55 protein-coding genes, 1 tRNA gene and 1 pseudogene (1 of these 57 running past the window's edge) are annotated in these 56273 nt (G+C 69.1%); 24 read left to right on the forward strand and 33 right to left on the reverse strand.

The features are described 5' to 3' along the window. A pseudogene (locus tag LC438_RS00005) lies at positions 1-3192 on the reverse strand (SpaA isopeptide-forming pilin-related protein); the annotation flags it as partial. A gap of 290 nt (positions 3193-3482) precedes the next feature. On the opposite strand from LC438_RS00005, the gene LC438_RS00010 reads away from it, so the two are divergent. Then, a complete protein-coding gene (locus LC438_RS00010) occupies positions 3483-4301 on the forward strand; it encodes a shikimate 5-dehydrogenase (protein WP_181155849.1) in 819 nt (272 codons plus the stop codon). A gap of 105 nt (positions 4302-4406) precedes the next feature. On the opposite strand, the gene LC438_RS00015 is transcribed toward LC438_RS00010, so the two are convergent. Then, positions 4407-5597, reverse strand: coding sequence for an MFS transporter (locus tag LC438_RS00015; protein WP_105673458.1), 1191 nt, complete (start codon positions 5595-5597; stop codon positions 4407-4409). 105 nt (positions 5598-5702) lie between these two features. Between LC438_RS00015 and LC438_RS00020 the strand changes: the two genes are divergently transcribed. The 4 genes from LC438_RS00020 (at position 5703) to LC438_RS00035 (ending at position 9517) form a co-directional block, all read left to right on the forward strand. Then, positions 5703-6152: a MarR family winged helix-turn-helix transcriptional regulator gene (locus tag LC438_RS00020; RefSeq protein ID WP_223585430.1), complete on the forward strand. Its 450-nt coding sequence runs from the start codon at positions 5703-5705 to the stop codon at positions 6150-6152. Between the two features lie 45 nt (positions 6153-6197). Beyond that, positions 6198-8042 (forward strand): substrate-binding and VWA domain-containing protein, encoded by a 1845-nt coding sequence (locus LC438_RS00025; RefSeq protein WP_223585431.1) that lies wholly within the window; start codon positions 6198-6200, stop codon positions 8040-8042. A 7-nt stretch (positions 8043-8049) separates the two neighbouring features. Further along, entirely contained in the window at positions 8050-9054 is a 1005-nt protein-coding gene (locus tag LC438_RS00030; RefSeq protein WP_105673455.1) for a hypothetical protein, read from the forward strand. A 73-nt stretch (positions 9055-9127) separates the two neighbouring features. Continuing rightward, the gene (locus LC438_RS00035) at positions 9128-9517 is read left to right on the forward strand and encodes a hypothetical protein (protein WP_223585432.1); all 390 of its coding nucleotides are present in this window, start codon (positions 9128-9130) and stop codon (positions 9515-9517) included. 1 nt (position 9518) lies between these two features. Here the strand turns inward: LC438_RS00035 and LC438_RS00040 are convergent, their stop codons facing one another. From LC438_RS00040 to LC438_RS00050, 3 genes are all read right to left on the reverse strand, one after another. Beyond that, the gene (locus tag LC438_RS00040; protein WP_223585433.1) at positions 9519-9953 is read right to left on the reverse strand and encodes a DUF3995 domain-containing protein; all 435 of its coding nucleotides are present in this window, start codon (positions 9951-9953) and stop codon (positions 9519-9521) included. 24 nt (positions 9954-9977) lie between these two features. Next, positions 9978-10634 (reverse strand): YoaK family protein, encoded by a 657-nt coding sequence (locus LC438_RS00045; protein WP_223585434.1) that lies wholly within the window; start codon positions 10632-10634, stop codon positions 9978-9980. A 95-nt stretch (positions 10635-10729) separates the two neighbouring features. Further along, a complete protein-coding gene (locus tag LC438_RS00050) occupies positions 10730-11569 on the reverse strand; it encodes a GDSL-type esterase/lipase family protein (protein WP_223585435.1) in 840 nt (279 codons plus the stop codon). Between the two features lie 73 nt (positions 11570-11642). Here LC438_RS00050 and LC438_RS00055 point away from each other — a divergent pair, with 73 nt between their 5' ends. After that, positions 11643-11990, forward strand: coding sequence for an iron chaperone (locus tag LC438_RS00055; RefSeq protein ID WP_105673451.1), 348 nt, complete (start codon positions 11643-11645; stop codon positions 11988-11990). Here the strand turns inward: LC438_RS00055 and LC438_RS00060 are convergent. The 4 genes from LC438_RS00060 to LC438_RS00075 form a co-directional block, all read right to left on the reverse strand. After that, on the reverse strand, positions 11972-12784 hold the full coding sequence (locus LC438_RS00060) for a Fic family protein (RefSeq protein ID WP_223585436.1): 813 nt from the start codon (positions 12782-12784) through the stop codon (positions 11972-11974). The two genes, LC438_RS00055 and LC438_RS00060, sit on opposite strands and share 19 nt — an antisense overlap. Positions 12785-13363: 579 nt before the next feature. Continuing rightward, positions 13364-14719, reverse strand: a complete 1356-nt coding sequence (locus LC438_RS00065) for a HAMP domain-containing sensor histidine kinase (protein ID WP_223585437.1) — start codon at positions 14717-14719, stop codon at positions 13364-13366. Further along, entirely contained in the window at positions 14716-15396 is a 681-nt protein-coding gene (locus LC438_RS00070; protein WP_223585438.1) for a response regulator transcription factor, read from the reverse strand. The genes LC438_RS00065 and LC438_RS00070 overlap by 4 nt, the downstream gene beginning before the upstream one ends. 24 nt (positions 15397-15420) lie before the next feature. After that, positions 15421-16239, reverse strand: a complete 819-nt coding sequence (locus LC438_RS00075; RefSeq protein ID WP_105673448.1) for a hypothetical protein — start codon at positions 16237-16239, stop codon at positions 15421-15423. Positions 16240-16403: 164 nt separating this feature from the next. Here LC438_RS00075 and LC438_RS00080 point away from each other — a divergent pair, with 164 nt between their 5' ends. Then, positions 16404-17078 carry a phosphatase PAP2 family protein gene (locus LC438_RS00080; RefSeq protein WP_223585439.1) on the forward strand — a complete coding sequence of 225 codons (675 nt, stop codon included), beginning with the start codon at positions 16404-16406 and terminating at the stop codon, positions 17076-17078. Positions 17079-17134: 56 nt separating this feature from the next. On the opposite strand, the gene LC438_RS00085 is transcribed toward LC438_RS00080, so the two are convergent. The 9 genes from LC438_RS00085 to LC438_RS00125 form a co-directional block, all read right to left on the reverse strand. Continuing rightward, complete coding sequence (locus tag LC438_RS00085; RefSeq protein WP_223585440.1) at positions 17135-17437, reverse strand: hypothetical protein; 303 nt, start codon at positions 17435-17437, stop codon at positions 17135-17137. Positions 17438-17450: 13 nt separating this feature from the next. Next, complete coding sequence (locus tag LC438_RS00090; RefSeq protein ID WP_223585441.1) at positions 17451-18419, reverse strand: HAMP domain-containing sensor histidine kinase; 969 nt, start codon at positions 18417-18419, stop codon at positions 17451-17453. Then, positions 18419-19084, reverse strand: coding sequence for a response regulator transcription factor (locus LC438_RS00095; RefSeq protein WP_258132507.1), 666 nt, complete (start codon positions 19082-19084; stop codon positions 18419-18421). Before LC438_RS00095 ends, LC438_RS00090 begins: the two co-directional genes overlap by 1 nt. A gap of 132 nt (positions 19085-19216) precedes the next feature. Then, positions 19217-19504 (reverse strand): transcriptional regulator, encoded by a 288-nt coding sequence (locus tag LC438_RS00100; RefSeq protein ID WP_105673443.1) that lies wholly within the window; start codon positions 19502-19504, stop codon positions 19217-19219. Further along, positions 19504-20058 carry a hypothetical protein gene (locus LC438_RS00105; protein ID WP_105673442.1) on the reverse strand — a complete coding sequence of 185 codons (555 nt, stop codon included), beginning with the start codon at positions 20056-20058 and terminating at the stop codon, positions 19504-19506. The genes LC438_RS00100 and LC438_RS00105 overlap by 1 nt, the downstream gene beginning before the upstream one ends. A gap of 73 nt (positions 20059-20131) precedes the next feature. Next, the gene (locus LC438_RS00110; protein WP_223585442.1) at positions 20132-21040 is read right to left on the reverse strand and encodes a carbohydrate ABC transporter permease; all 909 of its coding nucleotides are present in this window, start codon (positions 21038-21040) and stop codon (positions 20132-20134) included. Continuing rightward, complete coding sequence (locus tag LC438_RS00115) at positions 21037-21975, reverse strand: carbohydrate ABC transporter permease (RefSeq protein WP_223585443.1); 939 nt, start codon at positions 21973-21975, stop codon at positions 21037-21039. The genes LC438_RS00110 and LC438_RS00115 overlap by 4 nt, the downstream gene beginning before the upstream one ends. Continuing rightward, positions 21972-23261, reverse strand: a complete 1290-nt coding sequence (locus tag LC438_RS00120; protein WP_105673439.1) for an ABC transporter substrate-binding protein — start codon at positions 23259-23261, stop codon at positions 21972-21974. Before LC438_RS00120 ends, LC438_RS00115 begins: the two co-directional genes overlap by 4 nt. 43 nt (positions 23262-23304) lie before the next feature. Continuing rightward, positions 23305-25473, reverse strand: coding sequence for an alpha-galactosidase (locus LC438_RS00125; RefSeq protein ID WP_105673438.1), 2169 nt, complete (start codon positions 25471-25473; stop codon positions 23305-23307). 97 nt (positions 25474-25570) lie between these two features. On the opposite strand from LC438_RS00125, the gene LC438_RS00130 reads away from it, so the two are divergent. Then, on the forward strand, positions 25571-26674 hold the full coding sequence (locus LC438_RS00130; protein WP_223585444.1) for an ROK family transcriptional regulator: 1104 nt from the start codon (positions 25571-25573) through the stop codon (positions 26672-26674). A gap of 64 nt (positions 26675-26738) precedes the next feature. Here LC438_RS00130 and LC438_RS18700 read toward each other — a convergent pair whose 3' ends face one another. Beyond that, entirely contained in the window at positions 26739-27341 is a 603-nt protein-coding gene (locus LC438_RS18700) for a TetR/AcrR family transcriptional regulator (protein ID WP_223585445.1), read from the reverse strand. A gap of 98 nt (positions 27342-27439) precedes the next feature. On the opposite strand from LC438_RS18700, the gene LC438_RS00140 reads away from it, so the two are divergent. Then, the gene (locus LC438_RS00140) at positions 27440-28240 is read left to right on the forward strand and encodes an SDR family oxidoreductase (RefSeq protein ID WP_223585446.1); all 801 of its coding nucleotides are present in this window, start codon (positions 27440-27442) and stop codon (positions 28238-28240) included. Positions 28241-28357: 117 nt separating this feature from the next. Here LC438_RS00140 and LC438_RS00145 read toward each other — a convergent pair whose 3' ends face one another. The 4 genes from LC438_RS00145 to LC438_RS00160 form a co-directional block, all read right to left on the reverse strand. Continuing rightward, on the reverse strand, positions 28358-29584 hold the full coding sequence (locus LC438_RS00145) for a Dyp-type peroxidase (protein ID WP_223585447.1): 1227 nt from the start codon (positions 29582-29584) through the stop codon (positions 28358-28360). Continuing rightward, entirely contained in the window at positions 29584-30120 is a 537-nt protein-coding gene (locus LC438_RS00150; protein ID WP_105673433.1) for a copper chaperone PCu(A)C, read from the reverse strand. Before LC438_RS00150 ends, LC438_RS00145 begins: the two co-directional genes overlap by 1 nt. A gap of 11 nt (positions 30121-30131) precedes the next feature. Continuing rightward, positions 30132-30743: a copper resistance CopC family protein gene (locus LC438_RS00155; protein WP_105673432.1), complete on the reverse strand. Its 612-nt coding sequence runs from the start codon at positions 30741-30743 to the stop codon at positions 30132-30134. A gap of 122 nt (positions 30744-30865) precedes the next feature. Next, a complete protein-coding gene (locus LC438_RS00160; protein WP_223585448.1) occupies positions 30866-31471 on the reverse strand; it encodes a hypothetical protein in 606 nt (201 codons plus the stop codon). Between the two features lie 218 nt (positions 31472-31689). On the opposite strand from LC438_RS00160, the gene LC438_RS18705 reads away from it, so the two are divergent. Together LC438_RS18705 and LC438_RS00170 are read left to right on the forward strand one after the other, a co-directional pair. Then, positions 31690-32898 carry a M23 family metallopeptidase gene (locus LC438_RS18705; RefSeq protein ID WP_223585449.1) on the forward strand — a complete coding sequence of 403 codons (1209 nt, stop codon included), beginning with the start codon at positions 31690-31692 and terminating at the stop codon, positions 32896-32898. A gap of 75 nt (positions 32899-32973) precedes the next feature. Further along, entirely contained in the window at positions 32974-33531 is a 558-nt protein-coding gene (locus tag LC438_RS00170) for a dihydrofolate reductase family protein (protein ID WP_105673430.1), read from the forward strand. Positions 33532-33542: 11 nt separating this feature from the next. Here the strand turns inward: LC438_RS00170 and LC438_RS00175 are convergent, their stop codons facing one another. Beyond that, entirely contained in the window at positions 33543-34244 is a 702-nt protein-coding gene (locus LC438_RS00175; RefSeq protein WP_223585450.1) for a 4'-phosphopantetheinyl transferase, read from the reverse strand. Positions 34245-34341: 97 nt separating this feature from the next. After that, positions 34342-34424, reverse strand: a tRNA-Leu gene (locus tag LC438_RS00180). 433 nt (positions 34425-34857) lie between these two features. On the opposite strand from LC438_RS00180, the gene LC438_RS00185 reads away from it, so the two are divergent. The 7 genes from LC438_RS00185 to pknB are packed head-to-tail and all read left to right on the forward strand — an operon-like array spanning position 34858 to position 43755. Next, positions 34858-35586, forward strand: a complete 729-nt coding sequence (locus LC438_RS00185) for a DUF3662 and FHA domain-containing protein (RefSeq protein ID WP_223585451.1) — start codon at positions 34858-34860, stop codon at positions 35584-35586. 31 nt (positions 35587-35617) lie between these two features. Beyond that, the gene (locus LC438_RS00190) at positions 35618-36133 is read left to right on the forward strand and encodes an FHA domain-containing protein (protein ID WP_105673428.1); all 516 of its coding nucleotides are present in this window, start codon (positions 35618-35620) and stop codon (positions 36131-36133) included. Positions 36134-36140: 7 nt separating this feature from the next. Then, positions 36141-37433 carry a PP2C family serine/threonine-protein phosphatase gene (locus LC438_RS00195; RefSeq protein ID WP_105673427.1) on the forward strand — a complete coding sequence of 431 codons (1293 nt, stop codon included), beginning with the start codon at positions 36141-36143 and terminating at the stop codon, positions 37431-37433. Then, entirely contained in the window at positions 37430-38815 is a 1386-nt protein-coding gene (locus tag LC438_RS00200) for an FtsW/RodA/SpoVE family cell cycle protein (protein WP_105673426.1), read from the forward strand. Before LC438_RS00195 ends, LC438_RS00200 begins: the two co-directional genes overlap by 4 nt. After that, the gene (locus LC438_RS00205) at positions 38812-40269 is read left to right on the forward strand and encodes a penicillin-binding protein 2 (RefSeq protein ID WP_105673425.1); all 1458 of its coding nucleotides are present in this window, start codon (positions 38812-38814) and stop codon (positions 40267-40269) included. Before LC438_RS00200 ends, LC438_RS00205 begins: the two co-directional genes overlap by 4 nt. After that, on the forward strand, positions 40266-42005 hold the full coding sequence (locus tag LC438_RS00210) for a protein kinase (protein ID WP_105673424.1): 1740 nt from the start codon (positions 40266-40268) through the stop codon (positions 42003-42005). Before LC438_RS00205 ends, LC438_RS00210 begins: the two co-directional genes overlap by 4 nt. A gap of 58 nt (positions 42006-42063) precedes the next feature. Next, positions 42064-43755 carry a Stk1 family PASTA domain-containing Ser/Thr kinase gene (gene pknB / locus LC438_RS00215; RefSeq protein WP_223585452.1) on the forward strand — a complete coding sequence of 564 codons (1692 nt, stop codon included), beginning with the start codon at positions 42064-42066 and terminating at the stop codon, positions 43753-43755. 51 nt (positions 43756-43806) lie between these two features. Here pknB and LC438_RS00220 read toward each other — a convergent pair whose 3' ends face one another. From LC438_RS00220 to LC438_RS00230, 3 genes are read right to left on the reverse strand one after another with little or no spacing between them, the layout of a single operon-like run. Next, a complete protein-coding gene (locus LC438_RS00220) occupies positions 43807-44442 on the reverse strand; it encodes an aminodeoxychorismate/anthranilate synthase component II (protein ID WP_223585453.1) in 636 nt (211 codons plus the stop codon). Further along, positions 44439-44594, reverse strand: a complete 156-nt coding sequence (locus LC438_RS00225; RefSeq protein ID WP_146114275.1) for a DUF4175 domain-containing protein — start codon at positions 44592-44594, stop codon at positions 44439-44441. Before LC438_RS00225 ends, LC438_RS00220 begins: the two co-directional genes overlap by 4 nt. 15 nt (positions 44595-44609) lie before the next feature. After that, positions 44610-45404, reverse strand: a complete 795-nt coding sequence (locus tag LC438_RS00230; RefSeq protein ID WP_223585454.1) for a class E sortase — start codon at positions 45402-45404, stop codon at positions 44610-44612. Between the two features lie 92 nt (positions 45405-45496). On the opposite strand from LC438_RS00230, the gene LC438_RS00235 reads away from it, so the two are divergent. Beyond that, positions 45497-45736 (forward strand): cell division protein CrgA, encoded by a 240-nt coding sequence (locus LC438_RS00235; protein WP_105673420.1) that lies wholly within the window; start codon positions 45497-45499, stop codon positions 45734-45736. Between the two features lie 499 nt (positions 45737-46235). Here the strand turns inward: LC438_RS00235 and LC438_RS00240 are convergent, their stop codons facing one another. Then, positions 46236-47129, reverse strand: a complete 894-nt coding sequence (locus LC438_RS00240; RefSeq protein WP_223585455.1) for a rhomboid family intramembrane serine protease — start codon at positions 47127-47129, stop codon at positions 46236-46238. Between the two features lie 20 nt (positions 47130-47149). Then, on the reverse strand, positions 47150-47707 hold the full coding sequence (locus LC438_RS00245) for a peptidylprolyl isomerase (RefSeq protein WP_105673418.1): 558 nt from the start codon (positions 47705-47707) through the stop codon (positions 47150-47152). 106 nt (positions 47708-47813) lie between these two features. On the opposite strand from LC438_RS00245, the gene LC438_RS00250 reads away from it, so the two are divergent. Together LC438_RS00250 and LC438_RS00255 are read left to right on the forward strand one after the other, a co-directional pair. After that, positions 47814-48317, forward strand: a complete 504-nt coding sequence (locus LC438_RS00250; RefSeq protein ID WP_105673526.1) for a DNA helicase — start codon at positions 47814-47816, stop codon at positions 48315-48317. Positions 48318-48378: 61 nt separating this feature from the next. Then, the gene (locus LC438_RS00255; protein ID WP_181155854.1) at positions 48379-48840 is read left to right on the forward strand and encodes an aminoacyl-tRNA deacylase; all 462 of its coding nucleotides are present in this window, start codon (positions 48379-48381) and stop codon (positions 48838-48840) included. Positions 48841-48983: 143 nt separating this feature from the next. Here LC438_RS00255 and LC438_RS00260 read toward each other — a convergent pair whose 3' ends face one another. Beyond that, entirely contained in the window at positions 48984-49406 is a 423-nt protein-coding gene (locus LC438_RS00260) for an NUDIX hydrolase (RefSeq protein ID WP_223585456.1), read from the reverse strand. Positions 49407-49593: 187 nt separating this feature from the next. Between LC438_RS00260 and LC438_RS00265 the strand changes: the two genes are divergently transcribed. Continuing rightward, on the forward strand, positions 49594-50040 hold the full coding sequence (locus LC438_RS00265) for a DUF1801 domain-containing protein (protein ID WP_105673416.1): 447 nt from the start codon (positions 49594-49596) through the stop codon (positions 50038-50040). Positions 50041-50231: 191 nt separating this feature from the next. After that, positions 50232-51305: a 3-deoxy-7-phosphoheptulonate synthase gene (locus tag LC438_RS00270; RefSeq protein ID WP_223585457.1), complete on the forward strand. Its 1074-nt coding sequence runs from the start codon at positions 50232-50234 to the stop codon at positions 51303-51305. A gap of 105 nt (positions 51306-51410) precedes the next feature. Here LC438_RS00270 and LC438_RS00275 read toward each other — a convergent pair whose 3' ends face one another. Both LC438_RS00275 and LC438_RS00280 read right to left on the reverse strand, forming a co-directional pair. Continuing rightward, positions 51411-51686, reverse strand: a complete 276-nt coding sequence (locus LC438_RS00275) for a hypothetical protein (RefSeq protein ID WP_105673414.1) — start codon at positions 51684-51686, stop codon at positions 51411-51413. A gap of 89 nt (positions 51687-51775) precedes the next feature. Further along, the gene (locus LC438_RS00280; protein ID WP_223585458.1) at positions 51776-53845 is read right to left on the reverse strand and encodes an LPXTG cell wall anchor domain-containing protein; all 2070 of its coding nucleotides are present in this window, start codon (positions 53843-53845) and stop codon (positions 51776-51778) included. Between the two features lie 167 nt (positions 53846-54012). Between LC438_RS00280 and LC438_RS00285 the strand changes: the two genes are divergently transcribed. Then, positions 54013-56273, forward strand: partial view of a LuxR family transcriptional regulator gene (locus tag LC438_RS00285; RefSeq protein WP_223585459.1) — the 5' portion only. It continues 277 nt past the right edge of the window; the window shows 2261 of its 2538 coding nt (coding positions 1-2261); it begins with the start codon at positions 54013-54015; its stop codon lies off the right edge, out of view.

The following is a 56273-nucleotide window of genomic DNA, read 5'->3' on the forward strand; positions in this document are numbered from 1 at the left end:
GCCGGCGGTGGTGCCGGCGAGGAGGAGGGTGAGGCCGATCAGGTAGATCCAGGAATCGCCGGGCCCTCCCGCATCGGGAAGGTCGAGAGCGGGGACGTCTTCGACACGGATCGTGCGGATGCCGTCGACATCCACCAGTTGCACGTTCGAGGAGACACCGGCGTCGAGGGTGATCGTGCCGTCGGCGGCGACCGTGAACGGCACCCGCCCTGCCAGCAGCGCGAACCCGTCCAGCGCCCGCGTCTCCTCCAACCAGTACGTCCCCGCCGTCAGCGTGACATCACGGAACAGGCCCGTCACCGGAGAACCACCCGACACCGCCGCCGGCACCGGATCCACCACCGCCGTGCCCCCGGTCGCCGCGGAGAAGATCGCCCACGACGACCCGTCCATCGGCACCACAGCACCCGTCGACGCCTCACCGACCTTCTGGACCTGCACCGGCGTCGGCGTCACCTGCGACGTCGTGCACGCCGTCGTGCACGGCTGAGGCGGCGTCGGCTGACCCGGCGCACCCGCCGTTCCCGACACCACGTTCCGCAACGTCGACGACCACGCATCCGCCGCCACCGTCACCCGATACGTCAACGTGGCAGTCGCGCCGACGGGAAGCGTGAAGGGTCCCGCCGTCAAGACCGTCCCGGCAGGATCAGCGACCGCGACCGGGGCGCCCCCGCCGATGACGAGCTGCCCTGACCCCGGAACGAACGTCGCGTCGTCCAGCACATCGGAGAGGTCGTCCGACAGCGTCACGCCCGTGATGTCGACCGTCGCCGCGCTGACCGCGGTCACGGTGTAGGAGATCTCGCTCCCGGGGTCGACGACGGCCCCCTGGCCGAGCGGGACTCCAGCGACCGACGCGGACTTCGACAACGACCAGGTCAGAACGGGCTGGATCAGCACGGTCGCCGTCGCCTGGTTCGAGACGACCCCGCGACCGTCCTGGGTCGTCCCCGCCGCGGTCGCCGTGTCGTCGATGCGACCATGGCCGACGTCCGCGTTCGTCGCGACATACGTACCGGTGCACACCGTGCTCTGCCCCGGGTTCAGCGCCGTGACCGGGCAGGTCGGACCAGACGTCAACGCCCCCGCAGGCGCCTGCTGCACATCGGTCACCACGATGTTCTGGATGCGCACGTCAGAGATGTTCTTCACGGTGAAGCTGTAGGTCACGGTCTGCCCCGCACCAGTGATCACCGCCGGACTCGGCGCCTTCGTAATCGTCAGACCGACGCACTGACCCGCATCCTGAACAGCGCTCGCCCCGTAGAACTGCGGTCCTCCCGACAGCACCGTCGTGTAGGAGAGCATCGCGGTGCTCGCCGCCGTGGGCAGAGTCGCCAACGGGATCCGGTTGATCTGTCCGCTTGGCGCGGCCATGAAGAAGTTGCCTCCGGACTGCGCGCCACCCCACATCGCCGGAACGGTGCCGATCTGCGTCATCGAGCCGTCGGGATGAATGCGGTAGACCCGCGAGTTCGACAGGTTTCCATCAAGAGGGCGCACACCGAAGGCGAGGATGTCGCCGTCCGGCAGCACCGTGAAGTCGCCCGCAGAACTAATCTCGTTCGGGAACTGCGTCCACAGCGTCGTGACCCCTGTATTCACATCCAGCCGATAGATCGCCCTCGACGAGTACGACCCCACCAACAGCGTGTTCGCGTCCAGCGCCGCCAACGCGTTCAGGCTGTACAGAGTCGCACTCGGACCCGGAACCGTCGCCTGCGTCAGAATCGGCCCCGTGATCGCGACCGACGCGAGCTCGGCGCCCGTCGCAGGATCGATCCGCCGCAGCACCGGCGTCTGACCCGTGCCACCGTCGTAGTCCACCCCGTACAGCGCGCTTCCGTTGCTGCTCCACGCGATATCGCCGTACTGGCGGATCAAAGGCGTCGACGAGACGAGCTGGAACGTCGTGGGGTTGTATTGCTGCAGAGCATTCGCCGTGTTCGTCCACACCGGCACCGCCACACATGGATCGAAGGAGAAGAACCTCACCGCAGCGCAGGCCGGAAGGTCGATGCCCTGATGGGCGGTGATGTTCGCGGCGCAGTTGTTGTACGTCCCCGCGGTGTTCGAGGTGACATCCAGGGTGATGGTGCACGACGCCTGCCCTGCGTTGAGCCTCCCGTTCGACACGACGACGGATGACGCCCCTGCGGCCGCGGCGACCGTCGCGGTGCACGTGCCCCCCACGTTCGCGGGAGAACGCACGACCAGGCCGGCGGGGAGGGAATCCGTGAACGACCAGCCGACCTTCTCCGCGAGCTCACTGGTGTTGGTGACCGTGAGCGTCAACGTCGAGACGCCGCCCGTCGGCACCGAGGTCGGACTGAACGACTTGTCGAGCTGCGGAGTCACGTCCAGGACGCGGATGTTGTCGAATGCGCCGTCATTGCCGATCCCGTTGCCCTGGACATTGCGCATGGTGATGCCGAGGGTGGCGCTTGTATAGAGCATCGAGCCGTTCGCGGGGAAGCGACCGTAGCTGACAGAGCCGCCGAAGGCGGTCGTGGTCAGCCGTCGCGGATCCGTGCAGGGGTTGATGGCCGAACTGGAGACCGGTGTCTCCGTGCCTGCCGCATTCGTCAGGTAGAACCGGAGCGACGGCTGGTTGCCGGCGCCGCAGTTCGTCGCCGCCGCATCCACGGAGAACGTGATGAACCGTCCGTTCGACGGCACCGAGAGCTGAGAGCTGATGAACTGGCGGGCATTGGCCGGGCCGTTCGACGACGTGTTGCTCGAGACGGCACGGTTCGTCCCCGAGTTCTGCGGGCTGTTCAGCAGCCCGAGGGCCGCGGCCTTGCGCTGCACCTCGGTCCACTCGGCAGGGCGGCCTGCGCAGACGCTCCCACCGGGGAACGCGTTGGCCTGGCTCAGGATGAAGCCGTTGCACGCGGTGGCGTCGAGCCAGAACGGATCAGCCGAATACGTCGCTCCGGATGCGGAGACGTAGCTCTCGAGTTCTGTGACGCCCGTCCCCTGTTGGAAGTCCTCCTGGAAGAGGACGGACGGCGCTCCGGGCACACCGGGAGAACCGGGGGCGGCCGATGCGGTCTGAGTTCCGGTGGTCGCGTCGACCACGCCGAAGAACGCGACGAGCATCGCCACCACGGACACCGCGGCACTGACACGGGTGGTCCGCGAACGACGGATGCCGGCGCTGCGGACGGGGCCTCTCAACGGGTTCACGAGCGTCCTCCCCAGAACGGTGCGGCAGAGCCTTCGACCCTCGGGTGGGTCGGAGTCGGGTTCTCTGCGATCGCAGGGGAAAGCTAGCGACGGCCGTCGTCTCGCCACCAGAGTGCCGGGGTTGCGCTAGCGTTGCGCCTCTCGGAGCCCCGAGATTTCCAGGGTCTGATCGACGTTCCGCCGTTTTCGGCCAGGCGCGGTTCCCCCAGTTCGAGGGGTTGCGTTCGTTGCGCCGGTCATGCGCTGGTGTTCCGTCGGCGGCTCCGCAGCGGCCCGAGTAGCCTGGTGCGGTGACCATGCTGAACAAGGACATGACGTTGTGCATCTCGCTCTCGGCGCGTCCGAGCAACAACGGGACCCGGTTCCACAACTTCCTGTACGAGGAGCTCGGCCTCAACTGGATCTACAAGGCGTTCGCGCCCACCGACCTCGCTCAGGCGATCGCCGGAGTCCGCGGCCTCGGCATCCGCGGCTGTGCGATCTCGATGCCCTACAAGGAAGACGTGATCGCGCTCGTCGACCGCATGGACGCATCGGCGACGGCCATCGACTCGGTGAACACGATCGTGAACGACGACGGCGTGCTCACCGCGTACAACACCGACTACTCCGCGATCGCCCAGCTCATCGAGCGCAATGCCCTCGACCCGGCCTCGTCCGTTCTGCTGCGGGGTTCGGGCGGGATGGCCAAGGCCACGGCGGCCGCCTTCCGCGACGCGGGCTTCTCCCGCGTGACGATCATCGCCCGCAACGAGCAGAACGGGCGGGCCCTGGCCGACCTCTACGGCTTCGCGTGGACGGCGGATGCCGCCACCGCCACGGCCGACGTCATCGTGAACATCACGCCCATCGGCATGGTCGGAGGAGCCGAGGAGCACTCGCTGTCGTTCACCGAAGAGCAGATCGCCGCGGCATCCGTGGTCTTCGACGTGGTGGCGCTGCCCGCTGACACTCCGCTCGTGAAGGCGGGGCGCGCCGCGGGCAAGACCGTGATCAACGGCGCGGAGGTCGCGACGCTGCAGGCGCTCGAGCAGTTCGTGCTCTACACCGGCATCCGCCCGACACCCGCGCAGGTGCAGGGGGCCGAGGAGTTCATGCGGGCGCAGTAGCACCCCACGGAGCACCTGTTCAGGTCGCGAACCTGGTCACGATTCGAGCCGATTCGCGACCAGGTCTGCGACCTGAACGAGCGCGGCGGCTCGACGAGGGAGACGTCAGGCTGCGACGCTACGCAGGGTCGCGGTGGTGGCCGACGGGGTGGAAGAGCGCGCGGTGAGGGCGGCGATCGCCATCACGACGAGTCCGGAGGCCGTGATCGCGGCGCCGATCCAGATGGGCGAGGTGTAGCCGAGACCCGCCGCGATGCCGAGACCGCCCGCCCAGGCTCCCAGTGCGTTGCCGACGTTGAACGCCCCGATGTTGGCTCCGGAGGCCAGCGTGGGCGCCCCGCCGGCGTACTGCATGATGCGGCTCTGGAGTCCGGGAACCGTGCCGAAGCCGAAGGCCCCGAGGAGCACGAGGACGGCGATCGTGGCCGGCTGCGACCAGGCGAGCAGCGCGAAGGCGACCAGCACGACGAGGAGAGCGGCGGTGAAGCCGAGGAGCGTGCGGTCGATGGAGCGGTCGGCGAGCCGGCCTCCCACGACGTTGCCCACGACGAGGCCGACGCCGAAGAGCACGAGCAGCCACGGCACGGCGGATGCCGCGAAGCCGGTGACCCCTGTGAGCGTGTAGGCGATGTAGGTGAAGGCGCCGAACATGCCCCCGTAGGCGAGCACGGTGACGGTGAGCGAGAGCCAGACCTGTCCGGAGCGGAAGGCGCGGAGCTCGTGCCGGAGGCTCACGGTCGCTCCACCGGCACGCGGAACGGTGACGAGAGCGGCGATGCCGGCGAACGCGAGGATGCCGATGGCGGAGATCGCCCAGAACGTCGCCCGCCACCCGAACTGCTGGCCGATGAAGGTGCCGAACGGCACGCCGAAGACGTTGGCCGCGGTGAGTCCGGTGAACATGATCGCGATGGCGCGCGCCTTCTTGTCCGGGGCGACGAGGTCGGCGGCGACGACCGAGCCGATGCCGAAGAACGCGCCGTGGCACAGGGCGGCGATGATGCGGCCGATCATGGCGGTCGTGTAGTCGGGTGCGAGGGCCGTGAGCGCGTTGCCGGCGATGAAGAGGACGACCAGTCCGAGCAGCACCGGCTTGCGGGGCAGCCGTGTGGTCGCGGCCGTCAGGCCGAGGGCTCCGACGACCACGCTGAGCGCGTAGCCGGAGATGAGCCAGCCCGCGGTGGCCTCGGTCACGCCGAAGCTCGCTGCGACCTCGGGGAGGAGGCCCATGATCACGAACTCGGTGAGTCCGATTCCGAAGGCGCCGATGGCGAGTGCGATGAGTCCGAGTGGCATGGGGTGCTCTCTGCTAAAGTAGTTGCGTACGCGGGATATTGCGTTGCGAGCATTAATCATTGCACACGCAACTATTCCGCGCAAGCAACTACTTTGGGAGGACACATGGGCATCTCCGACGACGCCGTCGAGATCCGCGCCCGCGGATGGCGCACGCTCGCCGCCCTGCACGGCATCATCGAGGCCGAGCTGGAGCGCGCGCTCGGCGCCTCTGTCGACCTCTCCGTCGTCGAGTACACCGTCCTCGACGCGCTCAGCAGGCAAGACGGCTGGCACATGCGGATGCAGCAGCTGGCGCGCGCCACCGCACTGAGCCCGAGCGCCACGACCCGCCTCGTCACCCGCTTGGAAGACCGGGGCCTGCTGACCCGCATCCTCTGCGCAGACGACCGCCGCGGCATCTACACCGAGCTCACCGCGGCCGGTCAGTCGCTCTACGAGAAGGCGCACCCCATCCACGACGAGGCCTTGGAGCGCACGCTCGGCGAGGCCGCGGATCAGCCCGAGCTGGCCCCCGTCGTGCACGCGCTGCAGGGGAGCGTCGCGCTCGCCTGACGCCGACCAGTGATCGGGAGGCGATTATCTGGATACCCTAGGCCCATGAGCGCGCCTCGCACCGCACGAAGATTCCTCGGCCGACGGACCCCGGCGGTCATCGCCATGTCTGCGATCGTCGCACTGACCCTCTCCGCCTGCTCGTTCGGCGGAGACGACGGCGGCGGCACGAACGGCGAAGGCCAGGGCTTCCCCGACGACGGGTGCACCCACGTCACCATCGCGACCTCCTCCGAGAAGGTCAACATGCTCGACGCGCTCGCGACGGCGTTCAAGGACTCGCCCGAGCACAAGAAGCTCGGCACCTGCGCGACGGTCCGCCCGATCAACGTCTCATCCGGCAACGCCGCGCGGTATCTCACCTCGGGAGAGGACTGGCCGAGCGACGACCACGACCTGTGGCCCACGCTGTGGTCGCCGGCATCCACCGTGTGGACCGACCGCGTCGCCGCGGCCGCCTCCGCCAACCTCGTGGGCGACCCGAAGTCCTTCACGCGCACGCCCGTCGTGTTCGGCATGCCGGAGCCGATGGCCAAGGCGCTCGGCTGGCCGAACACGCCCATCAGCATCACCGACCTGTCGAAGCTCTGCCAGGATCCGGACGGCTGGGGCAGCGTCGGCAAGGACATCTGGGGCGCATTCAAGATCTCCAAGACCAACCCGAACACCTCGACGACGGGGCTCTCGACGATCCTGATGCAGTCGTACGAGGCGTCCGGCAAGTCCGCCGACCTGACATCCGCCGACGTGGATGCCGCTGCCGACTTCTCTCGCGTGTTCGAGGAGTGCGTGATCCACTACGGCGACACCACCGGCAACGTGCTGTCGACCCTGTATGACGAGACGCAGAACGGCTCCAACGGCTCCGCCTATGTCTCGGCCGTCGCCCTCGAGGAGACGTCGCTGCTCAACTACAACCAGGGCAACCCCGACTCGCACACGGTGCAGCCCGGAGAGACCCTGGTCCCGCCGAAGACCAAGCTCGTCGCGGTCTACCCGGCAGGGGGCTCGATGTGGTCCGACAACCCGGTGACCGTGCTCGGCGCGGACTGGGTGACTCCGGAGCAGCGCACCGCGGGCGAGGCGTTCGCGGCGTTCCTGCAGACCACCGAGGCTCAGAAGATCCTGCCGACGTACGGCTTCCGCCCGCTCGACGAGTCGGTGCCGCTGGGCAAGCTCTTCACGGCCAACTACGGCGTCGACCCCGACCAGCCCGCGGTGACGCTCCCCAAGCCCGACGTCGACGTGATCTCCACCGCCATCGATCAGTGGACGCAGGTGCGCAAGCCCTCGTCCGTCCTGGAGCTCATCGACATCTCCGGCTCGATGGACGATCCGATCGGCGACGGCCGCTCGCGGCTCGACGGCGCCATCCAGGGCGCGCAGACGACCCTCGACCACTTCCGCCCGACCGACGAGGTCGGCGTGTGGGCGTTCACGACCGGGATCTCATCGGATGCCGGCGATGGCATACAGGTGCTGCGCGACGTCACGGCGCTGGGCGCCGACGGCGAGAAGCTCGACTCGTCACTGGATGACCTGCACTACGCCCAGCGCAACGGGACCCCGCTGTACGACGCGATCCTCACGGCGTACGAGGCGATGAGCAAGCGCGCAGAACCCGGTCGCATCAACGCGATCGTCGTGCTCTCCGACGGCGAGGACACCGACTCCACGACGTCGCTCGACTCCCTGATCGCGAAGATCGGGAAGAGCACGAAGGAGGGCGGATCCGACGCTCCGGTGCGCATATTCCCGATCGCGTATGGAGAGGGCGCCGACACCTCCGCTCTGCAGCGGATCGCGGATGCCACGGGCGGACAGCTCTTCGACGCGTCGAACGCCGAGCGCATCGACCTCGTGTTCGCGTCCGTCATCAACAACTTCTGAGGTCGAGATGCACCAGCTCAGTGCGACCGGCAACCCCTGGCTCGATCCCGCGATCGACGCCATCGGATCGACGAACGTCTACGTCGACCACCAGGTGAAGGGCTGGCAGAGCCTGCAGGAGGAGCTCTCCGGTTCGGTGCCGTCCAACGTCGTGGTCGTGGTGCTCCCGGACGCGGCGCGCGAGAACATTCCGTATGACTCATACATCGTGGACAAGCTGTCGGACGCTGCGTCGCAGCCGACGGTGATCGTCGCGGTCGGCAAGGACCTCACGGCCAAGTCCTCGGTCGTGGACGATGCGCTGAAGATCGCCAACGAGAACGATGCCAAGGCGGCCACCGACCTCAAAGGCGGCTTGCTCGAGACCGTGCAGGAGATCTCCGCGGAGATCCCGGCCGGAGGCGGCTCCCCCGGCACGGGCGGCGCCGACGTCCTGATGCCGGTCGTCATCGGCGGCGTCGTGCTGATCGCCGCTGCAGGGACGGCCATCGGACTCCTCGCCCGTCGCCGCCGCCGCGCACCCGCGTCGCCTCCGGTGAACACGGATCCTGTGCCCGCCGGCATCCGGCTGCGGGTGAGCCGCCTGCGCGAACTCGCTCCCTCGTATGCGGCGGTCTCCGGCAATCCGGTCGCAGCGGAGACGGCTGCGAGCATCGACGCCCTCGCCTCGCACATCGAGCAGCTGTTCGCCCGCCTCGACGCCAAGGCCGGCGAGGACCAGAGCGCGATGGCGGAGGCCGAGTACTCCGACAAGCTCGCGCGACTGGTCGCTGCGCTCGACCGGGACTACCTGCTCGACCTGCTCACCCGTCCCGATCTGTGGGACGACCCGGAGGAGCGCATCGGGGAGGTCCGCGAGGCGCTGAACGCCGTCACCACGCAGATCGTCGACAACATCAAGCAGGTCAACGCCCGCAAGGGTCTGCTCTTCCAGGTGTCGCTGGACTCGCTGATCGGCCGCAGCGAGCTGCGCGACTGGGAGCGTCAGTTCAAGCAGAGCTCCGGCGACTGACCTGCAAGACTGTGTCGGCGAGATCGTTCGAGCGGGCTCGCCGATCCCGGACATGCAATGAGAGAGGACGGGCATGGACCTCAGTGCCGTCGCCGACGACCCCACCTTCTTCGCCATCGTGGGCGGTCACCTGCTGGTGCTCGTCCTCGCCGTGCTCTTCACGGTGCTGCGCAAGTACTCCGTCGGAGGCTTCTTCGCCTGGATCGCGACGGTCGTCTCGCTGCTCTTCGGGTTCTTCTGGTTCCTCGTGCTGGGCGGAGGCCGCGGCAACTCGCGGGCGAACGAGTCGGTGCAGTTCGCTCTCGACCCGCAGGGCGGCCTCTGGGTCACGCTGTACATCGTCGCCGCTCTGATCATCGCCTACGTGCTGACCTGGATCTGCAAGAAGGGCAAGGCGCGCTCCTACGCGTCGACGGGCCCGTTGCCCCGACGCGACACGACGGACACCCCCGCCGCGGGCTGAGTCAGCGCCGCGACCGGCGAGAGCCGATCAGCGTCGCGATGCCGAGGACGGCGCAGAGCGGACGGTAGTACCGCTTGTCGAGCTCTCGGAACCGTTTGTCGGCGGGAGGAAGACCGAGCGCCTTCAGAGCGACGCCGCCTCCGACGATGGCCCGCGCGAGCAGAGCCGTCGCGATCAGCCGACGCACGACGACCGCCATGCGCCCCTCGCCCAGCGCTCCGGCCGAGACGGCCCCGGCGGCGAGCGCGGCGCCCGCGACGACAGCCGTCGCGGCGGCATCCGGCATCGCGGCCGCGCTGCCGACGGTGGCGGAGGCGAGCCGTCTGCGGTTCTTCGCCGGCCAGCTCGATCCCGACGCCCAGATGAGATGCAGACCGCCGACCGCCGTCAGTCCTGTCCAGCTCACGAGTCGTGCGGCACCCCTGATAACGCTCACCCGTCGAGCGTATCGCCGGGGTGCTCAGGGGGCGGACGGGATGGATCGTTCCCTGACCGCTCCCACCGCGACGGCGAGGATGCCGAGTGCACCGGCCGCGACGAGGAGCGCCCACCCGTGGAGCAGTCGCTCCACGCCCGCGCCCACCACGGCGCCGGCGGCGAGGGAGCCCCACAGCAGGAGAGGCCGTCGCCATGCGGTCCGTGAACGCCCCGTGATCAGGTCGGCGAGTGCCACGCCGAGGCTGACGAGGGTGCCCGTGGCGTAGGTGATGGCGATGCGTGCACGGCCCTCCGACAGATACAGCGTGTTCAGCGCGCCCATGGCGGCGGCGAGCAGCGCGAACCTCCAGAAGGCGCCGGGCTGCAGGAGACCCACGATGCCGCAGATCGCCACGGCGACCGCCGCCCCCGCGACCACGCGCCACCGCCTCGTGCGGACCGGTCCTCGTGACAGAGCTCCCGCCGCGACCCCGATGACGAACGCCGCGACGAGCCCGAGAGGAAGCAGTGCACTCGCTGCACCCTGCGCCCACAGCTCGGCGCCGGCCTGGGTCGAGTTGCCGCTCATGAACGAGACGAACAGCCCGCCGGTCTCGATGAAGCCGATCGCGTCGATGTATCCCGCGATGAGTCCGAGCAGCAGCGTGAGCGCCAGGCCGCGCCGCGAGACATCCTTCACCGACCGTCCCTCCGCCCTGCTGACCTCCTCATAGTGCTCACGATCGCCGGTCGAGAGCAAGCCGGGCGACCGAGCGCGGCAGAAGGAGGCCTCGGTCAGAGCCGCGGCACCCCTCCCGCGCCGAGCGCCCGCAGGACGTGCACGGCGATCTCGAACTGACCATCGGCACTGGGGTGCACACCGTCGTCGAGGAGGGCGATCGGCTGCTCGGCATCCGCCGGGTCGATCACCAGGTCGGATGCGGCGACGTCCGCGATCGCGCGGGCGGTGTCGCTCCTGTCGTGCTCGGTCCAGTGGATCCCCGCCCCGCCGAAGTACGGGTAGCGGGCGATCGCATCCTCATCGACCGGGACGGGCGCCAGCCACACCCGCGGCGTTCCCGCAGCGGCATCGCGGATCAACGCGAGGTTGCGTCTGGTCTCCTCGGCGCTGACCAGGCGAGCAGCGTGGGAGCCTCCCGTGCGGCGGGCGTCGTTGGCGCCGATCATGCAGAACACGATCGACGGGTCCACCCGGCGGAGCAAGCCGAGGCCGCCGAGGAGCTGGGTCGTCGTCGAGCCCGACACCGCGAGGTTCACGAAGCGGAGACCGAGATCGGGGCGCTCGGCGCCGAACAGCGCCCCGATCAGCTCGAACCACGACTCGCGGTCGGCCGTCGTGCTCTCGCCGATCGCGACGACGGTCTGCCCCGCGGCGAACGGAGGGTCGGCGAGGATCTCCCGCACGTCATCCCGCTGCGCGAGGCGCTGGACAGCAGCGTCGCGCCGCTGTGCGAGCTCCCCGACCGCCGTGTCGTACTCGTCGAGGGTCGCGCCGAAGACGGCGGCTCTCGTGCCGGCATCCATCCCGCCCGCATACGGGAGGGACAGCTCGGGGCGCTCGAAGCGGACGAGCTTCGCGAGCACGGCGGCGCGGGAGGTGTGAGTCTGTGTCATGAATCATTCATAGCACAGAACTAACTACGGCGCTCATCCACCGGCCACTCGGCCGGGGTGCCATCATGTGTCGATGGGAACCATCGACGACTACCTCGCGACCCTCGCCGACGCCGACAGGTCGGCGATCGCCCGGGTCTACCGCATCGCGACGGATGCCGTGCCCGAGGCCGAGCAGGGCACCGGATACCGGATGCCCGCGCTGCTGCTCGACGGCAAGGCGCTGCTCTCGGTGATGCGCACGAAGACCCACCTGGGCGTGTATCCCTTCAGCGCGGATGCCGTGGCCGCCGTGCGACCGCGACTGGACGGCTTCGACGTCAGCACCGGCACGATCCGCTTCACGCTCGAGCATCCTCTCCCCGACGATGTCGTTCGCGACCTCGTGCTGTTCCGACGCGATCAGATCATCCGACGCTGAATCCGGCGGTCGAGATCGTCGAGCTCGGCGAGCAGATCCGCAGCGACCCACACCCTGTCACGCTTGCGTCCCGTGATCTCTCGGATGACACCTGCCTCGGCGAGGCGTTCGATCGCGGCGTATGCCTGTGCGGTCTTGGCACCGGAGAGCCGCTCGATCTCGGCCGCGTTCAGGACCGGGTTGTCGAAGAACGCCAGCAAGAGTGTCGCAGCAGCAGACCCTCTTCGCGGCCTCACCTCGGCACTCCACTCCTCCGGGAACGACTCGATCCTCTCGACAGATGCCGCCGTCTCTATGGCAGCCGCGAGCGCCGAGCGGACGAACAGAGCGATGAGAGGCGCCGGATCTCCGCTGCGATACTCCCCGAGTGCGGCGAAATAGTCACCCTGCCTGGCAAGGATTCCTGAGGCCATTGGGATCACTCCGTTGCGGATCGCCCCTCGCCGCCGCAACGATGCCGAGACCAGCGCTCTCCCGATGCGTCCGTTCCCGTCGGTGAACGGGTGGATCGATTCGAACTGTGCATGGGCGATCGACGCCTGCACAAGGACCGGGACATCGTCGCGATTCAGATAGGCGAGAAGGTCGTCGAGGAGCGCGGAGACTCTCTCCGGCGCGGGCGGGATGTGCAGTGCGTCTCTGGGTGAGTGATCGGAACCGCCGACCCAGTTCTGCATGTCGCGAACTCGTCCGGCGTACCTCGCCTCGAGAGGATCATCCTGCATCAGCGCGTGGTGAGCATCGAGGAGGTCACCACGCTCGAAGACACCGCGCTCGCCCACCGCCGTCACCATCTGATGCAGCGCTCTGCTCGCTGCGACCATGCTCACGGCGGACGAGTTGCCCCGGTTTCCGGCGATGGCTCGTGCGAAGTCCTCCGCGCTGGCCGTGATCCTCTCGATCTTGGACGACGCAACGGACTCTGTGCGGATCAGGAACCTGCTCAGGGCGGATGAACGTCCGGATGCTCCCGCGTCCGCTTGCGCGACGGCGAGGAGGGCCTCTTCCGAGGCCGTGATGATCTCGAGTGCCGGTTCGTAGTCGACGTCGGCGATGAACGGAGGAACGGTGGCGTCCACGGTCTGCAGCATCCGGTCCTCGCGAGTCCCCCCTCGCATCTGCTGCCGCCACGGCAGGGTCTCGACGCCATGGGGCGGCCACCCACCATCCTGAAAGATGATCACGTCAGAATTGTCCACTCACTACTCCGGTTTTGCAAGTGAAAACCGGAATAGTGATCCCGCTATTCCGGTTTATATGCAGTCTCGGCGCTCGACACCCGCCTGCTCTCGGCGATGCGGACGCACGCGACCTCGTGCTGTTCCGACGCGATCAGATCATCCGGCGCTGAATCCGACGGTCGAGTCGAGCCGTCAGTGCCGCGGCGCCGCGTCGTGGGCCAGCGCCAGTTGCACGTCGACCCGCAGACCCTCACCAGGCGTGTTGACGAGAGACACCCGGCCTGAGGCGTTCGCCGCGATCCCGGCCACGATCGAGAGGCCGAGACCCGCCCCACCTCGGGTGCGGGCGTCGCTCTGCCGGGCGAAGCGGTCGAGGGCAGACGGAGCGAACCCCGCATCCATGCCGCCGCCGTCGTCGGACACCGAGAGGACGACCCCGCCGCCGTCGTCCGAGAGGACCAGTTCGATGACCCCCTCCCGCCCGATCGCGTTCACGGCATTTCCGATGAGGTTGTCGCACAGGCGCCCGAAGTCCTCGACGCTCACCGCGACGAGCGCCGTGGGGCGCGCGGTCTCGTCCGCGTAGTCGACGCGGATGGCGCGGTCGGCCACCCGGAGGCGCCAGCGATCAGCGGCATCCGCCATCTCCTCCGCCAGGCGATCGACGCTCGCACTGCCCGCCGTCTGCTGCGCATCGATGCGGGAGAGCTCCAGAAGCGAGGTCGCGAGAGACGCGAGCCTCGCCACCGTCTGCTGCGCGGCGGCGACGTCGCGCCTCATGTCCTCCAGGCTCGTCGCCTCGCGCTGCGCGAGCTCCAGTCTCGTCTGGATGATCGCCAGCGGGGTGCGGAACTCGTGACTCGCGTCGGACACGATCTGCCGCTCCCGCTCGGCCGACGATCGCAGCTGCACGACCAGTTCGTTCAGCGTCTCGGCGAGCTCAGCGATCTCGTCTCTCGCGGGCCCGACGGGCAGCAGGTCGGCGCCGGGTTCGGCGATGAGCGCCGCCGCACTGCGTCTCAGACGGGAGACCGGGCTGAGTGCCGCGGAGCCGATCAGCCAGGATGCCGCTCCGAAGGCGATGTTGATGACGGCGATGCTGGCGATGAGCAGCGCGGCCACCTCGTTCAGCACCTGCGCATTGCTGTCCGTCGCGGTGATGACGTGCCACTCGCCGGCCCCGGCGGTCACGGTGGTCGCGCGCACGACGTAGCTGCCGACGGTCGTGTGGCCATCCGGCCCTGCCGCGAACTCCTCCGCTCGACCGGAGAGCCCGTCGGGCAGGGTGTCGACTCCGACCGCCCCGGACGGGTCGATGACGGCCACGAACTGACCGGGCCCCGGGAGATCCATCTCCTCCGTGTCGCCCGTGGTGATGGCGGTGACGTACTGGCCCTCGACGCCCTCCAGCAGACGCACCTGACCCTCGCCGACGATCCGTGCGACCTGGGAGTAGACGATGATCCCGGCGACGACGGAGATGAGGATCGCGATCAGCAGACTGCCGCCGGTGATCCGGACGCGGATCGTCAGCCGGGAGAGGTTCACGTCTCACCCGCGATCAACTGGAACCCGACGCCGCGCGCCGTCGCGATGCGCACGGGCGCACCGACCGCATCGAGCTTGCGGCGGATATAGCTGACGTACTGATCGACGATGTTGGGGTCGATGTAGTCGGTCGATCCCCAGATCGAGTCGAGGATCGCGGCCCGCGGCATCACCGCGCCGACGTTCGCGGCGAGCAGTCGGAGGAGGTCGAACTCGGTCCGGCTCAGGCTCAGCTCTCCCTGCTCCGTCGAGATCCGATGCCTCGTCATGTCGATGTGCAGGCCGCCGATCTCCATCCGGGTCGCCCCGATCGCGTCGCGACGGCGGAGCGCACGCAGCCGAGCGGCCAGCTCGACGAACTCGAACGGCTTGGTGAGGTAGTCGTCGGCGCCGGCATCCAGCCCCTTCACCCTGTCGTCGACCGCGTCGCGCGCGGTGAGGAGGATGATCGCCAGTCCCTCATGCTGGCGACGCAGCCAACGGCACAGCTCGAAACCCGACATGCCGGGCAGCATCACATCGAGGATCGCGATGTCGTAGCCGGCATCCTTCGCGAGGGCCATCGCGTGCACCCCGTCTTCGGCGACGTCGACGACGTATCCCTCGCCGCGGAGTCCGCGGGCGATGAGATCCGCCATCTCCGGTTCGTCTTCGACCGTGAGGATGCGCAGTGCCACCTGTTCGACCTCCCTGCGGCGATCCTATGCCGCGTCGACGAGCCGGGCGTCCTCGATCAGCACGGTCGCCTCCCGTCGCTGCCGGTTGACCTTGACACCGAGATAGGCCGCGACCGCGATGATGATCGCCAGGAACACGACGCTCGTGATCGTGGTGCCCAACCCCATACCGCCGTCGGCCGGGGCCTGCGAGAGGAGATCGCCGATCGATGCGCCGAGCGGACGGGTGAGGATGTACGCGGCCCAGAAGCAGAACACCACGTTGGCCTTGAACGCGAACCGCGCGATCGCGATGACGCCGATCAGGGCGCTGAACAGGATCGTCCCGAACAGGTAGCCGAGCCCCAGACCCTCGGAGATGAGGTCGCCGGCGGCGGTGCCCAGCGCGAAGGTGAAGAGGATCGCGATCCAGTAGAAGGCCTCGCGGCGACGCGTGAAGATCGTGTGGATCGACAGCGTGTGCTCGCGGGCGAACCAGATGCCGAAGGTGATCGCGAGCACGAGGGTGAAGATGAGAGTGCTGACCCACAGCTCGACGCCGAGGACGTCGGTGAGGTTGTCGGTGAGCAGCGTGCCGACGATGCTGATCAGCACGACGACCGTCCAGTACACGCCGGAGTTGTAGCGCTTCGTGGCGAACTGGGCGATCAACGCCGCCACGAGCAGCGCGCCCATCACCGCAGTGGTGAGGCTGAGCCCCCACCCGAGATCGGCGTTGAGGTAGTCGGCGAAGGTCTCGCCTGTCGTGGTCGAGAGGATCTTGATCACCCAGAAGGCGAACGTGACCTCCGGCACCCTGTTGAACAGGATGGTGCGGACGTGCTCGGGGAGTGGATTCGTCATGACCACAGACTCTCGGCGGATCCTTGACGTTCACCCCCTTGGAGAACACCGCGGAGTGAGCGTTCTTTCAGAGAAGGTGCGGACCTCGGTGATCCTGAGAGCATTTTCACGCGCTGACGGCCGATACCGGGATCGCTCGGATGTCGGGGGGCCAGTGTGAGGGGATGCTCCGCACCACAGATGCCCCGCCGTCACCGACGCGGGCGACCTCCATCCGCAACCTCGGGCTGCTGGGTCTGCTCGGCATCGCCGGGGTGCTCGCGCTGGGGATCGTCATCCGCAGCTCCGGCAACGGCCCATCGCCGCTCGACTCCTGGTGGCACGACGTCCAACGAGGCTGGCGGACGGATGCCGGGATCCGCGTCGCCGAGGCATTCGATCTCGTCGGCGGCGTCGGCATCGTGATCGGGGTCACGGTCGTGCTCATCGCCGCCTTCCTGATCGCCCGGCGGTTCCGCAGCGCGATCACTCTCGCGGTCGCGATGGCGGTCTCTGAGACCGTCACCGCAGCGATCAAGGTCGTGATCGCGCGTCCCCGTCCCGCGGACTCGCTCTCTGACGTCGACGTCACCTCGTTCCCCTCCGGGCACACCGCCGCGGCGGCCACGCTCGCTGTGACCCTCGCCCTCCTGATCGGACGTCGGTTCTGGGCGCCCGCGATCGCCTGGATCGTGCTGATGGCATGGAGCCGCACGTTCCTCGAGGCGCACTGGCTCAGCGACGTGATCGCCGGCGGGATCCTCGGCGCCTCGGTCGCCCTGCTCGCGCGATGGCTGGTGGTGACCGCGGAGGGCCGACTGCAGAAGCGAAGAGAGGCACGCCTCCTTCCCGTCCACTGACACGGCTGGGTCGGAGAGCTCCGACCCAGCCGTGTCGGAGCTCTCCGCGCACGACGTCAGTCGTCAGCCGTCTCGCCGTCGTTCGTGCCGTCCTCGACACCCTGGTCGTCAGCCGTCTCGCCGTCGTTCGTGCCGTCCTCGACACCCTGGTCGTCAGCCGTCTCGCCGTCGTTCGTGCCGTCCTCGACACCCTGGTCGTCAGCCGTCTCGCCGTCGTTCGTCGCGACCTGTGTGTTGCCACCGCTGGGTGCCGGAGTCGACGCCTGCGCCAAAGCGGGCACGCCCACACCGAGCGCGGCGGCGAGCGCGAGCACGGCGAGCCCTCCGCCGACGGTCATCTTGAGCTTCTTCTTCTCCATGTCCTGTTTCCTTTCACGTGGGGACTTCGGTCTCGCCGACGTTACGGAGGCCCGCGTGAGATGAGCGTGAGAGCGGAAGGCGCACTCGCACGGTCGTTCCCACGTCGGGCACCGACGTCAAGGCCACACGCCCGCCCAGGGAGGTGACGATCTCCCTGACGATCGACAGGCCCAATCCGCTGCCCTCGCCCGCGCGCGAGGGATCCGCTTGCCAGAACCGGTCGAAAGCCCGACGCACCTGCGCGCGCGTCATGCCCTTCCCTGCATCCCGGACCACGACCTCGCCCCACCCGCCGGCAGCGCGAATGCGCACGTCGACATCCGCATCCGAGTACTTCTCCGCGTTGACCAGAAGGTTCAGCAGGACCCGCTCGACGGTCGACGGCAGGCCCGCGACCACCACGCGGCGCTGTTGCGTCACCACGACACGATCAGGAGCCGCAAGAAGTCCTCGCACCCGGTGGAGCGCATCTCCCAGCTCGACGACGGCATCAGCCGTGCGATCATGACCGCCGTCTGCGGCGAGGATCAGATCGTCGGCGATGGACGCCAGCGAGTGCGCGGCCTCCAGCGCGGTCGCACACGCCTCCCGGTACTCGCTCACCGTCCGCGGTCGAGTGAGGATCAGCTCAAGCTGTCCCTGGATGGCGGTCAGGGGTGTGCGCAGTTCATGGGACGCGTCGTCGACGAAGCGTCGTTGCGCAGCCAGTGTCGATGCCACTGGCCGCATCGCGAGACCTGCGAGTAGCCAGCTCGTGAACGGCGCCACCACACACAGTCCGCTGAGAGCGACGATCAGAGCCGTCCGGAGCGTGGCGAAACCCGCCTCAGCCGTCGATGTCCCTCCTCCGTCTGCGACGCCGTCGAAATCGAACGCCGTGATCGCGAAGGCGTACACGCCCCAGGCGAACAGGGCGAAGGTGAGCAGCTGAACGGTGGTGAAGCCGATGGTGAGCCGCCATCGGGCCCTTCTGACGATCATCAGACGTCGCTCGGAACGGAGTAGCCTGCGCCACGGTGCGTGACGATCGGGTCGGGCGCGCCCTGCACCGCGAGCTTGCGACGCAGATACCGGATGTAGGTGGGCACCACGTTGCTGTAGCCCTCGTAGTTGCGGTCCCACGCGTGATCGATGAGCTCGCTGGTCGACACGATCGCGTCGGGGCGCCGCATCAGATACTCCAGGACCGAGAACTCCTTGGGGGTGAGGGGGATCGTGCGCCCGAGCCGTTCCACCGAATGCCGACTGGGGTCGAGGATCAGCGAGCCCACGCGCACCTGCGGGGGAAGCGCCGTGGGGGCGCGTCGCAGGAGCGCGCGGACCCGCGCGAGGAGCTCGTCGACGTGGAACGGCTTGACCAGGTAGTCGTCCGCACCCGCATCGAGGCATTCGACGATCGTCGCTCGAGCGGCGATCGCCGTGAGCATGAGGATCGGCACCTCTGTGGAGAGCGATCGGATGCTGCGGCACAACTCGACCCCGCCCCCGGCCAACCCGGGCAGCCGCACGTCGAGGATCGCCGCATCCACCGGTTCAAGTTCGAACGCGATGAGGCCGGCCGCGCCATCCGACTCGAGGTCGACTGCGTAGCCGGCCTCACGCAGCAGCTGTACGACCGTACGACCGACGCGTTCGTCATCTTCCACGACCAGGATCCTCATCGCCACCTCCGTGTCGATGATCGCGGGTCTCTCTGGACACATCGCGGTCAGCCGGGCCCCGATCTCTGAGAGTCCCTTCAGTGTCGTCGGACCGATCGGCTCCGACGACGACCGCCGCTACTCGACTCCGGCGATCAGCTCCCGCAGCGCGGCGACGTGCGCGCTCAGCGCCTTCCGCCCCTCGGTCGTGAGGGAGATCCAGGTGGTGCGGCGGCTGTCGAGGACAGCCTTGCGGCTCTTCACGTACCTCTCGGCGGCGAGCGCGCTGATGTGCTTGGAGAGCACGGAGTCGCTCACGTCCAGGTGGTCCCGCAGCGTCACGAACTCGATCTCGCTCACGCCGGTGAGCATGGTCGTCAGCTTCAGTCGGATCGGCGACTGCAGCGCCGGGTTCAGCTCGACCATCAGTGGTTGAGGAAGAGGAGGGCGATGCCGCACGCTGCGAGGACGCCGAGGACGAGAAGGAACGCGACGGATTCGCCACGGGCGTGCTCTGCGGGGTCGGCGCGGTACATGCGCACCCACCGCGCCCCGCTGAGCGCGAAGCCGACGCCCCCGGCGAGCGCGCACACCGGCACCAGCCACCAGACTCCGGCGAATCCGGCCCACATCGCTCCGGCCAGCGCCAGGAGGTACGACATGGTCGCCTCGGTGGCCGTGCCTCCGACGACCCTGCTGGCGAAGCCGCCGACGGTCACGCCGTTCACCCGGCGGAAGCGGCGGAGCTGCAGGAGCGCGACGGCGACGTAGAGCAGCGCTCCGGCGATCGTGAACCAGTAGCCCCTGCTCGTCCACACCACGGCGGTCGAGGCGATCTGCACGGCGATCGCCGATCCGAGGGCGAGGAGGAGGAACGGGGGGAGCACGAGGCGGTTCGCCAACGCGGTGCGGGATGCCTCGGCATCCGCCAGCTGTCCGAGGGCCTGTTCCGGCGTCGGGTCGTCGCTTTTGCTTTCCATGTTGGAAAGTATGCTCCGAACTTTCCATATCGTCAAGTAGTGGGCGCCCTCCCCCGCGGAGGGCGCCCGTCCGTCACTTGATCGATCCCCGCGTGACCCCGGAGATCACCCAGCGCTGCGAGAAGATGTACACGATCAGCAACGGGGCCATCGCCATCAGATACGACGCGAACGCCACGGTGTAGTCGGTGTTGTACTGCCCCTGCAGCACGTACTGCGCGAGCGGCAGCGTGCGGGCGCCCGGGTCGGTGAGCACGACGAGCGGCAGGATGAAGTCGTTCCACGCCCACACGCAGGTGAGGATGCCGACCGTGGCGTTCATCGGAGTGAGCAGAGGGAAGATGACCTGCCAGAACACGCGCCAGGTCGACGCGCCGTCCATGCGGGCGGCCTCCTCGAGCTCGATCGGGATCGAGCGGATGTACGCCGAGTAGATGAACACGTTCAGCGACAGCCCGTAGACCGTGTAGAGGATGATGACGCCGACCTGGTTGTCGAGCCCGAACATCGCCGTCTGCTTCACGAGCGGCAGCATGATGATCGGGAACGGGATGAACAGAGCCGCGAGCAGATAGTAGAACACGCCCTTGAAGAAAGGCCGGTGCATGTTGCGGGCCAGCGCATAGGCGACGACCGAGCTCGTGAACATCGTGAAGACGACCGAACCGACCGTGATCAGCGCGGTGTTCAGGAGCGCCTGCGGGAACTGCGTGCGCTCCCAGGCCTCGGCGAAGTTCTCCCAGCGCACCGGGTTCGGCCATTCGAAGCCGGTTCCGCTGACGAGCTGATCGGGCGTCTTCACCGCGACGACCACGGCAAGGTAGAGCGGGATCAGAACGGTCAGAGCGCACACGGCGATGACGGCGGTGGCCCACCAGTTGGTGCGGCGGGTGTCATCCTCCCGATCCGCGCCGCCTCGACGGCGCCTGCCGCCCGTGACGATGGACGTGGTGGACGTGGTGGGGGCTGCGACAGACATCATGCATCCACCTCTCGGCGCTGAAGGACTCGGAACTGCAGGAGGGAGACGATCGTGATCACGATGAAGAAGACCACCGCGTTGGCCGTCTGGTAGGCGAACTCGCCACCGCCGTAGCCGCCCTTGAAGATGAGCATCGTCACGGACTCGGTGGAGGTGCCGGGGCCGCCGTTGGTGAGGGCGACGATCGGGTCGAACACCTGCAGGTAGCCCTTGAGGCTCAGCACCACGTTGATGGTGAAGAAGGCGCTGATCAGGGGGAACGTGATCGCCCAGAACTGCCGCCAGCTCGAGGCGCCGTCGAGCGACGCCGCCTCGTAGAGCTCCGACGGGATCGTCTGCAGACCGGACAGGTAGATGATGATCGTGAACGCGCAGCCCTGCCAGACCGCGAGGGAGACGATCGCCAGCCAGGCCCAGTCGGGGTTCGACAGGATGTTGTCGGCGATCAGCGGGATGCCGGGGAAGAGCTTCGGCAGCGAGTTCGTGAACAGGTACTGGAAGACGTAGCCGATCACCAGCATCGCGAGCACGTAGGGCACGAAGTAGACGCCGCGGAAGAAGTCGCGCGCTTCGATCTTCGCGTTGAGCCCCATCGCGATCGCGAGCGAGATCGCGTTCGTGAGGATGGTCGCGACGATCGCGAACAGGAAGGAGAACCCGTACGCGCCCCAGACCCGGTCGTCCTTGAACAGGTTGAGGTAGTTCGAGATCCCGACGAAGTTCCAGTCGCCGTAGCCCGCGTAGTTCGTGAAGCTGAAGAACACGCCCACGAGCATGGGGACGGTGTGGAACAGAGCGAAGGCGATGACGGCCGGCCAGACCATCCAGTAGTAGGCCGAGAGAGCACGCGGCGACGAGGAGCGGATGCGGTCGGCCCGCCCGCTGCGGGAGCCGCCGGATGCCGACGACCTGACCGCTTCGGTGAGTGTGCTCATGATCGGTCCTCCGTCACGGGGATGGTGCGGGCGGCGATCTTGCGCCACTCGTTGTCGAGGGTGGCGAGCGCGGCTCCCGCGTCGCCGGTGAAGATCGACTCCTGCACGAACTCCGCGAGCGGGATGCCCGGCGGGATCTGGTGATCGAGGAAGCCGGTGATGCGCCCGTCGTCGAAGAACGGCTTGACCGACTGCAGCGCGAGATCATCGCTGAGCTCGGCGCCCTCGACCGAGGGGATCATGTTCTGCGAGGCCGCGAACTCCTCGATGACGTCGGGGCGGAACATGAACTCGATGAACCGCAGCGCCTCCTCGCGATGCGGGCTGTTGCGGCCCATCGTCACCGTCACGTCGACGCCCGAGACGATGACGCGGTCCTTCTCGGCATCCGTCGGGTACGGGAAGATCGCCGCGTTGATGTCGGGGTTCACCTGTTTGATGCCGTTGACGGCCCAGATGCCCTGGAGCAGCATCGCGGCCTCGCCTCGAGCGAAGGCGGCGTTGCCCTCGTCGTAGGTCGCGCCCCGGTAGCCCTCCTGCGCGTAGCCGTACAGCTGCAGCTCGCGGTCGAGCGGCTCGGCGAAGTCCTGCTCGAACGAGGCCTTCGAGTCGGGACCGACGTTCTCGCCCTCCGCGCGCATCTCGTCGAAGAAGCCGTCCTGCACCGCGTACGCGCCGAGGCCGTTGAACGAGGGGACAGAGGTCCACGAGTCGGCGAGGGTGGCGTAGATCGGCTGGATGCCGGCATCCTTCAGCTTCTCGCAGGCGGCGATGAGCTCGTCCCACGTCTCGGGCACCTCGATGCCCTGCTCGGCGAAGATGTCGGCGTTGTAGATGATGCCGTTGGCGTTGTTGACGTAGCCGAGGCTGTTCACCTCGCCGTCCTTGTTTCCGAGGTCGGCGAGGATGTCCTGCACCGCAGGGTTGATCGTGTCGAGAACGGGCTCGTCGGAGAAGTCGTAGAAGACCCCTGCCTGTGCGAGACGGCCGAAGTTGCCGTTGCCGTTCAGGGTGATGACGTCGGGCGCCTTGTCCTTCACGAGCAGCGTGCGGATGATGGTGTCGGCATCCGCCACCTGGTTCTGCACGACGCGGATGTCGGGGTTCTCGGCCTCGAACTTCTCGATGATCCTGTCGAAGTCCTCGCGGGCCTCGCCCTTGAACTGGAAGAAGTTGAGCGTGGTGACGCCGGGGTCGGCTCCGGAGGAGCACCCTCCCAGCGTTCCGGCGAGCGCGACGACGACGACGGCCGCCGTCGCTCCGCGGAGCGGATGGATCGATCTCATATCTGCGCCTCCTTGCGCGAGGGATCGGCGATGCCGATCAGGATCAGTGCTGTGCGGTGAGCTCCACGAGGGTCGCTCGCCCGGGATGCTGCACGGGGGGACGGATGCCGGTCGTCGCCAGTTGTCGGCCGGTGAGGATGACGCCGTCCTGGATCCAGCGGAGCGGGGACTGCCCTGCATCCTCATGGGCGCCACCGGGCGTCAGGACGCGGAGACGGTACTCGCGCTCCGGGTCGAGTCCGGGGAACCGGACCCGCCCTGCGGGATAGGCGACCGAGGTCGCGGCCTGCGTGATCGTGAAGACGGCGTCGGCACGATCGGCCGAGACCATGCCGCGCACGTCGATGCCCGGCTCCACGCCGTCGACGTTCACGACGCGACCGGTCGCGACGAGAGGACGCAGCGTCTTGGCGAGCGCCACCCAGGCGCGGATGCGCGCGAGGTCGGCCTCGGAGTCTCCGCTGATGTCCCGCTCGATGCCGAAGTGCCCGAACAGGGCGATCGCGGCGCTCAGGTCGAGGTCCGTCGCCCTGCCCGTCGAGTGGACGACGGCGCTGGTGAGGTGCGCGCCCATGAGCTCGGGCGGCACGACCAGGCCGGTGTAGCGCTGGATGTCGAGCCTTTCGAGGGGATCGATGCAGTCGCTCGTCCAGATGCGATCGGTGCGATCCAGGATGCCGAGGTCGACCCGGGCGCCGCCCGATGCGCAGCTCTCGATCTCGAGTCCCGGATGCTGCGCCTTGAGCTCGTCGAGAAGACGGTAGACGGCGAGGGTATGCGCGTGCACGTGGGAGCCGCCGCCGGGGCCGGAGCCCGCGTCGACGAGATCGCGGTTGTGGTCCCACTTCAGGTAGGCGATCGGATACTCGTCGAGCAGCGCGTGCAGGCGCGACGCGATGTGCGCATACGCGTCGGGGTGCGCGAGGTCGAGCACCTGCTGCTGCCGGGCGGCGGGCGGCAGATCGAGTCGAGAGCGCAGGATCCAGTCGGGATGCTCACGGGCGAGCTCGCTGTCGGGGTTCACCATCTCTGGCTCGACCCACAGCCCGAACTCCATGCCGCGCGAGCGCACGCGGTCGACGAGCGGGTGCAGCCCCTGCGGCCACACATCCGTGTCCACCTGCCAGTCGCCGAGTCCGGCGGTGTCGTCGCGACGACCGAGGAACCAGCCGTCGTCGAGCACGAACCGCTCGACGCCCGCATCGGCCGCGGCATCCGCGAGTGCGGTGAGCCGATCGAGGTCGTGATCGAAGTACACGGCCTCCCAGGTGTTGAGGGTGATGGGGCGGGGCCGATGCGGATGCTGCGGGCGCGCGCGGAGCTCGTCGTGGAACCGCGCCGAGAGCTCGTCGAGGCCGTCGCCCCAGGAGCCGATCACCCAGGGAGTGGTCACGGTCTCACCGGAGTCGAGGATGATCTCGCCGGGGCCGTACAGCTCTCCACCCGCGAGGAAGGCCTCCCCGGCGATCGTCCGCTCGGCCAGGACGGTGTGGCTGCCGCTCCAGGCGACGTGGATGCCGTGCACCCGCCCCGACTCGAACCCGAACCCGGGGCGGCCGGCGCAGAGCAGCAGCGTGGCATCGGCGCCCGGGCGTCCTCGGCGGCTCTCCCGCACCGAGGTGCCGACGGTGAAGGCACGGCGCTGCGGCGAGCGCTCACGCAGATGACGACCCGTGGTGTCGAGGATCTCGGTCGCGTCCCACGGAACGGGGAAGGACGGCGCGAGGCGTTGCACCGTGTACGCGCCCGTTCCGCTGTTGCGGAGCGTGATGCGCTGTCGGAGGAGACCCGCGATGCCGAGTTCGAGCTCGACGGTGGCGGCGAGACGCGACTCCTCGTCGACGAGCGAGATGCGGGCGCGCTCGGCGGTGGCGTCGACTCCGGCCAGGTGCCAGCGGACGCTGATGCCGTGGCCTGCCCTGTGCCCTTCGAGCCCCGGCGTGCCGAGCCAGCCGTGCGCGGGCGTCGGCAGGATGCTGAGGACGGGGGTGACGTCGAGTCCACCCGAGACGCGCTGGGGCGCCGCGGCCAGTGCGAGGCCGCCGAGGGCCTGCGTCGAGAGGTGTCCGAGGTCTTCGCCCCAGTGCACGATGGCGGGCGGCGTCGACATCTCGACGACCACGCTGGTGCCGCCTCTGCGGAGGTGCAGAACCTCCGGGGAGAGCCCCTCGTCGATGGCGGAAGCTTCGCTGCTCACATCGCTGGAATGCATGAATTAGTTTTAGCATGAAAATAATCCAGACGTCAACGGCGTGATCTCGCCGGTCCGTCGCGTCTTTATATGCCAAGATGAAATCAATGGAGGTGTCATGAGCACGGAGGCCACCGTCGCGCGCACGGTCCTCATCCACGGCCCGATCTCCCGTTCAGCCCTGGCCGTGCGGATGCGGATGTCTCCGGCGAGCCTGACCCGCCTCACGAAGCCGTTCGTCGACCGCGGCATCCTCGTCGAGCTCGACGACGTGGTCGACGGCGTCGGCCGCCCCTCTCGCCCTCTCGACGTCTCGCCCGCCGTCGGCACCTTCCTGGGAGTGAAGCTCACGGGCGGCGACGCGCACTGCGTGCTCACCGACGTCCGGGCGCAGCTGCTCGGCGAGGTGGTGCTGCCGCTGCGGTCGCACGCGCCCTCCGACGTGGTCGACACCATCGTCGATGCCATGACGCGGCTCGTCGGCGACAGCGACGCCCCCGTCGGCGTCGGCATCAGCGTCGGCGGGATCACCGACGGCAGCACCGTGGTCTGGGGGCCGTTCCTCGACTGGGAGGACGTTCCTCTCGGCGAGCTCGTCACCGCGGCCACCGGCCTGCCAACGCGCATCGAGAACGATCTGATCGCCCTGACCGAGGCCGAGCGCTGGTTCGGCGTCGTCCGCGGGCTCGACGGCTTCGCGGTGATCACGATCGGCGCCGGCGTCGGGTACGAGGTCGTCTCCGGCGGCGAGGTCGTGCGCAACGCGGACTCGGGGATCAGCCTCGCCGCTCACGTGCCGCTCGAACCACACGGCCCCCTGTGCTCCGAGGGGCACAGGGGCTGCGCGCAGGCGATGCTCGGCTCAGCATCCATCGCCGCACAGGCGACGACCGCTCTCCAGCGACCGGTGGGCTACGACGAGGTCCTCGCTCTCGCCGCCGGCGGCGACCCCGCGGCCGCGGCCATCGTCGACGCCAGCGCCCGAGCGCTCGGGCGCCTCGTCGCCCTGGCCGCCAATCTCACGACCCACGCGGACATCGTTCTCGCCGGCGAGGGCATGGGGCTGTTCGCCGTGGCCGAGGGTGCCGTGCGCGCCGAGATCGCCGCTGGTCGTGACCTGCGGGCCTCTCCGGTGCGGCTGCACGTGGACGACAGCGGCTTCACCGCGTGGGCGCGCGGAGCGGCAGCCGTCGCCGTGCAGGCGGCGTTCGAGCGGTTGTAGGACGCGGATCAGTCGGCGGAGGGGCCGCCGCCCTGACGCCGCAGCGCAGGGATCCCGCCGTACATCACTCCGCGCGGATGCCGGTCCACAGCAGGTCGCGCGCGTCGGCGACCAGCTCGGCGGCCGGTACGCCGTCGAGGAGCCCCCCGGAGGCGAGAGTCGCGATGCCGTGGAACGTCGCGAAAGCCGTGAGCGCGATGCGATGGGGATCTCCCGCGCGGATGATCCCGCTCTCCTGCGCCGCGATCACGACCCGCACGGTGACCTCCATCGACGCCTGACCAGCCGCGATGAGCTCTGCGCGCGCGTCGGGCGCGTGCTTCATCCCGAACATCAGGCCGAGCAGGATCGGCTGCTCGAGGGCGAAGTCGACGTAGGTCGCGGTGAGAGCGTCGAACCGGCCCCGCACACTCTCCCCCGTCGTCGCCTCCACGCCGGCGGCGTCGTCCAGCACCGCCGCGAGTCGGGTGAACCCGTCTTCGGCGAGGGCGTCGAGCAGTGCCTGCTTGTCACGGAAGTGCCGGCTGGGAGCCGCATGGCTGACCCCGGCCTCACGGGCGAGCTGCCGCAGCGACAGGGCCTCGACGCCGTCGCTCTCGATGCTCGACCTGGCGGCCTCGAGGAGCGTGCGGCGGAGATCGCCGTGGTGATAGGGCTGCGGGGGCACCCGTCGATCCTATCTCGATGTAGGCATTGACAACAAGAGAGAGCGCGTGCACAATGATGTCACTGCCTACATTGTCGACACGACCGAAGGACTGCACCATGACACTCGATCTCCGCGGTGGAACCACCCTCATCACCGGCGCCAGCGCCGGCCTCGGGGTCGAGTTCGCCCGCCGATTCGCCTCCCGCGGCTCGAACCTCGTCCTCGTGGCCCGCCGCGTCGACCGCCTCGAGGCCCTCGCCGCCGAGCTGCGCGCCTCCGCCGGAGTCGCGGTCGAGGTCGTCGCCGCCGACCTCGGCATCGCCGGAGCGGCAGCCGCCCTGCACGGGGAGCTCGACCGCCGCGGCATCCGCGTCACCTCGCTGGTCAACAACGCCGGCTTCGGCACCCACGGCGCCTTCGACACGGTCGACCCCGAGCGGATGACGAGCGAGATCCAGCTCAATGTGGGCACGCTGGTCGAGCTCTCCCGCCTCTTCATGCCCCAGCTGCTCCGGGGCCGGGGCGCCCTCGTCACGGTCGCGAGCACCGCGGCGTACCAGCCGACGCCGGGCATGGCCGTGTACGGCGCGACCAAGGCCTTCGTGCTGAGCTTCACCGAAGCGCTCTGGGCCGAAGCGCGGGGCACCGGACTGCGCGTCCTCGCGGTGAGCCCCGGAGCGACGAAGACCGAGTTCTTCGACGTGGTCGGCACCGACGCCGCCTCCGTCGGCCGGCAGCAGACCCCCGAGCAGGTGATCGACACCGCGTTCCGCGAGCTCGATCGCAGCAACGGCCGACCCAGCGTGATCTCCGGCCGCGTCAACCACCTCATGGCTCTCGGCATCCGTCTGCTGTCCCGGCGTGCCGCCGCACTGACGAGCGCACGCGTGCTGCACGACGTCAGGATGCCGGGCTGACCGCAGCCACAGGCACGGATCCGCAGGCGAGCACACCCCGCAGGCGATGAGCGCGAGCACAGGGATGCCGCGGCAGCGAGAGCAACCTCTGCCGCGGCATCCGTGTTCTCTCCGCGGTCAGCGGAGAACCGTCTCCCCGATGAAGCCGCCCTCCGCGCATCCGGGCGGGATCGCGAACACCGCGGACCCGATGGGCGTGGTCCACTCGTTGAGCAGGTCGAGCTCGGCGAGCCGCCGCTGCATGGGGGTGAACTGCCGCTCGACGTCGGCCTGGAACGAGACGAAGACGAGCCCCGACTCCGAGATGCCGCCGCCCGACGGCCTCTCGTCGTAGTTGTACGCACGCCGGAAGATCTTCTCCCCGTCGTCGCCGCGGGCGCGGCGGATGTGCGCGAACTGCGGGATCACGGGGAATCCGATCGTGGTCTTCGCCTCGAAGTCGGGTTCGTCGTGCTCCGCGGTTCCGGTGAGCGGGGCGCCGTTCCCCAGCGTCCGTCCGACGGAGGCCTCACGGCCCCCGCGGTCGAGGCGGTCCCACTTGTCGAGGTCCATGCGGATGCGGCGGATGACGAGGCCGGTGCCCCCGGCCAGCCAGCCGTCGTCCGCCCACACGACCCGGTCGAACTCCGCCGTCCCCGGCTCGGGGTTCGCCGTGCCGTCGACCTGGCCGAAGAGGTTGCGCATCGTGGTGCCCGGTCGCTCGGTGCCGTACGCGCGGCGGAACCCGGTCTGGGTCCACCGCAGCGCAGCGAACGAACGCGAGTCCTTCAACAGCATCCGTGCGGCGTGGGCGACCGTGAGCGGATCGTCTCCGGCGACCTGGAGCAGCAGGTCGCCGTCGGAGAACTCCGGCTGCAGCGCGTCGATCCCGAACGCGGGGAGCGGCGCGAGCCAGGTCGGGGCCGGGCCCCCGGCCCGCGCGACCAGCCGCGGGCCGAAGCCGAACGTCACGGTCAGACGGGCGGGGCTGGCGGCGAGCTCCGGCTCCGAGTCCGCGAGCGCCGGGGCGCCCTGGGTGAGCCGGGCCGCGTCGTCGGTGAGTATCCGCATCAGCCTGGACACCCCCTCGCGGTCCGTGGTGTCGTGCAGGTCGAGGGCGAGGAACATGCCGTGGGCCTGCGCGGGCGTGTCGATGCCCGCCTGGTGGATGCCGTGGAACGGGACCTTCTCGTCGCCGTTCATCGGCGCGGACGGCGTGACGGCCGGAGCCGCCTTCTGATTCAGGGCGATGTCGATGCCGACCGCCGCAGCGGCGCCCACACCGGCGACAGCCCCTCCGAGGAGGAACTGCCGCCGGGTGGAGCCGGTGCGGCCGGCACGAGCGCCCTCAGCGGGCGCGCGCATCAGTGGTTCATGCTGCCGTCGTCGTCGCCGCCCTCGTAGTTCTCGTTCGCGCCGGTGTAGTCCTTCACGGGTGCGGTGAACTCGTAGGTCGACTTGTCGGAGAAGGTGAGGGTGAACGTCACCTCGTCGCCCGCCTTGAGCGGCGCCGAGAGGCCCATGAGCATGATGTGGTTCGCGCCGGGCTCGAGCGTCAGCGTGCCGCCGGCGGGGATGACGAAGCCGCCGTCCTTCTCGCGCATCACCATCTCCCCCGACTCGTTCTCGACGGTCTCGTGCAGTTCGACCATGCCCGAGGCCTCGGTCTTCGCCGAGACGACGGTCACGTCCTTCTCGCCGCTGTTGGAGAGCTCGCCGAAGGCCGCCGACATCCCCTCGTCGGCGGACTTGACCCAGGCGTCCTCGATCGTGACCGAGTCCCCGGCGAGCGCCGTCGACGACTCCGCCGAGGGCGCGGTCGAGGCGCAGCCGGTGAGAGCGAGGAGCGCCGTGGCGATGAGGGCGGTGAGACGGACGGTGGACTTCTGTGCGGTGTTCATGGAATGGCCTTTCACGGTTGCGTGTCCGCAGAGTCGCCGGATTCCGGCGCTGCGGCCGCCGCCCGGGGGCGACGGAGGAATCTGTAGAGGAGGAAGGCGGCAGCGGCGATGGCCGCTCCGCCGGCGCCGACGAGCAGCGTCCGCTGCATCCCGTCGGCCTCGTCGGCCGTCTGCGCCGCGTCATCCGCTGGTGCGTCGGTGGTCGCGGCATCCGTCTTCGCTGTCGCCATCGGAGACCCGTCCCCGACGGTGAACGGCACGACGCCGGAGATCGGATGCCCGTCCTCCGAGACGACCTGCCACCGCACCTGGTAGCCCGCGTCGGGCATGCCCTCTGCGACGGCGGCCGTGACGGTGTTCCCGTTCACGACCGGGTCGCCGGACACCCAGTTCTTCCCCTCGGCGTCGACGAGGAGCACGACGGCTCCCGTCGTCGAGTCGCCGAGCATCAGCAGCTCTCCGGAGAACGTCAGCGTGACGGACTCCGGAGGGGCGGCGAGACGCTCGTCGGTTCCGGGGGTGCTCTGGATGAGCTGGTCGTGGGCGGATGCGGGCAGGGCGGTCGCGAGGATCACGACGGCCGCCGCCAGTGCACCCGCCGCGAATCTGCGGACAGGGGACATGGATGACAGACCTCTCGACGGGCGTCGGGAGTCGACGCCGCGGACGCGGATCGCGTGCCCGGCGGGCCGGTGCGCACGCGACAGTGCCGCCGTCACGGGCCCGAGAGGGCGGACGGCGCGGATCAGACGGCGGTGGGAGCCGGCGGGGCGCGTCCGTGGAGAGGTGAGCGGAGGGCGAGGTCGCGGAGCGCCTCGGGTTCGTCGGATGCCGGAGCGGCGAGCGGGCTCAGGGGCGCGGGCGCGGCGACGAGCGCGTCGACACGACGGCGCAACCAGCGGATGCTGAGCTCCGCCAGATCGCGCAGGCCCAGCAGGAGCCGTTCGCCCCGGTGCAGTGCGAGGATCGTGACGACCGCGGCGATCGCGTGACCGAACCACATGAGTCCGTCGGCGGCGACGGCGGCGGAGAGTCCGTCGGTGGGCGAGAGCTGCAGCGGAGCGCCGTGGACGTGGCCGCCGACCGCGCCGGTCGGCGTGATCGTGCCCAGCACGAACAGGACGTGGAACAGGAGCTGGCTGATCGCGACCGAGAGGCTCAGCCGCACGACCGAGAGCCGGCGCCCCGCGAGGAGCACGCACACCATGAGCGACAGCAGCCAGGGCACGAGGATTCCGAGGGGTCCCGGCATCGTTCCGCCGCCGGTCAGGTGACCGGCGAGAGCGGCGAAGATCGCCAGCGACGATGCGGCGAAGCCGCGCAGAACCGCCGGCTTCCTGGACTCGTGCACGGGTCCATTGTGTCAGGAAGCCGAGACGCCTGTCCGGACGGGGCCGGTCGGCGCATACCTCACGCATAGACGCCGCACAGCATCCGCTCTCGATTTGAGACCTGCGGATTCTTCGCTTATGGTTACAACTTGATAACGGACGCGTCCGTCTCCCGAGGAGCTTCACCATCACTTCGCGATCACCCGAAACCGCGCTGTCTTCCACGCCTGTCACCGAGGTGTCTTCTGCAGACCCCGTCGTCCCGACGGGCATGCTGCGACGAGACCGACGCAGGGCCCAGGCGACGCCGGATGCCGCAGCCGTCGTGACGGAGCAGACCCCGATCGTCGAGCAGGCCGCCGCCGTCGTGACGCTGGCCGCGACCATCGCCGCCGAGTCCGCAGAGCCGCAGGAGACTCCCGCTCCCGCCGAGCAGGACGTCATCTCCGCTCCGGCGGATGCTGTCGATGAGGCCCCGGCCGTGGATTCTCCCTCGGTCGACGAGACGGCGGCCGACGCTGCTCCCTCGGTCGACGAGGCGCCGGCAGATGAGGTCGCCGCAGACGACGAGGCCCCCTCGGCCGAGGAGGACGCCTCCTCCTCCCCCGCTTCCGACGCCGCCGAGCCGGCCGCCGCCCGCAGCCCCCGCGGCCGCAAGGCTCGTCCGCGCCGCGTGCGTGCGACGGCATCCGCTTCGCGCCCGGCATCCGCAGCTCCCGTGGCCGCGCGCACGGAGCGCAGCTCGTCTCGACGCCGGATCGGCCGGATGACCACGGCCGCACTGGCCGTCGCCACCCTGGTGTGCGGCGTCGCGCTGCCTGCCGTGGGCATGGCGCAGTCGGGCACCGCCTCCGCAGCCTCGTCGGTGATGGCCGACATCCGCGCCGAGGCCCAGACCTACACGGCCAGCGCCGACGTCATGCCCGACGTCGTGGTGAGCGGCGACTTCTCCGCGACCACCCCGGACGAGATCGAGAAGATCCGCGTCGCCAGCGCCGCCTCCGCGAAGAGCGGCATCGTCCCGATCGCGCAGCCCGGCCAGGTCATCATCCCCATGGCGGCCGGCTCGTACACGATGACCGACGGCTTCGGCGCGAGCCGCCCCGGTCGCAGCCACATGGGCCAGGACTACGCCGCCCCCGTCGGAACCCCGATCTACGCGGCCGCCGACGGCGTCGTCACGATGTCGCAGGACAGCTACGGCGGCTACGGCGTGACCGTGCAGGTGCAGCACGAGTTCGGCGGCAGCTCCGCCGTATCGACCCTCTACGGGCACATGGACTACGGCACCAGGGCGGTCCAGTCCGGCGACCGCGTCGTGGCCGGCCAGTTCCTGGGCCGAGTCGGCACCACCGGCTACACCATCGGCTCGTGCCTGCACTTCGAGGTGCACATCAACGGCACCCCGATCAACCCCGTCCCCTGGCTCGACGCGAACGTCCGGTAAGCACCCGGCTGCGGCTCTGTCGCGGCTCTCGAGAACCCCTCGCACAGCGGGGATCGCACGGCCTAGAGTCGTCGCATGGGCCTCCTGACCTTCAGTCTCAACATCACCCTGGACGGCTGCGTCGACCATCGGGAGGGCATCGCCGACGACGAGACGCATGCCTACTTCACACACCTCATGGACGAGGGCGGCGCCATGCTCTGGGGTCGAACGACCTACGAGATGATGGAGAGCTACTGGCCGGCGGTCGCCCGCGGCGAGGAGGATGCTCCTGCGGCGCTGCGCGAGTGGGCGATCAAGCTGGACGCCAAGCCGAAGTACGTCGTGTCGTCGACGCGCAGCGACTTCCCCTGGGCCAACAGCCACCACCTCACGGGCGACCTGCGCACCGCCGTGCAGGAGCTCAAGGATGCGACCCCCGACGGAGTGCTCCTCGGCAGCGGTGCGCTCGCGACGCAGCTCGACCGGCTGGACCTGATCGACGAGTACGTGTTCCTGCTGCATCCCATGATCGCGGGGCACGGCCCCACGCTGTTCCAGGACGGGCTGCCTCAGACTCGACGGCTCGAGCTGATCTCGGCGCAGCCGCTCAGCAACGGCTCCGTCGCGATGCGCTATCGACGGAGCGAGTGAGGCCCGACCCCTCAGCGAGGAATCACGACGCAAGTGAGCAGCAGTCCATTGCTCCGCGTCCACCGCCCGGCGATCTCCGAGACGCTCCGGCCCTGCAACCGCCACGGATCCCGCAGCAGGCGCGCCAGGAAGACTCCGGAAGACGGATCGATCTCGACGCTCACCTCCTCGAAGCCGAGCCACTCGTCGGTGATCGGCGACCAGGCCTTGTAGACGGACTCCTTGGCGCTGAAGAGCAGCCGGTCCCAGTGCACGTCCGACGGGGCCGAGGGCAGTCGCCTGAGCGCGTCCTGCTCGTCTGGAGAGGACACCAGATCGGTCACGTCCTCCGGAAGCGGCGCGTCCGGCTCGGCGTCGATGCCCAGAGTGAGGATGTCCGTCGTCCGGGCGACGGCGGCCGCGCGATACCCCTCGCAGTGCGTGATGCTGCCGACGAATCCCTCCGGCCACACGGGGCGTCGCCCCACGCGGCCGATCGGCGCATCCGGCACCCCGAACTCCCCCAGCGCGCGGCGTGCGCACTCGCGCCCGGCGAAGAACTCCGACCGACGGCCCGGCACGGCATCCGCGACGAGCAGCTCCTCCTCCGCGAATCGCGCGAGGACCGTCTCATCCCCGCTCTCCGCGCACGCCACCCCGTCGGGAAGGATCGCGGCCATCGTCGGGGTCATCGGAGCCTCACGACCGAGCGGGTCCGATTCGTCGTGCGGCATAGCTCCCTTGATAGCAGATGCCCTGCCCGGCCCCGACGCGCCCGGGCTACAACGCGAAGAGCCCCGATCGTTTTCGATCGAGGCTCTTCATCTCGCGTGCGCGAGGGGGGACTTGAACCCCCACGTCCATACGGACACTGGCACCTGAAGCCAGCGCGTCTACCATTCCGCCACTCGCGCGAGTCGTCTCATTCCGAAGAATTCAACTCCGCAAGGCTATCACGGCATCCACCCCGCGAAGAAACCGGCCCGACCGAGCCCGTCCGCACCATCCGACCGAGCCCGTCCGCACCATCCGACCGAGCCCGTCCGCACCATCCGTCCCGGTCCGTTCTGTCGGCGCAGATCACGGATGCCTGCGGAAACAAGCCGGTGCGCGCCGACATCCGTGCATCGGCGCCGACGAAGCGAGCCTGGCTCCGCAGCACACCGCCGCACCACACCGCCGCACCACCCGCGCACCGCACACCACACCGCGGCCACACCCGCGCACCGTACACCGCCGCCGCACCCGCAAACCCCCGCAACATCCCTGCGAATCCGCCATACAACGGCGTTCACTCAGCACACCTGGCTACGATGTCCCTACCGGTCGGCATGCCAGAGGAGCCCAGTGGGACTACTTGACAGCTTTGAGAAGGGTCTCGAGCGCGCTGTGAACAGCGCCTTCGCGAAGACCTTCCGCAGCGGCATCCAGCCCGTGGAGATCGCCTCCGCCCTGCGGCGCGAGGCCGACACCAACGCGGCTGTGGTGAGCCGCGACCGCATCATCGCGCCCAACAGCTATGTGGCACGGCTCAGCCCCGACGATGCGGAGCGGATGCTCGGTCTCGGCGGCGCCCTGACCGATGAACTGCACGCGCTGCTCACGGCGCACGCGAAGTCGCAGGGCTACAGCTTCGCCGGCCCGCTCGCGATCACGCTGGAGGCCGACGAGAAGGTCGCGACCGGCACGGTCCGCGTCGATTCGGGCACGGTCGAGGGCCGCGTCAGCTGGCAGGCCGTCGTCGACGTCGACGGGCGCCGCCACTCGATCACCCGCGCGCGCACCGTGATCGGACGCGGAACGGATGCCGACATCACCATCGCCGACGCCGGATCCAGTCGCAAGCACGTGGAGATCCTGTGGGACGGCGAGCGCGCCATGATGCGCGACCTCGGCTCGACCAACGGCACGAAGGTCAACGGCACGAAGGTCCGCGAGGCCGCGCTCCCGACCGACACGACGATCACGATCGGACGCACCGACCTCGTCTTCCGCATCATCCCCGTCGCCGCCCCGTCCCGCCCCGCGCGGCCGCGCGACGACGACGCCACCCGCGCGTTCGGGGCACTCGGATGAGCGCCCGCATCCCGGCGGGAGGGACGATCTGATGGCAGAGCTCCCTCTCCTCCTCCTGCGCCTGGGGTTCCTCCTCCTCCTGTGGTTCTTCGTGTTCGCCGTGGTCTACTCGCTGCGTGCCGATCTCTTCGGCGTGAAGGTGCGCAAGCTCCCCGCCGAGCAGGCCGCAGCCGCGGCATCCGCTGCTCCGGCGCCCGCACCCGCGGCGAAGCCGGCATCCGCGAAGCCCTCGACCGGCCCCGCGACGATCGCCACGGCCAAGCGCCTCGTGATCACGTCGGGTCCCAAGACCGGGCTCGAGCTCCCGCTGAACGGGGAGAGCCTGTCGATCGGCCGCTCCAGCGAGTCGTCTCTCGTGATCCGCGACGACTACACCTCGAGCCACCACGCGCGCCTCCTGCTGCGCGGAGACAACTGGGCGATCCAGGACCTCGACTCCACCAACGGCACCTTCGTCGGCGGCACACGCGTGACCGGCTCCTCGGTGCCGCTGTCGCTCGGCACCCCCGTCAAGGTGGGCGCCACGACCTTCGAGCTGCGGGCCTGACGCGCGTATGGTCTTCGAGGGCTCGAGCGCCGCGATCTCCCACACCGGGAAGGTCCGCTCCAACAACCAGGACTCCGGATACTCCGGAGCCAACCTGTTCGTCGTCGCCGACGGCATGGGCGGACACGCGGGCGGCGACGTCGCCTCCAGCATCGCCATCCAGCGCATGGAGCCCCTCGACCAGGCGTACGCCTCGACCGACGACGCGCAGGCGTCGCTGCAGGCCGCGGCCACGACGGCCGCCGGCGACCTGATCCGCGCCGCGAAGGACCGCCCTGAGCTCGCCGGACTCGGCACCACGCTCAGCGCGATCATCATGGTCGACGACTACGCCGTCATCGGCCACATCGGCGACTCGCGCATCTATCTCTTCCGCGACGACGCGCTGACGCAGATCACGGCCGATCACACCTTCGTGCAGCGGCTCGTCGACTCGGGCCGCATCACGCCGGAAGAGGCCCGCTACCACCCGCGGCGCTCGGTGCTCATGCGCGTGCTCAGCGACATGGACGCCGACCCCGAGCTCGACATGTTCGTCATGCACACCCTGCCGGGCGACCGCTGGCTGCTGTGCTCCGACGGGCTCTCCGGCGTCGTCGACGAGACCCACATCCTCAAGGCGATGCGCCTCGGCATGGCTCCGGGCCGCACGGCCGACAGCCTCCTCAAGCAGGCGCTCGACGGCGGCGCCCCCGACAACGTCACGATGGTGCTCGTCGACGTGGGCGGACAGCACGCGATCTCGTCTGGCACGCCGACCATCGTCGGATCGGCCTCCAATCCGTCGAACATCGCGATCCCGGCCGCCCGGTCCGCGCTCAGCAACTGGCTGCACCCGGTGCGCCAGGCGGCGAACGAGCCGAGCCACTTCGAACCGGCCCCCGAGTACCTCGAGGAGCTGATCCAGGAAGACCGTCGGCGCGCACGTCGCCGCCGGTTCGGCTGGATCGCCGGGATGCTGCTGGTGCTCGTCATGCTGGGCATCGCCGCTTTCGCCGCCTACAGCTGGACCCAGACGCGCTACTTCATCGGCGCCGACGAGGACAGCGTCGTGATCTTCCAGGGCGTGCAGCAGAACATCGGGCCGATCACGCTGTCGACGCCGGTGCGCGACACCGACATCCTGCTCGCCGACCTGCCCGAGTACCAGCGCGCATCGGTGGAGCGTACGATCAACGCCCGCTCCCTGTCGGATGCCGACGCCATCGTCGCGCGCCTCCAGGCGGGAGCCGACGCGAACGCGATCCAGCAGACGCCCCTGCCCACTCCGATGCCCACTCCGACGGAGGGCGCAGGATGAGCGTCGACGTCGCCGCTGATACCAGCGTCATCAAGGCGCTGCGCGGGATCCGGATGCCGCAGACGCAGCGCAACCGGGAGTTCTGGCTGCTGCTGTTCGCCATCGTCATCAGCGGCGCGTCGCTGACCCTCGTGCAGCTCGGCGCCCTCGGCACGGTCGACCCGATGATCCTCGCGATCGGCGGCGGGCTCGCCGTGCTCGCGTTCGCCCTGCACTTCGTGCTGCGCGCCGTGGCCCGCGACGCCGATCCGTTCGTGCTCCCGATCGCCACGCTGCTGACCGGACTCGGCATCGCGATGATCTACCGGATCGACATCGCCAAGGCCTACACGGGCTGGGGCGCGTTCTCCACGAAGCAGCTCGCGTGGGCGGCGATCTCCCTCGCGGGGGCGATCGCCACCGTCATCCTGCTCCGCAATTACCGCGTGCTCTTCCGGTACACGTACATCTTCGGCCTGACCGGCATCGTGCTGCTGCTGCTGCCGTTCGTGCCCGGCCTGCGCATCCCCGACGCGAACGCGGCGGTGTGGGTGTCGCTGGGCGGCAACTTCGCCTTCCAGCCGGGAGAGCTCGCCAAGATCTGCCTCGCGATCTTCTTCGCCGGCTACCTCGTGCGCACGCGGGAGAGCCTGACCTCGGTCGGCACGCGCGTCCTCGGCATCACCTGGCCCCGCATGCGCGAACTCGGACCGGTGCTCGTGGTGTGGGTGATCTCGCTCGGCATCATCGTGTTCCAGCGCGACCTCGGCACCGGAACCCTCATCTTCGGCATGTTCGTCGCGATGCTCTACGTCGCCACAGGGAAGACCAGCTGGGTGCTGATCGGCCTCGGCCTGGTGCTCGCCGGAGCCGTCGTCGCCACCCAGGTGCTCAGCTACGTGCACGGCCGGTTCATCAACTGGCTGTTCCTGTTCGATCCGAGCCAGGTGAACCCCGAGAAGGAGGGGTACCAGCCGATGCAGGGGCTGTTCGGCCTCGCCCACGGCGGACTCATCGGCACCGGCTGGGGTCAGGGCCGCCCCGAGGTGACCCCGCTCGCGCACAGCGACTACATCATCACCAGCCTCGGCGAGGAGATCGGCCTGATCGGGCTGTTCGCGATCCTCTGCCTCTACATGGTGTTCGTGAGCCGCGGCATCCGCATCGGCCTCGCCGGTCAGGACGACTTCGGCAAGCTGCTCGCCACCGGGCTGTCGTTCACGATCGCGCTGCAGGTGTTCATCATGGTCGGCGGCGTGACCCGCGTCATCCCGCTCACCGGACTCACCACCCCGTTCCTCGCCGCCGGCGGCTCCTCGCTGGTCGCGAACTGGCTGATCGTCGCGCTGCTGCTGCGGATCTCGGATGCCGTGCGCTCCCAGCCGAGGACGGTGATCGGATGACCAAGGAACTCCGCCGCCTCAGCATCGTCATGCTGTTCATGTTCATCTCGCTGTTCGCCGCGACCAGTTGGATCCAGGTCATCGACGCCGACGCGCTCTCCCAGAACGGCAACAACAAGCGCACGCGTCTGGACAGCTACGAGATCCAGCGCGGTTCGATCATCGTCGACGGGGTCGCCATCGCGTCGTCCGTGCCGAGCGACGACATGTACCAGTTCCAGCGCGTGTACACGGATGCCGCCATGTGGGAGCCCGTGACCGGCTACTTCAGCGCACCGCTGGACTCCCGCACCGGCATCGAGAAGGCCCTCAACACCGACCTCTCCGGCACGGGCTCGAACGCGTTCTTCTCGGAGATCGAGCGGATCGTCAGCGGTCAGCCGCAGACCGGCTACAGCGTGGAGCTCTCGCTGAACACGGCAGCGCAGCGCGCCGCCTATGAGGGACTGCAGGGACTCAAGGGCGCCGTCGTCGCCATCGAGCCCAAGAGCGGACGCATCCTCGCGATGGTGTCGACGCCCGGCTTCGACACGAACCTCCTCGCCACGCACGACGCGGATGCCGCGAACGCCGCGTTCGCACAGCTCGAGCAGGACCCGTCGAAGCCCCTGTCGAACCGCGCGATCGCAGGAGACCTCAACCCTCCGGGGTCGACGTTCAAGATCGTCGTGGCCGCGGCGGCCTTCGCGAGCGGCGACTGGACGCCGGAATCGACGCTGCCGAACCCCGCGCGCTATCAGCTGCCCGGCTCCGACAACACGGTCTCGAACGCGTGGGGCGGCACGTGCGGCGGTGACGGCCCGACGGTGACGATCGCGGAGGCCGTGCGCCTCAGCTGCAACATCCCGATGGCGGAGCTCGCCGTCGCCCTCGGCGACGACAAGATCCGCGAGATGGCCGAGAAGTTCGGCTTCAACCAGAGCTTCGACACCCCGCTCACCTCCACCCCGTCCAGCTACCCCCGGGGGCTCAACGACCCGCAGACCGCGCTCAGCGGTTTCGGTCAGGGTCAGGTCACCGCCACGCCGTTGCAGATCGCCATGGTGGCGGCTGGGCTCGCGAACGACGGAGTGGTCATGAACCCCCACATGGTGGATGCCGTGATCGGAAACGACCTGTCGGTCATCCGGTCGTACGACGACAGCGAGTTCGGCAGAGCAGTCGACGCGAGCGTGGCCGATCAGGTCACCGCCGCCATGGTGGCGAGCGTCGCTACGGGAGCGGCGCAGGGTGCAAGAATAGACGGGATCGACGTGGCCGGTAAGACCGGTACCGCAGAGAACGGAAACAAGCCGCACACGTTGTGGTTCACCGGCTTCGCGCCGGCGGACGACCCCGCGGTGGCAGTTGCGGTCGTCGTCGAAGACGGCGGCGGAAAAGGTCAGTCCGGAAGCGGTGACACCATCGCCGCTCCGATTGCGAAGAAGGTCATAGAGGCGGTGCTGGGCAGATGAGACCGACGCAGGGTGTGTCGTTCGGTGGTCGCTACGAGCTGCAGTCGCGTATTGCGATCGGCGGCATGGGCGAGGTGTGGGAGGCGACGGATCACGTCATCGGACGCACCGTCGCGATCAAGATCCTCAAGGACGAGTACATGGGGGACCCCGGGTTCCTCGAGCGGTTCCGCGCGGAGGCGCGCCACGCTGCTCTCGTCAACCACGAGGGCATCGCGAGCGTCTTCGACTACGGCGAGGAGAACGGCAGCGCCTACCTCGTCATGGAGCTCGTGCCCGGCGAGGCTCTGTCGACCATCCTCGAACGCGACGGCGCGCTGAGCGCCGACAAGACGCTCGACATCGTCGCGCAGACGGCATCCGCTCTGCAGGCCGCGCACGCGGCCGGCCTCGTGCACCGCGACATCAAGCCGGGAAACCTGCTGATCACGCCCGACGGCCGTGTCAAGATCACCGACTTCGGCATCGCGCGCATCGCCGACCAGGTGCCGCTCACCGCCACGGGTCAGGTCATGGGCACCGTGCAGTACCTCTCTCCGGAGCAGGCCTCCGGTCACCCGGCGTCTCCGGCGACCGACACGTACTCGCTCGGCATCGTCGCGTACGAGTGCCTCGCGGGCAAGCGTCCGTTCACGGGCGAGTCGCAGGTCGCGATCGCGATGGCGCAGATCAACGAGCAGCCCCCGCCGCTGCCGCCGACCGTGCCGATCCCCGTGCAGAACCTCGTCATGGCGATGATCGCGAAGAAGCCGGCGGATCGCCCGTCGTCCTCCGCGACCGTCGCCCGTGCCGCACAGGCGCTGCGACGGGGCGACCTGAACTCGGCCGCGATCGCCGTTCCCGCCATCGCGAACGGCGGCATCGCCGACGACGCGACCCGGATGCTGACGGCATCCGGAGACGACGGCGCGACGCGCATCCTGCCCACCACGGCGACCCTGCCCACCGGCGACGACGTCGCCGAGGAGGAGGAGGGGAAGAAGAAGCGCAGCCCCTGGACCTGGCCGCTGATCGCGCTCATCGCGCTGCTCGTCATCGTCCTCGGCGGTGGACTCTGGGCGCTGTTCGGCCCGAAGGGCGGCGGAGACGCCGACCCGTCGAAGACGCCGTCCACCTCGGCGAGCCAGACGCCGAAGCCCACGAAGTCCGAGACGCCGGAGCCTACGAAGGCCCCGGTCGACGTCGCCTCTCTGGGTCTGGTCGGACTGAGCTGCGACGAAGCGATCCGGATCGCCACAGAGGCCGGACTCGTCCCGTCGTGCGACGTGGGGACGACGCCCGCTCCGACCCCCGAACAGGTCGGCACTGTCGAGCGTGTCAGCCCGACAGGTCTGCTCGAGCCCGGATCCGCGATCAGCATGACCTCCTTCGCAGGCCAGACGCCGATCGGCCAGCCCAAGAACGCTCCGACGTTCTCGGCCGCGACGACGATCATCGAGGGCGGCACTGCCACGCTGAACTGGACGAACTTCACGTGCCCGTCCGGCACCCCGAACCTGTCGTCCTACGAGGTCACCCTCACGAACGGCACGTTCACGGGCGGCAAGACGACGAGCAGCTTCGACCAGAACACGCGCAGCACCACGTTCACGGTCGACACCGGCAAGGCCGGTCAGGTCGTGACCGCGACGTATCGCGCGTTCTGCGGAGACCGTCCCTCCGACGTCTCGCCGCAGGGCCAGTCCACCGTGATCCTGCCCGCGGCTGAGACCGGCGGCAGCGATTCAGCAGGTTGACGGCTAGCGCATCGTAGGCTGAGAGCAGTTTCATCAGGTCGTATCAGGGGGTCAGTACGTGTCCACAGAGCCACGTGTTCTCGCGGGTCGGTACCGCGTCGACGAGCTCATCGGGCACGGCGGCATGGCCAAGGTGTACCGCGGCTATGACCTGACGCTCGGTCGCGACGTCGCGATCAAGATCCTCGACCCCGAGCTGGCACGCGACACAGCGTTCCGCACGCGGTTCCGGCTCGAAGCCCAGGCCGCATCGCGCATGTCGCACCCGTCGATCGTGCGCGTGTACGACGCCGGAGACGAGACCGAGGGCGACGGCTCGCTCGTCGTGCCGTACATCGTCATGGAGCTCATCAGCGGCACGCTGCTGAAGGACATCATCTCCGCAGGCCCTGTGCCCGCGGACGACGCGGTGCGCTATGCCGACGGCATCCTCGAGGCCCTGGACTACTCGCACCGTGCCGGTGTCGTGCACCGCGACATCAAGCCGGGCAACGTCATGGTCACCGACAAGGGCCAGGTCAAGGTCATGGACTTCGGCATCGCGAGGGCCGTGTCCGACTCCTCGTCGACCGTCGCCGAGACCACGCAGATCATCGGCACCGCCGCCTACTTCTCGCCGGAGCAGGCCAAGGGCGAGCCCGTCGACGCCCGTGCCGACCTGTACTCGACCGGCGTCGTGCTCTACGAGCTGCTCACCGGACGTCAGCCGTTCCGCGGTGAGTCCCCCGTGGCCGTCGCCTATCAGCACGTCAGCGAGACCCCCGTGCCGCCGACCGAGGTGAACGAGGACTCCCCCGGCGCCCTCGACCCGATCGTGCTCCGCGCCCTCGCGAAGGACCCGTATCAGCGCTACCCGGATGCCGCGCACTTCCGTGCCGCGCTCGACGCCGCCGTCGCGGGCCGTGCCCCGAGCCGCAAGGAGCTCGGCGCACTCACCAGCGAGCTGTACGGACCGAGTCCGAAGCAGGCGCAGGAGACCGCGCGGTCGCTCCGCCAGCTCAGCACCGACACCACGATGGCCCGCACGCAGTCCGGACCGCCGGTCGCGTGGATCTGGGCAGGGGTCGCGCTGCTCGCCGTGCTCCTGGCATCCATCCTGTTCTGGGTGATCACGATCAGCCGTACCGACGACGCACCTGTGACGGCGCGCACCGTGCCGAACCTCATCGACGTGGCCTCGGAGCGCGCTCAGGATGCGCTGAGCGATCTCGATCTGACAGCCAAGGTCGTGCTCGAATCGAGTTCCGAGATCGCCGAGGGCAACGTCATCCGCACCGATCCCAAGGCGGGGGTGGCCGTCGCCGAGGGCGACGAGATCACGCTCTACGTCTCTTCCGGCAAGGAGACGGTCGTCGTGCCGACCCTGAAGGGCCTGTCACTCTCGGCCGCGAAAGACGCCCTGTCCGCCGCCGGCCTGCAACTCGGCACGGTGATCCAGCGCAACGACAAGAGCCTCGCCGCCGACACGGTGATGGAGGCCAGCGAGAAGGCCGAGTCCGAGGTGGCGCCCAAGACCGTCGTGAACCTCGTGGTCGCGAGCGGTCGGGTCACGCTCACCGATGTCACCGGCTGGACCCTGGATGCCGCGAAGACGCAGCTCGAACAGATCGGACTGACCCCGACGGGCGTCGAGCTCTCCGACTGCCCCGCGACGGATCCGCCGACGGTCGTCTCGATGTCCTCCGCGCCCGGTGACGTGGCCGTCGGCTCGCCGATCGAACTGCGCTACTGCACGGGCTCCGCGGGCTGATCGCGCTGCTGTGACCGGTCGCTGAGCGAGCACACCAGCAGACGCAGCGCCTCAGCGCGAGGACTGCGGATGCAGCCGTTCGGCTCTGGCGACGGCATCCGCGTCGCCGATCGAGGAGAGCCAGTTCGCGAGCAGCCGGTAGCCGCTCTCCGTGAGCACGCTCTCGGGGTGGAACTGCACGCCGACGATCGGCAGCCCGACGTGGGCGATCGCCATGACCGTCCCCGAATCGGCGTGCGCCGTCGCCCGCAGTTCATGGGGCAGTACGGACTCCGCCACGGCGAGCGAGTGATAGCGCCCGACGTCGAACGGAGAGCGGATGCCGTCGAACAGCGCCGAGTCGTCGTGCACGACCGGCGACACCATGCCGTGCATGAGCTCCGGGGCCTCCGTGACCGGCGCACCGAAGGCCTCGGCGATGCACTGGTGCCCGAGGCAGACGCCGAGCAGCGGCATCCCCGTCTTCGCGGCGATGCGCACGGCGTCGATCGAGGCGCCGGCGTCGGCGGGCGCACCGGGCCCGGGGGAGAGCATCACCCCGTCGAACGCGGGCATCAGCGACTCGAGCCCTGCCGCGTCGACCGCGTCGGCCTCGATCATCTCGACGTCGGCGCCGAGCTCTCGCAGGTAGCCGACGAGGGTGTGCACGAAGCTGTCGTGGTTGTCCACGACGAGCACGCGCGTCATTCGACGTCGACCTCGCCCGGGGTGATGAAGGGGCTGACCCACGGGAACACGAACCAGAACAGCGCGTACAGGACGGCCGCGACCAGCACGAGCAGGATGAAGAGCCTCAGCCACCACGGACCGGGCAGCAGGCGCCAGAGTGCGGCGTACATGATTCCTCTCGTTCCCTACACCGACGGCGCGGCCGGGGGCGGCGGCGGATCGGTCAGAGCCTTGGGCGGACCCTCGGCGCGCGGCTGGAAGCTCTCGAAGACACCGTAGGCGACGATGCGCTCGGCGAGCGAGTACAGGGGGGAGCAGGCGGTCAGCGTGATGTACTGCTCTCCGGTCTCGACCCCGGGCACCTGCGGCACGTCGAGCAGCACGTCGGTCTGCGTCGGCTTGACGTACTCGAGCGTGCGGAAGCGGTACGTGAACCAGCCGTCGGGCGTCTCGACGACGATCGCGTCGTTCAGCTGCAGCTTGTCGAGCTGGTTGAAGGGCTTGCCCCACGTGGTGCGGTGCGCGGCCATCGCGAAGTTGCCGATCTCACCCGGCATCTTCGAGTCGGTGTAGACGCCGATGCCGAGCTTGTCGAGGGTCCCCGCGCGGGTGGTGCCGCCGTAGATGCCGACGTTGTAGTCCGCGCCGAAGCGCGGGACGTGCATTCGCCCGAGCTGCTCGGTGTTCTCCGGCTTCGCGGGCACGACGGGCGCGTAGACGGTCGTGCCGTCGTCCTTCTCGACGAGCGGCGGGAGCTCGGGAGCCGGCGCCTCCGCCCATTCCTTGGAGATCGCCGCGCCCTCTTCGTTCTTCTGGGCGCTGATGATGATGTCGCCGATCCACATCTGCCAGGCGACGAAGAGCAGCACGATGACACCTGCGGTGAGCAGCAGCTCACCGAGCACGCTCGTGAAAGTGGCGCGCGAGCGGGGACGGCGATGACGCCTGCGTCGCTCCCCCGAGACGACGGATGCACTCATGCCGCTGATACTATCCGTGATTCCTGTGCGGATGCCGCGCTCTCGAGCCCCGGATTCTCGGCGCTGCGAGGAGTCGTGGGTAGAATGACGGCATGGCACGAGACCGCAAGACAGAAGAACCCGAAGTGACGCGCGCCGAAGGCGACGCTGCGCCCAACGCGGTGTGGTTCAAGCCCGTGATGATCGGCTTCATGCTGCTGGGTCTGGCCTGGATCCTCGTGTTCTACATCTCCGGCATGGCGTTCCCGATCCCCGGTCTCGGCAACTGGAACCTGGCCATCGGCCTCGGCATCGCGCTGATCGGCTTCCTCATGACCACGCGGTGGCGCTGACCGCATCCTCTTCCTGAGAAGAAGGCCCCCTCGATGACGAGGGGGCCTTCTTCGTTTCCGCCCGCCCGCCCGAGCACGCAGCGCCGCCCGCATGCGTGTGCGTCCCGACGCTCAGGAGTCACAAACTGCCGCATCCCGGCACCTAGACCCGACACTTCACGACCCCTCACCCGATCTCCCCACGCGAGCACGCGAAGCGATGCGCCCCCAGCGAGCGAGTGCAGCGATCCGTCACCCGAGCGAGCACACAGATGTGACACGCCCTCTGCCCCGAGCGAGCGCAGCGATGCGGCGTAAGGGCGCAGGGATGTTCCCGGAGCGAGCATCGGGAGGGGCCCGCGAAGCGGGAGGGATCCCGCTCTGCGAGCGAAGGGAACATCCCTGCGCCCGTCCCCCGTAAAAACTCAGGAGTGAGAGTTATCCACAGATCTCTCCACAGCTGGGGAGAATTACACCGGTGTTATTCACAGGGGTTAACAACCCTGTTAACAACTCTCGATCAGGCCAAAAGCACGAGCGGCGGAACGACGAACACCACAACGATCAACAGAATGGTGATAACTGCGAGCAGAACGATCTGCCATACGCGCTGCTCGCGGCGGCGCGTGCGCGTGTACACGAACGCGACGAGAGCGCCCGTGATGATGCCGCCGAGATGCGCCTGCCACGAGATGCCGCCGGCGAAGAGTCCGAAGGCGAAGTTCACGCCGAGGACGATCAGGATGCCGGTGACGTTGCCGCCGAGGTGGCGCCCGATGATGAGCAGCGCGGCCATCAGACCGAAGATCGCGCCGGACGCCCCGACGAGCCCGTTGAGAGGAGCGAGGCACGCGGCGACCACCGAGCCGCCGAGACCGCTGATCAGATACAGGGCGAGGAAGCGGCTCCTACCCAGCATGGGCTCGACGATCTGCCCCAGCATCCACAGCGCGAGCATGTTCAGCGCGAGGTGGATGAAGCTGCCGTGCACGAACAGCGCAGTGAGCAGACGCCAGGGTTCGAAGGGGAAGACCGAGAGGTTCGGGTACAGATACACGGAGCGGAAGTAGAGCAGGTCGGTGATCTGGTCGCCGAAACCGCCCGGGATGAGCTGCAGCAGCCCGATGAACGACGTGACCGCGAGGAGCGCGTAGGTCACGACCGGCCTGCCGCTTCGGGTGGCGGTCGCGATCGCGCCGCCTCCGCCCCAGCGCCGCGCGGCCTTCTTCTGCGCGGGGGTGCGGTTCTTACGATCTTCTTTCATGCACTCGGGGCAGATGACCCCGACCGCGGCCTGGGTCTGGCACTCGGGGCAGACCGTGCGCATGCACCGCTGGCAGAGCACGAAGCTCTGCCGATCCGGATGCCGATAGCAGTAGTTGTCGCGATTGCTCGTGAACTCGGAGCTCGTCATCCGGATCGGCTCGCTCGGCGTCAGGCCGCGACGATGTCGATCGACTGCAGCACGACCGGCTCGATCGGGCGGTCGCCCGCTGCGGTCGGCACGGCGGCGATCGCGTCGACGACGGCCTTGGAGGCGTCATCGGCGACCTCGCCGAAGATCGTGTGCTTGCCCTGCAGCCACGGCGTCGGGTCGGTGGTGATGAAGAACTGCGAGCCGTTGGTGCCCTCGACCTCGCCGGTGATGGCGTTGCGGCGCAGGCCGGCGTTGGCCATCGCGAGGATGTAGGGCTCGTTGAAGTTGAGCTCGCCGTTGATCTCGTCGTTGAAGTTGTAGCCGGGACCGCCGACGCCCTGACCGAGCGGGTCGCCGCCCTGGATCATGAAGTTCGGGATGATGCGGTGGAAGATGACGTCCTTGTAGAGGGGACCCTCGCCCGGCTTGCCGGTGGCGGGGTGCGTCCAGTCCTGGGTGCCGTCGGCGAGGCCGACGAAGTTCTTGACCGTCTTCGGAGCGTGGTCGCCGAAGAGGTTGATGACGATGTCACCGTGGTTGGTGTGGAGGGTTGCGACATGAGAAGCGTGAGCCATGCCCATATTCTCGCAGAGCTTCCGGTGAGTTTGCCCGGGTTTCATGCCGCTTCCAGCATGGCGTGGCAAGATGGTGAACCCGTACTCCAAACGACAGGAGAGCATCGTGAGCCTCAGCCGCAAGCGGAAGAAGGAACTGCGTCGTCTTCAGAACGACGCGAACCAGCTCTGGGAGAACCAGCAGGTGCTCGTCGGCCACGCCGCCGATGTCGCCCGTGAGGCCGGTCGTCAGCTCGGCAACTTCAATCGCGAGCAGGTGGTCCCCGTCGTTCAGGACACGTACAACCGTCGCGTCGCACCGGTCGTCGACCAGGGCGTGCGCTTCGGCAAGCACGTCGTCGACGACAAGGTCGTCCCGATCGTCGGCGGAGTCGTCGGCACCGCTCTGAGCGCCTGGGATGTCGCGAACGCGAAGCGTCACGGCCTGAGCGCCCCGCGCGGCCGCGCCGTCGTCGTCACCGAGAAGAAGGGCCCGGGTCTCGGCTCGGTTGTCGCCCTGATCCTCGGCGCCGCGGCAGCCGTCGGCGTGCTCTACGCCGCATGGCAGGCGCTGCGCGCAGACGACGAGCTGTGGGTCGCCGACGACCCGCTGTCCGCTCCCGACGCGTGACTCGGACAGGTCGTTGAGCGAGGACGCCGCAGGCGACCGAGACGAAACGCCCCATTCCCGGGTGCGGGATGCCGCGGCATCCCGCGGTCTCGACATCGAGATCCGTGAGCGCCCGCAGGCGAAGAGCCTGTTCGAGGCCGCCGAGCTGCTCGGACTCGACCCTTCGGGGATCGTGAAGACGCTCGTCGTGAAGCGGTCGGACGACACCTACCTCTTCGCCCTGGTGCCCGGCGGCCGGTCGATCTCGTGGCCGAAGCTGCGCGCCGTCGTGGGCGTCAACAAGCTGCGCCTGCCGGAGCCCGAACTGGCTCTGGCCGCCACCGGATACGAGCGCGGCACCATCGTGCCCATCGGCAGCACCACGGACTGGCCGATCTACGCGGACGAGTCGATCGTCGGCCGACGCATCGCGATGGGTGCGGGCGCCCACGGCTACAGCCTGTTCGTCGAGGCCGATGACCTCATCTCCGCGTACGGCGCGACGGTCGCCGACATCACCGTGCCGGAGGAGCCGCGCGGCTGATCGGCGCGCGGAGTGCGTCTCGTCTCGCTGCGCTCGCTCAACGACGGGGGAAGGCACCACTGGTCGTTGAGCGAGGGAGCGCCAGCGACCGAGACGAAACGCCTCACCCGTCCGCGCGACCTCGGAAGGCGCTCAACGACGGGTCAGAGGATGCCGGCCATCCTCAGCGCGATGTCGACGAGCTTCACCCGCTGGAGCCCTGCGACGGCGTCACGGGGGAACCACTCCGCCATGTCGGTCGAGCCCTCGGTCTCGAAGCGCAGCTTGCCGCCGGTGACGCTCGCGCGGTACACGATGCGCAGGGTGTGCAGCGGCGAGTCCGACTTCTGCACACGCTGGGTGGCGGGGATCACGCGGGAGTGGATGCCGAGCAGCTCGCCGACCTTGACGGAGTACCCGGTCTCCTCGCGGAGCTCGCGGCGCACCGTCGCCTCGGGGTCCTCTCCGGCTTCGAGTCCGCCGCCGGGCATGGTCCACGCGACGCGGCGTCCGTCGATCCAGCGCGCCAGAAGGATCCGGTCATCGTCATCGGTGACGACCGCGTATGCCGCGACGCGCATGTCCATGGCTCACACGATATCGTCCTCGTCATCGACGACGACGCTCCCGTCGCGAAAGGTCCCGGAAAGACGGGATCTGAGCGGGACCTTTTGCGACGGGAGCCCGGGCCTGCGTGATCGATCAGGAATCGAGAAGCGGCGCGCTCGTCGGCGTACGTACGCTGAGGTCATCACCGATCGAGAGGACACTCCCATGGCCGACAACGAGAAGAACTTCACCGCCGAGGAGCGCGACGCCATGAAGGCGGCCGCCGCCGAGAAGAAGACCGCGCGCTCCCGTGCGAAGAAGACGCCGGAGGAGGCTCGGGCCGAAGGGGAGGCCGACCTGCAGGCGGCGATCGCGAAGCTCTCCGACGACGACCGGGTGATCGCAGAGGGCCTGCACGCCCTGGTGTTCGAAGCCGCTCCTCACCTCGTGCCGCGGACGTACTACGGCATGCCCGCGTGGGGCAAGGACGGCAAGGTGCTGTGCTTCTTCCAGCCCGCGAGCAAGTTCAAGACCCGCTACGGCACATTCGGCTTCGAGCAGCCCGCACAGCTCGACGACGGCACGATGTGGCCGGTGGCCTACGCCGTCCTCGAGCTCGACGAGGCCAACCGCTCGTTCCTCGCCGAACGGATCCGCCTCGCGGCCGGATGACCTCTCCGCATGGGGTAGGGTCTTCTCCATGACCAATTGGTATGCGTATTTCGAGTCGGCTCTGGAGGGGCCGTCGCGACACTGACGCGTACCGACACCTTCAGAGCCGACAGGGCAGAGCATCCGCTCTGCCCTTCGCCGTTTCGGCGGGCTCTGCATCGGGTCCGCCCTTAGTGGACAGGACCCACCCCGTGAACGACACCGCCACCGTCGACGCCACCGCCGACCTGCACGTCGCGAGCTTCACCACCATCCCCGCGCCCGGCGAGATCGCCGCGGAGCTGCCGGTGGGAGACGAGCGCTCCGCCCTCGTCTCGCGCACTCGCGACGAGACTCGCCGTATCATGACGGGGGAGGACGACCGTCTGCTCGTCGTCGTCGGCCCGTGCTCGATCCACGACCCCGACGCGGGGCTGGAGTACGCCGGACGTCTGGTGCGCGAGGCCGAGAAGCACAGCGGGGAGCTGCTCGTCGTGATGCGCACGTACTTCGAGAAGCCGCGCACCACGGTCGGATGGAAGGGCCTGATCAACGACCCGCACCTCGACGGCAGCCACGACATCGAGGCCGGGCTGCGGATGGCACGGTCGTTCCTGCGCGATGTGACGGCACTGGGGATGCCGTGCGCCACCGAGTTCCTGGAGCCGATCAGCCCGCAGTACACCGCGGACCTGGTGACCTGGGGCGCGATCGGTGCGCGGACCACCGAGAGCCAGATCCACCGCCAGCTGGCATCCGGGCTGTCGATGCCGATCGGGTTCAAGAACGGCACGGACGGCGGGCTGCAGGTCGCCCTGGATGCTGCGGCCGCGGCATCCGCTCCGCAGGCCTTCCTCGGGATCGGCGCCGACGGACGCGCGAGCCTCGTCACCACGACGGGCAACCCCGACACGTCGGTGATCCTCCGCGGCGGGGCGGACGGACCGAACTACGGGGTGGAGCACGTGCGGCGCGCGTCGGAGCGGCTGGCGGCATCCGGACTCACCGACAGGCTCGTGATCGACGCCAGCCACGGCAACAGCGGCAAGGACCACCTGCGCCAGGCCGAGGTCGTGACCGAGCTCGCCGCGCAGATCGCCGCCGACGGGCGGGCGATCGCCGGAGTCATGCTGGAGAGCAACCTCGTCGCGGGCGCCCAGAAGCTCGACGTCGCCGCCGGTCCTGCCGGACTGGTGCGCGGTCAGAGCGTGACGGATGCGTGCATGGGCTGGGACGCCACCGTCACGGCCCTCGCCGAGCTGGCCGCCGGGGTGCGAGCGCGCTGATCGGGTGCTCCCGCCGGCCTGTTCCGGTCGCAGGCCCGGTCGCGAACTGCGCAGATTCGGGACCCGGTTTGCGACCGGAGCAGCCCGCGAGTCGAAGGAGAGGCGTCAGGCGACGCGGACGTTCAGGAGCTGCCAGCCCTCGGGCACCTTCGCGTGCAGGGCATCGAGGTCGTCGGCCTGCACTTCGGTGACCTGGTCGCGGCGAGCGAACGTCCCGACGGACTTGAGCACCGCCGCCCCCTTGATCATCTCGACAGGCGAGGAGATCAGATCGAAGCCGGCGGGCCGGTGCGCCTCGAGCAGAGTCTGGATCTCGGCGAGGTCGGCGCCCTCCACCCGGACGGAGGTGGTTTCGACGGGACGCATCAGACCGATCAGCACCCTCTGATCCTACGTCGCGAGAACCACGGGGCCGCACCCGCCGCGCACCGTGAGGAGTGCGCGGCCCGGGTACGGCCCCGAGCCTCCCGCTATGCGCGCCTGCGTCGGACGACGATGAGCGCTCCCGCGGCCATCAGCGCCAGAGCGGCACCGGCGACACCGGTCCAGAGACCGGCATCCGTCCCGGTAGCGGCGAGGCCGCCTGAGGTCCCGCCCGCCTGACCCGGCGTCCCGGGGTTCGACGTGCCAGGGCCTGGGGTGCCCGGCTGCGAGGCGGCGGTGACCGTCAGGACGGCCTCGGATCGGAGATCGCCCTGGGTGAGCGCGATCGGATGGTCGCCGGGCGCGACGCCCGCGCGGCGGAGGGTGAACGAGACGGAACCGCTGGCATCCGCGAGCGCGGCGCCGACCTCCTGACCGTCGAAGAGGACCGCGACCGCCTGACCGGGGGTGAACCCGGTGCCCGCGAGCTGAACGCCCGTGGCGGCCAGCGAGTCGGTCGCGATCCGCGAGACGCTCAGCACGAGTCCGGGGGATGCCGGATCAGCGGTGACCTGCAGTTCGGCCTCGCCGAGGACGTCGCCCGGCGCGAAGGCGGCGAGCGCCTCGCCCCGCGGTGCGAAGCCCGGCCCCTGCACGAGCTGCACGGTGTGCCTGCCCGGTGCGACATCGGGCACCGTGAACGACGCCGACCCCGTGCCCGTGGCGGATGCGGTGAACGTCGCAACCTGGGTGCCGTCGAACAGGACGCGGACCGGGACCTCAGCCGGCAGGCCCTCCGCCGTGAGCGCGATCCCGTCGGCCTCCAGCGCACCGGTCGCGATCTCCGACGGAGTGAGGGTGACGTCGGCCGGATCGATCGGGTCGGCCGTGACGACGACCGTGTCGGATGCCTGCCACTGACCGCTGCGCACGAGCACCGTCGATGTGCCGGCCGCGACGCCAGAGCGGAGGACGGACGTCGCGACCGCTCCGGTGTCGCTGGTGATCGCGGTCGTGACCACGGCGCCGTCGAAGAGAACCTCGACCGGCGCGTTCTCGGGGAAGCCGCTGCCCTGCACCTGGATGCCCGCCGACGCGAGCTCCGACTGCGAGATCGTGTCGGGGGTGACGAGCACCGTCGGGTGGTAGACGACCGGGTCGGCCTCGACGGTCAGCGCGGCGGATGCCGACCACTGCCCGCTGGTCAGTGTGATCGTGTGCGCCCCCGGTGCGACGGCTGCGCGGGAGAGCGTGTAACCGACAGAGCCGTCTGCGCCGCTGTCGACGGTCGTGACGGTGGTGCCGTCGAACGCGATGGTGACCGCCGCGGACGGCGGGAACCCCGCGCCCGTGACGGAGACGCCGGCGCCGGCGAGCGCGGAGACCGTCGTGGTCGACGGGCTCACCGCCGCCGTCGGCGTATAGGTCGGGTCTGCCACGACGGTGAACGTCGTCTGGGCCGTACGCGCTCCGCTCGTGAATTTCACGACGTGGTCGCCGACCGTGGCGTTCGGCCAGTGCAGGATGACCTCGACGGAGCCGTCGGCACCCGCCGTGCGCGTCGCCGCCTGCTGGCCGTCCACGAGGAGAGCGACCGAGCTGTCCGGTGCGAAGCCGGTGCCCGTGAAGCGCACGACACCGGCCGGATCGGTGATCTGCGACAGCGTCGCGGGGTTCGGATTCACCGTGATCTGCGGCGCAGGGGTGCCGTCGACGGCCGCGTCGTAGGTGAACTGCGTGCCCGTGCACTGCAGCCCTGCGCCGACCATGTCGGCGGCGTTCGATCCGGAGCTCGTGACCGTGCCGTCGTCGTGGAAGGTCCCGCCCAGCCAGTACTCGGCGTGATAGTCGGCATCGATCTGATAGGTCCAGTTGGCCTGGAAGGTCCCGTCCGCGCCGATGGCCGTGTCGGGGATGTCGTTGAACGTGAGCGGAGAGGGGATCGGCGGGTTGAGCCCGCAGAAGATCGTGGAGGTGGTGGCGACGTCCGTCACCTTGCCGTCCGACACCGTGATCGTGATGTCGTACCCGTGGCTGTTCTCCCCGACGTAGACGCCGTCCTGTGTGGCGGCCTGGGCTGGCGCCGCGATCACGACGGCGCTGAGGCCGACGGCGAGGGCGATGCCGGTGCCCGCGCCGAGGAGGCGCCTGAGGCGTGTGCGTAGCTGCGATGTCATCGAGTGGTTCCTGTACTGGGGTCGGCGGACACAATCATGCACAGGCTATGAATCGGGCTGAAGAGCGCGCATCCGTAGAAACACGGCAATTGATCGAATGGTTCGAGAAAAGCCCCGTGGGAAGCGATATCCCACTATTCTCATTCTGTGCGCGGAGGGGAGAGCACATGTTCATCGGACGTCGAGACGAGCTCGATCGCCTGATCACGCACGCCGAGACGTCCGCCGACGCTCCCCACCGGATCATCCTCATCGAGGGACCGATCGGGATCGGCAAGACCGCTCTCGTCGGAGAGTTCCTGCGTTCGGGGCCTCCTCAGCGCACGCTCTTCGCCCGCCCTGATGAGATCGCGACGAACATCCCCCTCGGCGGCATCCGAGCGATCGTCGAGGATCTCCTGCATGCCGACCTCGCCCTGCTTCTCGCCCAGCGAGCACCGCGTGCCCTGCAGCGCGATGTCCGCGACGCGCTGTCGAGCTCACCGACCGTGCTGATGATCGACGACGCCCACTGGCTGGACGACCCTGCCGCGGAGCTGATCGAAGGGCTGCTGGCCGACCCCACCACGACGGGTCTCGTCCTGGTGCTGTGCTTCCGAACCGGCACCGTACCGGACACGCTGCTGCACGCGGTCGCACGCGGAGGCGCCCAGGTGCACCGCATCGGCCTCGCACCGCTCGCCGACGATGAGGCCGCTGACCTCCTCCGCCAGCACGGCGCCGATGACGATGCCCTCGTGGAGCTCGCCGGCGGGAACCCGCTGTTCCTCCGCCTGCTCGCGGATGCCGCGCGGGATGCACCCGCCCGGACCGACGCGCGCGAACCGCTCGAGATCGGCGACGCTCTCCGCGGGGAGTTCAGCACACTGGACGCGCCCGCGCTGACGCTGCTGCATGCCCTCTCGCTCACCCCGGCGGTCGCCCCCGCCGCGCTCGCACGACTCGTCCGGATGGATGGCACCTTCTCCGACGGCTCCCCGACCGATGACGCCCTCGCCGACGCGGCCGACCGCCTGGCCCGCCGCGGCCTCATCGACGCGGACGAGCTGAGGATCGTTCATCCGTTCATCCGCGCGGCCGCCTATCGCCACATGCGGGCCGGTGCTCGGCGGCGAGCGCACCGCCTCGCCGCCGAGAGCGCGTCGGACCTGCTGGAACGCGCCTCCCATCTGCAGCAGCTCGGCTCGCATCTGACCGAGGACGAGATCCAGACGATCGTGGATGCCGCGGCGATCGTGACCTCGACGTCTCCGCGCAGCAGCATCGCGATGCTCATGCGAACGACGAGGATCCCTCATCGCGCTCGGGACCTGGGGCTGGCGCGTGCGCTCCTGCTCGACGGACGGCCCGTCGAGGCCGAGCGGGTGCTGCGCGAGGCGCATGTCTCCGAGCAGCCGACGGGGGAGGCCCTCTCCCTTCTGATGCAGTCGCTGCGCATCCAGGGCCGACCCGACGAGGCGTTCGAACTCGCGCGGGACATCGGAGCGGCGACCCTCGCTCCCGAGGTGATCGTCGAGCTGGCGACCCTGGCCGTCATGCACGACGGCGACTACGAGATCGATGCCAGGGCCTGGCTCAGAGAAGACGACGAGCGGCCGGGGCACGCCACCGCCCTCGCCGGGCTGCGCGCGCTGTCGCACCTCAGGGTGGGGGATCTCGATCGCGGTCGGGAGGCCTACCGCATCGCCAAGGACGGCTTCGAGACGCTCACCGCGTCGGAGCTGCTGCCCGTTCTCGACGTCGTCACGGCGATGGGGTGGTGCGCGCACTTCCTGGCCGACTTCGACGACGGCGCCCGCCTCGTGGAGCGCGGCATCCGCCTCGCCGAGTCGCACGGGCGCTTTCACGTGCTGCCTCACCTCTATCTGATCCTCGCCTTCCTCTGCATCCCCCTGGATCGGTGCGCCGAGGCTGAAGAGCTCAGCGAACTGGCGATAGCGGCGTCGGAGAAGTACAACTGGCCGGACGCCGTTCCGCTGGCGCTCACCGCGTCGCTGGTCGCCGCACCCGGTCGGGTGAGCGCGGAGGAGTTCGCGAACCGCCACCGGAGACTCGTGGAGGCGGGGCTGCCGCAGATCCTGTGGTGGCGTCGTGTCGTGCGCCTGTTCATCTGCCGCGGTTCGATCGTGCTCGGCCAGCCCGCCGATCTCGAGGCTCTGGAGATCGATCGCCACGACATCTTCGCCTCGCAGAAGCACATCGGTCTCGGTGAGCTCGCCGTCGCGCGGGGCGATCTCGACGAGGCGCTCGCTCACGCCGAGGCGGCCATCGAGTGGGGGAGACGCGCGGACCACCCGTCCCAGATCGGGCACGGAACGATGTTCCGCGCCCAGCTGCGCGTGCGTCAGGGCAGGATGGCGGATGCTCTCGCCGACGCCCGCGAGGCCGCGGACCTGTTCGATCGAGCGGGCGCCGTGCTGTATCGGCG

The organism is Microbacterium sp. OVT16B (genome assembly GCF_019969705.1).
Lineage (GTDB): Bacteria > Actinomycetota > Actinomycetes > Actinomycetales > Microbacteriaceae > Microbacterium > Microbacterium natoriense.

What these genes read in the sequence shown, in the direction of transcription:
- LC438_RS00015 (WP_105673458.1), bottom strand. Translation starts at nt 5,597, where the DNA reads ATGCCACTCGGACTCATCGCACTCGCCATCGGCGCCTTCGGAATCGGA.
- LC438_RS00020 (WP_223585430.1), top strand. Translation starts at nt 5,703, where the DNA reads ATGGGCATCTCCGACGACGCCGTCGAGATCCGCGCCCGCGGATGGCGC.
- LC438_RS00025 (WP_223585431.1), top strand. Translation starts at nt 6,198, where the DNA reads ATGAGCGCGCCTCGCACCGCACGAAGATTCCTCGGCCGACGGACCCCG.
- LC438_RS00030 (WP_105673455.1), top strand. Translation starts at nt 8,050, where the DNA reads ATGCACCAGCTCAGTGCGACCGGCAACCCCTGGCTCGATCCCGCGATC.
- LC438_RS00035 (WP_223585432.1), top strand. Translation starts at nt 9,128, where the DNA reads ATGGACCTCAGTGCCGTCGCCGACGACCCCACCTTCTTCGCCATCGTG.
- LC438_RS00050 (WP_223585435.1), bottom strand. Translation starts at nt 11,569, where the DNA reads ATGACACAGACTCACACCTCCCGCGCCGCCGTGCTCGCGAAGCTCGTC.
- LC438_RS00055 (WP_105673451.1), top strand. Translation starts at nt 11,643, where the DNA reads ATGGGAACCATCGACGACTACCTCGCGACCCTCGCCGACGCCGACAGG.
- LC438_RS00060 (WP_223585436.1), bottom strand. Translation starts at nt 12,784, where the DNA reads ATGGTGACGGCGGTGGGCGAGCGCGGTGTCTTCGAGCGTGGTGACCTC.
- LC438_RS00075 (WP_105673448.1), bottom strand. Translation starts at nt 16,239, where the DNA reads ATGACGAATCCACTCCCCGAGCACGTCCGCACCATCCTGTTCAACAGG.
- LC438_RS00080 (WP_223585439.1), top strand. Translation starts at nt 16,404, where the DNA reads ATGCTCCGCACCACAGATGCCCCGCCGTCACCGACGCGGGCGACCTCC.
- LC438_RS00085 (WP_223585440.1), bottom strand. Translation starts at nt 17,437, where the DNA reads ATGGAGAAGAAGAAGCTCAAGATGACCGTCGGCGGAGGGCTCGCCGTG.
- LC438_RS00090 (WP_223585441.1), bottom strand. Translation starts at nt 18,419, where the DNA reads ATGATCGTCAGAAGGGCCCGATGGCGGCTCACCATCGGCTTCACCACC.
- LC438_RS00100 (WP_105673443.1), bottom strand. Translation starts at nt 19,504, where the DNA reads ATGGTCGAGCTGAACCCGGCGCTGCAGTCGCCGATCCGACTGAAGCTG.
- LC438_RS00105 (WP_105673442.1), bottom strand. Translation starts at nt 20,058, where the DNA reads ATGGAAAGCAAAAGCGACGACCCGACGCCGGAACAGGCCCTCGGACAG.
- LC438_RS00110 (WP_223585442.1), bottom strand. Translation starts at nt 21,040, where the DNA reads ATGATGTCTGTCGCAGCCCCCACCACGTCCACCACGTCCATCGTCACG.
- LC438_RS00115 (WP_223585443.1), bottom strand. Translation starts at nt 21,975, where the DNA reads ATGAGCACACTCACCGAAGCGGTCAGGTCGTCGGCATCCGGCGGCTCC.
- LC438_RS00120 (WP_105673439.1), bottom strand. Translation starts at nt 23,261, where the DNA reads ATGAGATCGATCCATCCGCTCCGCGGAGCGACGGCGGCCGTCGTCGTC.
- LC438_RS00125 (WP_105673438.1), bottom strand. Translation starts at nt 25,473, where the DNA reads ATGCATTCCAGCGATGTGAGCAGCGAAGCTTCCGCCATCGACGAGGGG.
- LC438_RS00130 (WP_223585444.1), top strand. Translation starts at nt 25,571, where the DNA reads ATGAGCACGGAGGCCACCGTCGCGCGCACGGTCCTCATCCACGGCCCG.
- LC438_RS00140 (WP_223585446.1), top strand. Translation starts at nt 27,440, where the DNA reads ATGACACTCGATCTCCGCGGTGGAACCACCCTCATCACCGGCGCCAGC.
- LC438_RS00145 (WP_223585447.1), bottom strand. Translation starts at nt 29,584, where the DNA reads ATGCGCGCGCCCGCTGAGGGCGCTCGTGCCGGCCGCACCGGCTCCACC.
- LC438_RS00150 (WP_105673433.1), bottom strand. Translation starts at nt 30,120, where the DNA reads ATGAACACCGCACAGAAGTCCACCGTCCGTCTCACCGCCCTCATCGCC.
- LC438_RS00155 (WP_105673432.1), bottom strand. Translation starts at nt 30,743, where the DNA reads ATGTCCCCTGTCCGCAGATTCGCGGCGGGTGCACTGGCGGCGGCCGTC.
- LC438_RS00170 (WP_105673430.1), top strand. Translation starts at nt 32,974, where the DNA reads ATGGGCCTCCTGACCTTCAGTCTCAACATCACCCTGGACGGCTGCGTC.
- LC438_RS00175 (WP_223585450.1), bottom strand. Translation starts at nt 34,244, where the DNA reads ATGCCGCACGACGAATCGGACCCGCTCGGTCGTGAGGCTCCGATGACC.
- LC438_RS00190 (WP_105673428.1), top strand. Translation starts at nt 35,618, where the DNA reads ATGGCAGAGCTCCCTCTCCTCCTCCTGCGCCTGGGGTTCCTCCTCCTC.
- LC438_RS00195 (WP_105673427.1), top strand. Translation starts at nt 36,141, where the DNA reads ATGGTCTTCGAGGGCTCGAGCGCCGCGATCTCCCACACCGGGAAGGTC.
- LC438_RS00200 (WP_105673426.1), top strand. Translation starts at nt 37,430, where the DNA reads ATGAGCGTCGACGTCGCCGCTGATACCAGCGTCATCAAGGCGCTGCGC.
- LC438_RS00205 (WP_105673425.1), top strand. Translation starts at nt 38,812, where the DNA reads ATGACCAAGGAACTCCGCCGCCTCAGCATCGTCATGCTGTTCATGTTC.
- LC438_RS00210 (WP_105673424.1), top strand. Translation starts at nt 40,266, where the DNA reads ATGAGACCGACGCAGGGTGTGTCGTTCGGTGGTCGCTACGAGCTGCAG.
- LC438_RS00220 (WP_223585453.1), bottom strand. Translation starts at nt 44,442, where the DNA reads ATGACGCGCGTGCTCGTCGTGGACAACCACGACAGCTTCGTGCACACC.
- LC438_RS00225 (WP_146114275.1), bottom strand. Translation starts at nt 44,594, where the DNA reads ATGTACGCCGCACTCTGGCGCCTGCTGCCCGGTCCGTGGTGGCTGAGG.
- LC438_RS00230 (WP_223585454.1), bottom strand. Translation starts at nt 45,404, where the DNA reads ATGAGTGCATCCGTCGTCTCGGGGGAGCGACGCAGGCGTCATCGCCGT.
- LC438_RS00235 (WP_105673420.1), top strand. Translation starts at nt 45,497, where the DNA reads ATGGCACGAGACCGCAAGACAGAAGAACCCGAAGTGACGCGCGCCGAA.
- LC438_RS00240 (WP_223585455.1), bottom strand. Translation starts at nt 47,129, where the DNA reads ATGACGAGCTCCGAGTTCACGAGCAATCGCGACAACTACTGCTATCGG.
- LC438_RS00245 (WP_105673418.1), bottom strand. Translation starts at nt 47,707, where the DNA reads ATGGCTCACGCTTCTCATGTCGCAACCCTCCACACCAACCACGGTGAC.
- LC438_RS00260 (WP_223585456.1), bottom strand. Translation starts at nt 49,406, where the DNA reads ATGGACATGCGCGTCGCGGCATACGCGGTCGTCACCGATGACGATGAC.
- LC438_RS00265 (WP_105673416.1), top strand. Translation starts at nt 49,594, where the DNA reads ATGGCCGACAACGAGAAGAACTTCACCGCCGAGGAGCGCGACGCCATG.
- LC438_RS00280 (WP_223585458.1), bottom strand. Translation starts at nt 53,845, where the DNA reads ATGACATCGCAGCTACGCACACGCCTCAGGCGCCTCCTCGGCGCGGGC.